Here is a 54,821-nt window from a genome sequence, read left to right as displayed (position 1 = left end):
CGATCCGCTGGGCACGCTGGGTGAGGGTGAGGGTGAGGGTGAGGGTGAGCCGGAGTTCGGGGACGCTGGAGATGCCCTTGTCGGGCCCGTACACCAGGGCCTCCACGGTGTTGTCACCGACGCGCCCGGGCAAGAAGGTGATCTGTACCGTGCCGGTGCCGTTCGGGATGCCGACGTCGAACGGCAGCATCACCACCCGCGCCGTGGGTTCCTGGGCTGCGGCGGCCTGGGCGGTGCTCTGGACGGCGGCGCGGCTGGGCTGGGTTCCGGTTGAGCAGCGTGGTGATCGCCAGGACCACGACACCGATGACGGCCTCGGCGGCAACCGACCGGCGCAGGCCGCGCCGGTCGCGGGCGGAGGCGGACGGCGAGCCGGCGGACGAGCCGGGGCCGTCGACCGCACCAATCGGAGCCTGCGCAGCGGGCGCAGGCCCGCGCCGGCCGGCCAGCAGACGAGGGTGAAGAGGGCGACGCCGATCAGCAGGGCAGGGCCGCCGTATGCGACGTAGCGGAAGAAGTCGTAGACGCGGGAGGAGGTGGTGGCGTCCTGCCGCAGCGGCTTGAACAGGGCTGCCCCAGGCCGTTCCCGTTCACCTCTACGGGCCGGCCGCAGCAACTGGACTCCACGCTCGGACAGTTCGCGTTCGAAACCACGGCCGAAGTAGTTCTTGGCGCCGATGAGAGTCTGTCCGCGGCGCTCTCGCAGAGGCTCGCATTCGGCGGCCAGGAGGTCGAGGAGGGTCTCGCGTTCGTCGGCCTTGGCCCCGGTCAGGACGAAGACTATGGGTAGGCCCTGAAGGGTGGACACCAGGTGCAGGCCCAAGAAGAAGCGGCTGGGCTGGCGCAGTAGCCGTATTCGGCCCAGCCTGTCAGGTCGGAGGGTTTGACGGTCTCGCGGGAGCGGCCGCATTCCACCGGGGTTGGAGTCCACGACCCATCCGGCGTCGCTCCACACCGAGGTGGTGGTTGCCAGGATCCGGTTGACGCTTCGCATCAGACCGGCGGCCTTGCGCAGCCGCTTGTTGTAGCCGGGCTGCTGGGGCAGGTACGGGAAGAGGTGGCGCAGGTGGGCACGGGCATGGGGGAGCCATTTGGCCTCGGAGGTGAAGTCGAGTATGGCCATGGATCATGGCGAGTGACCAGTTCGGCATCGCTCGGGCGGGGCGTAATGCCGACCGGCGGGCGCCAGGGGAAGACACGGCGCCAGGTCGGGATGCTCTTTTCAGTATGTCGTCGGTCGTCGCATAGAGCGCTGTCGCGAGGGTGTCCACGTCGTTCGACCATAAGACGATCTTGGACACCCTCGTTCTCGTCTCCGCAGACGCCCCTTGGACCACACCACCAGGAGGAACCAGTGTCATACCCGCAACCGCTCACCCCCGAGGAGAAGCTCGCCGACGCGAAGAAGCTGTTGAGCCTTCCGCGTATCGTCGTGATCTGCGGCTCCACCCGTTTCATGACCGAGATGACCGAGGCCGATCTGCGGGAGACCAAAGCCGGAAGGATTGTCGTCAAGCCGGGCTGTGACATGAAGTCGCCGCACGAGCTTTGTTCCGATCCTGTCGAGGCCGAGGCGCTGAAGGTTCGACTCGATGATCTGCACCGGGCGAAGATCCGGCTCGCTGATGAGGTGCTCGTAGTCGGCGACTACATCGGAGACAGCACTCGAGCCGAAATCGCCTACGCCCGGTCGCTGGGCAAGCCCGTGCGGTTCACGCACCCCGAAGTCGACCCTGACGCCTGACCGCCCGCTGCCACCTCGACAACCAGGGCCGGCAGCCCGCCGCCTGACCGTCTCGCGGCGGCTTCGGCCGCCGCCCACCCCACAGCCTCCGCAGGATTTCCGGCGGAGTACGGCTCGTGGAAGGGCGCTCACCATGGCTGCGGTTGGTGGGGGATGGATGTCACCTGGGAGCGGATCTTCACCGCTCTGGTCGCCCAGGCCGACGCCGAGGTGAGGGTGAGTTGGACTGGGTCGTCGCGGTCGGCTCCACCGTCGTGCGTGCGCATCACAGGCGGCCACCGTCTACCTGGCTGGCCTCCACCTCGCAAGCATCGCCCCTCGCCGGATGGTAGTGCGGAGCTCGGCCTGGCTGATGTACCGCCGACTGGTCCGCGCCCAGGGGCGGTTACCCACGGTCCTTCATCGTGGCGATCGCGGTGTCCGCGATGATGGTGCGGCGGTCAGGGCTGAACATGCCCTGACTCCGCAGTCGCAGAGTCAGGGCTCCGCAACTGCGGAGGGTGCTCGAACCGAACGGAAGTGGTGTTCCATGCCGAAACGTCACGCGGTGGTGGCCGGGGCCGGAATCGGCGGTCTTACGGCCGCCATCGCACTGCACCGTCGCGGCTGGCACGTCACCGTCTGCGAACGTGCCCCCGAACCCCCCACCACCGGCGCCGGCATCGGCCTCGCCCCCAACGCCCTGCGCGCACTCGACACCATCGGCATCGACGCAGCCCGCGCCGCCGGCAGCGCCGTAGCCACGACGATGGGCCTCCGCCGCTCGGACGGCCAGTGGCTCGCCCGGACCGACACCGCGGACATGGCGGCCCGGTACGGCATACCCCCGATCGCCGTCCCGCGCCCGGCCCTCAGCGCCGCCCTGGCCGCTGCCCTGCCGCCGGAGACCCTCCGCTACGGCACCGCCGTGACCGGTGTAGACGACGCCACGGGCCACCCGACCGTCCGTACGACAGTCGGCCCGGACCTTCCCGCCGACCTGGTCGTCGCCGCCGACGGCATCCACAGCCCGCTGCGCCACGCATACTTCCCCGCCCACCCCGGCCTGCACTACATCGGCGAGACCGCCTGGCGGACCATCGTGGACGCCCCGGACCTCCGGATACCGGCCATGAGCGAGACCTGGGGACGGGGTGAACGGTTCGGCGTGACCCCGCTTTCCGACGGCCGGTTGTACCTCTACGCCACCGCGGTCGTCCCGGCCGGCACCCGGTCAGCCGACCCCCGCGCCGAACTCCGCCACCGCTTCGGCTCGTGGCACGACCCGATTCCGGCCCTGCTGGACCGCGTCGGCCGCCTCGAGCCCGCCGAGGTCCTTCAGAACGACCTCTACGACCTGGCCGCCCCGCTTCCCCACCTGCACCACGGCCGGATCGCCTGGCTCGGCGACGCCGCCCACGCCATGGCCCCCAACCTCGGCCAGGGCGGCTGCCAGGCCATCGAGGACGCGGTGGTCCTCGCGCACCTGGTGCCCGCCGGAGACAGGACAGACAGCACAGACAGCGCAGACAGCACCGACTCCGTCCCGGCCGCCCTCGCCGCGTACACCGCTGCCCGCCGCGACCGCACCGACGCCGTCCGCGTCCGCGCCCGCCGGATCGGCCGCCTGGGCGCCCTCAGCAACCCGCTCGCGGTGGCGGCCCGCGACCTCACGGTCCGTGCCACCCCCGACCGCCTGGCCCTGCGCGGCATGGACGACCTCTTCAACGGCTTCCGCCTCCCTGGGTAGCAGGCACCCGCGAGCTTCTGCCAAAAAGCGGCGCCGCCGACCCCACCGACGCCTCCGGCAAGCACGGCGATCACTGCTGCAAGCCCTGACGTTCCGTTGGTGCAGGTAGGCCCGGTGGCCGCGGGAGGAGTACGTCTTTTCCTCGGCGACCGCGACGCGCCGCTCGCGGCCCTTGATCTAATGGGCGGCAGTTGGGGTCGCTGAAAGCTGTTGCCCACCTGAGCGGTCAGGTCTATTCGTAGACCGGCTCGGCAGCCCGAACCCTCTCGTCGCCGCCGGTCACCGCAGTTCTTAGGCCACAGTGGGAGCGACGAGCCCCGTCAGTCTGTTGGCGCCGATCCCCGCACGAGCGCCGGCGCCGTCGAAGACCACCATCAACTGCCGGGCCAGCAGTTCCGGATCGCTCGCCCCACCCCGTTCGGCCTCGGCTCGGAAAAAGGCCGTCAGGTTCCCCTTGACCCGGTGGGCCACCCGGCTGGCGGGGTGACTGTGATCGTTCACCTCGATCTGCACAGCCAGGTACGCACAGCCCTTGAATTCGGGCGCTCCCGCCTGCGACTCCAGCTGCTCGAAGACGTGCAGGATCTGCTCCCGGGCGGAACGCCGATCGCCCGCCTCAGGCAGGAGACGGACGGCGTAGTAAGCGGCTCGTCGCTCAAGGCTCGCCGCCAGCAGGTCATCGAGTCCGGGCTGATGGGGGCACCTGGAAATCAGTTCCTGCTTCGACTTGCACCATGAAACTGATCGGTTTACTGTGGTGGAAACCGATCGGTTTCCCATCTCTGTCTACTTTGGAGTACGTCATGACCGCACTCAAGGGCGCGAACGTCTTCGTCACCGGCGGCAGCCGGGGCATCGGCAAGGCGCTGGTGGAGGAGCTCTATGTGCGTGGGGCCGGCAAGGTGTACGCCACGGCCCGCGACCCGCGCAGCGTGACGCACCCCGACGCCGTGCCGGTGACGCTGGAGGTCACCGACCCGGCCTCCGTGGCGGCGGCCGCCGCGCAGGCTGAAGACGTCACCGTGCTGATCAACAACGCCGGCGCGTCGGTCGGCGCGTCCTTCCTCGACTCCCCGGTCGACGACGTGCGCCGGGAGTTCGAGACGAACTTCTACGGCCCGCTGCTGCTCGCCCGGGCCTTCGTGCCGGTCATCGAGCGCAACGGCGGCGGCCACCTCCTCAACGTGCACTCCGTGCTGTCCTGGCTGGCGCTCGGCGGCTCCTACAGTGCCTCCAAGGCCGCCCTGTGGTCGCAGACCAACTCCCTGCGCCTGGAGCTCCAGCCGCGCGGCATCGCTGTCACCGGACTGCATGTGGGATACGTGGACACCGACCTGGCGGCCGGCGTCGACGCACCCAAGTCCGACCCTCGTGACGTCGCCGCACTCGCCCTGAACGGCATTGAGACGGGCGCATACGAGGTGCTCGCCGACGACATCTCCCGGCAGGTCAAGGCAGGCCTCGCCGGTGACCTGGCCGACCTGTACACCCAGCTGGCCAAGTAGGCCGCGGACCACGGTCAGGGTCGTGGCCTCGCGCCACCCCCGGCCCGACCGTATCCGCATCACCTATGCGCAGTTCACGCAGAAGGAAACGGCGATATGCCCGACCATGAGTCACGTCCCACGATTCACATTCCGGGGACCACCAGCCACACCATCGCCCCACGTGCAGGACGCCACAGCCGCGAGGGAACGCTGCGCTACCTCAAGGCGGGCACCGGCGCCCCTGTGGTCCTGCTGCACACCGTGCGCACCCAGGCCGAGCACTTCCGGCACCTCATCCCCCTGATCTCGCACCAGTACACGGTGTACGCCCTTGACCTGCCGGGGATGGGTTACTCCGAGATCGTGCCCGGCGCCTCGTACGACGAGCCGGCCATGCGCACGGGCGTCGAACGGCTGCTGACCGAACTCGACCTCCACGACGTGACGTTGGTCGGGGAGTCCCTGGGGGGAGTGCTCGCCCTGACCACCGCGGCCGATCTCCCGGAGCGGGTGCGGCGCGTCGTCTCGGTGAACCCGTACGACTACCGCGACGGAATCGCCCGCTCGAGTTTCCTCGCCCGTGTGGTGATCGGCGGGATCATCGCTCCGGGGGTGGGCCCCGTGATCGCCCGGCAGGAACCCAAGCCCATTCTTCGCAGAATTCTGCAGGGCGGCGTGGGCGACAAGACCGCTTTCCGGGATGACTACCTGGACGAGCTCCTCCAGGTGGGCAGGCGTCCCGGCTTCCCGGCCGTCGCCCGCGCTCTGTACCGGAACATGCACAGCCTCATCGCGGCCCGCTCGCGCTATGCCGAGGTCAAGGCCCCCGTCCACCTCGTCTACGGGGAGAACGACTGGTCCCGGCCCTCGGACCGGGAAGCCAACAAGAAGCTGCTGCCCGCCGCCGACTTCACACAAATACCGGGAGCGGACCACTTCATCGCACTGGAGAACCCGGAAGTGGTGGCCGACCTGCTGAACGCGGTGGCATGACCGCGACGGCCTGTATGGAGCGCGCGGTCGACGGACCCCTCCGATCGTCGACCCAAGCCATGACGCGGTGAGGCGGGTGACGGCGGAGCGCGGGCTCTGAGCCGGGACCGGTGGCAGGGTCGGCCGTGTCGAAGGCGGCGACGTGCTCGCCCTGCAGGGCCACCGGATGCGGCTCGGCCCGATCGTCCTCGCCGCCGGTCTCCAACCCGGCTTCAACATCCCCAACGTCTTCATCCTTGAACTGGCCCTGGGACTCCTGGTAGTCCGCGGTGCGTCCTCTCTCCGAGCGCACAGGCGCCCCGCACAAGTCAATGGCCAAGGTCGGGATACGGGCGCTTGCCGCTTAGAAACCGATCGGTGTACCGTGGTGGAAACCGAATGGTTTCCAACGTCTCATGATCCGCACCCACGCGGCGTCAGCCAGTTGGTGCCGTTGGTCGCCAAGTTGCTGTAGAGATCAGCCCCGAACGCGCCGGCCCAGCGCGCGCTGAGCGCGTCCATACTCAACCTCGGAGTCAAAGATCATGTCTTCTCATGCCACCTCCACCATCTTCGTAGTAGGCGGCACGGGGGCTCAAGGTATACCCATCGTTCGCGCTCTCGTCGCCGACAAGAAGTACTCCGTCCGGGTCCTCACCCGGGATGCCACCTCCGCCCGGGCCCAGGCTCTCCTCGCGCTCGGCAACGTCTCCATCCTCGAAGGGTCATTCGCCGACGAGGACGTGCTGCGCGAAGGATTTCGCGGCTGTGACGGGGCGTTCATCAACATCGACGGGTTCAACACCGGCGAGAAGGCCGAGACCTACTGGGCCATCCGCAGTTATGAGATAGCGATCGAAGAAGGAATCAAGTTCTTCGTCTACGGAAACCTCGACTATGCCCTCAAGAAGTCAGGCTACGACTCCAGGTTCCGCACCGGCCACTATGACGGCAAGGGCCGCATGGCCGAATGGGTGCTGTTCCAGAACGAGAGGAACAGGGACCGCATGGGAGCGGCGGTCTTCACGTCGGGCCCCTACATCGAGATGGTGATCTCGCCGCTCACGCCCATGCAACCCAGCGTCGAGGACGGCGTCGTCACCTGGCGAGTCCCGCTCGGCGAGGGAGCCGTTCCGCACGTGGCTCTCGAGGACTGCGGATTCTATGTCCGCTGGCTCTTCGATCACCCGGAGCGGGCCAATGGCATGGACCTCGAAGTCGCCATCGAGCACATGACCTACACCGATATGGCTGCGGCATTCGAGAAGGTCACCGGGCATCCGGCCCAGTACATCGACACCGATCTGGACACATACTGGAACAGTCCGGACCTGAAGGGGATCGCTGATCACCCTGCCGGATACAACGCCGATCCCAACGACAAGAGCACCATGAGCTTCCGTGACAACTTCACGGGCTTCTGGAACGTGTGGAAGCACGGAATCATCACCAGGGACTACGCCCTGCTCGACGAAATCCACCCCAACAGGATCAGGAGCGCTGAGGAGTGGTTCCGCCGCGAAGACCAGTTGGGAAGGGAACTTGGCAAGGGAAGCCTCTGGGAGAGGGTTCAGCCTGAGAACTGGACCATGGACTCCGCGGTCCTCAAGAGCAGTGCGGATTTCAGGACGGGCAAATTGTAGACGGACGCGATCGGCGCCGCCCACGGCCCGTCCAACAATGTCAGGAGCGCTCAATCGGACATTCCGGCGGGGGAGTGCTCCAGATCACACATGCGCCTCCCATTAGTTCATTTGATGTAACTGGCTCCGTAGGGGAACCGTAGCTGGGTCAGCCCACACCACACATCACGGAGGACCTCATGCCTGCGATCAGTACGGCCAACACCGCGAGCGAGATGGTGCGCTCGGCCACGACCCCCGCGTTGCGGGTCGCCGCACGCGAGCTGGAGCTCTATGACACTGGGGACGTCGCCGGGGCGGATGAGGTGTTCGCCCCGGATCTGATCGACCGCAACCCCGCTGCCGACGCCGCCTCGGGCATCGACGGCATGCGGGCGCTGATCGCCGCGACCCGCGACGGATTCACCGACAGGCAGCACCGGATCCTGTTCCAGGAGGAGCTCCCCGGCGGCTGGGTGGTCCTCCACTGGCGGATGACCGCGACCCACACAGGAGACGCCTTCGGGTTCCCCGCCAGCGGCAAGCCGGTCGATATCAACGGCCAGGACATCATGCGCATTGTCGACGGCAAGATCACCGAGATCTACCACGTCGAAGAACTGCTCAAGCTCACCCAACAGATCAGCACCGGCGCGCAGTCGGCGTGAAGAGCAAACCATGACTGCTGACCGTCTCCCGGAGTGCGGCGTCGCCCGGTTCATCACCCTGCTCGATGGCCCGTGGGCCACCCTCATCGTGCGCGAACTCCTTCGCGGCCCCCACCGCTTCACAGAGTTGCGCGACGCGCTTCCCGGCATCAGCCCGCACACCCTGACCAGTCGGCTGCGCCAGTTCGAACGGCACGGCATCGTCACCCGCACCGCCTACCCGGAGATCCCCCCGCGGGTCGAGTACCGGCTCACCCCTCTCGGCGAAGGCCTGCGCGCTGTCCTCGACACCATGGCCACCTGGGCCGTGACAGTCCCCGACGGCGAGCCCACAGCCACCGCGTGACCCTCGGACCAGCGTTACTGCATCGGCCACCCGGACGGCGGCCGGGGGAGGGCGGCGCTCACGGCTGGTCCTTGCGGTCGATGAGGGGCAGGACGAGGCGGCTGGGGTGGTTCGGCCCGTGGCGGATATGGTTGACCGCGGTGATCATCTGCTCCTCGCTCTCGCGGGCGATGACGCCTCCGGTGTTGGTGTTGCGCCGGCCCCGGGTGTTCTGGAGGTGCGAGCCGGTAGACATCGGCGCGCAGCACCGTGCCGTCACGCATCTCCGCCGGAACATCGAACTCGATCTGCATTTCTGCCATGTACTGCTCCTTCGCCTGCCATGACGTTGTCACGCGACATGGTCGAACCCGGTCCCGGTCACGCACTGCACCCGAACGGGGATGGCCACGACACTCTCAAGGCAGTCACGCCAGCGCGGTCAGCAGGTCGGCCAGTACGTCGGGCCGTTCCAGGGCGATGAAGTGGCCGGCCTTCGGGACCTGTGTGAAGTCGGCGGCGGGCAGCAGTTCCTTGTTGGCTTCCCGGTCCGAGGGCCGGGACCAGTCGTTCTCCCCGTAGACGAGGTGGACGGGGGCCTTGACCTCGGCATAGCGCGAGCGGGCCGCGATGAGGCTCGGCAGGGCCAGGATGCCACTGCGGCAACTCCGCGGCCGGCGAACATACGTAGCCGATTGCGTAGTTCTACTGATCTCTTCAGCGTCCGCTTAGGGAAGGGTCTTGATCGAGGATGAACCGTGCGCGACCGGTAGAGCCACTGAGTACAGGTCGGGATGATGACGTTGCTGGAGTCTGATGACGTTGCTGGAGTCTGCAGGAGACCGGGTACGGTGGCTGGTCCGCGCCGTCACCCCGACGGGACGTAACCGGCCGGATCGGTATGCCGCCGCCCCGGTCACCGCCTTGCTGGCGGCCGTCGCGCTGATGACGGCCGGCTGCTCGGGCGACGGAGACGGCACCGACGCATCGGCCGCCACGCCCACCGCCACCGGCACTGCCACCGCTGCCCCGACCACCCCGTCGGCCACGCCCTCCCCGCTCTACCCGACCGACGCCAAGGGCTGTCACCCCAACGGGGGGTGGACGACGGAACAGGTTGTGAGCTGGGTGCGAATAGAGGCCGATGTCCCCGCCGCAGGCGTCGACACCTCCAAGGACCCGGTCACGATCGACGAGAGCTTGGAGGGCTACTCCGGCCCGCTGTGCGAAACGGTCACCGTTCAGGTGGAGTTCTGGAAGCTCACCTACGGCTCGGCGGGCGCCGGAGAGTACACGACCAGCGCCACGGAGGCCCCGCCGGACTACTACTTCGACATGGACTCCGTGAAGCGGACCGAGCTGCGCGTCGACGGACGCAAGGAGCGCCTCGTAAAACCGCCGGAGAGGCTCTACGCCGGCGACCGCAGCGTCTGCGTGGGGGCCTTGGCCGCGGTGTACGTCGGCAGGCCCCTCAGGAGCAAGGAACTGCCCGAGCAGATCAGCACCGGGTCCGGGGGCGTCACTATCGCCGGCGGGGACGTGAAATTCAGGACCGAGCGGGTGGCCATGTATGAGCTGTCGCCTCCAGCGGCGCCGCAGGTCTGCAGCCCCGAGGGCAAGCCCACCGCCGACCCGTACGACGTGCCCGACGCCACGGGTGTGCCCGACCCGCTGTACCCGACGCCGACGTTCAGCTTCGACGTGAACGACGTCCTGCGCTCACCGAGTTACGGAGATTGAGCATGTGGAGAACCGGCTACCGACAGGGCCGCGGATTCACGAAATAGCTGGTGGGGACGGGTTAATCGATTATCGGAGCGATCCGAACAGATATCTGATCTAGGGAGACTGCTATGGGTAAGCGGGAATTGGGGCCGTATCCAGGTCTGAGATATGCGCACATGGTGTCCAAGGACATCCACAGCAGCCATGTCGTCCGTCAGTTTGCTCTCTATCCGATCGACATCGAGCGGCCGGAGAAGGGCCGGCGGGTGGAGGCGCTGGAATGCGGGAGCTGTCAAAAGCCGCTCAAGTTCAAGGTGCTCAGTGTCGCGGCGACCAAGAGCCGCCGGTGGGCGTGGCTCGTGCTGGGCCTGGCCGGGGTAGCGGCGGCGCTCGGCTTCGGGGTGGCGATCTTCGAGGTCGGCGGGCAAGTGGCCGAGGAGGGGGCCTCCAACCCGGTGGGCCCGCTGGCGCTGGGCTTCCTCGCCGGGTTCCTTTCCGGGGCCGTCGGCCTGAGCTACTGGCGGTACGAGGACGGGGTGCGCGGGCCCGGCTCGCCGCTGATGTCGTTCGGTCGGCACGCTCTCCGGTGGCCGCCCAGCTAGCGCGACCCCCTGGCGAGATGCCTGATCTGCGAACCAGACACCACCGCAGGACCAAGCGCTCGTCAAGCTTGGGTCATACAGTTATGAACCCCTCAAAGCCAAGCTGACCTGCAGCGATGCCCTCGAAGATCAACTTATCTAGGAAACTCGGGCTAGGCCTGCCGGTCCGCCGAGAGGCGGCGCCACCGGGTGCAAGCCCACGGCGTCGAGTCCGCAGCAGGCCGGACAGGAACCGGAGGGCCTGACCGTCCAGCATCAGTTCGGCCCACCCGTCCCACTCAGACGAGGGTTGCCCGTTCCGCGCTGATCGAAGCCCACCCGCTCGGGCCGGCGGCTCGCCGTCGACGCGTAGCCGTCGACGCGGTGTGAGATCGAGGACACGAACCCACAGGTTGTCAGTGGCGTACGACAGGATGTGCGGAAGCACCAACTGTCGCGGGGGCGTGAGGGTATGACGACGGAACGGACACCGCTGGTCGGCAGAGAGGCGGAACTCGCGCGGCTCGACCGGCTGCTGGCGGACCTGGTGGGGGACGTGCCCGGCCGCCCGGCTGTGCTGGACGTCGGCGGTGAGGCGGGCATCGGCAAGAGCCGGCTGGTCCACGAGCTGTGTCTGGCCGCGACGCGGCGCGGGGCGGCGGTGCTGCGCGGCCGGGCGACGGAGTACGAACGTCACATCCCGTTCCAGCCGTTCACCGACGCCTTCTCCGACCTCGCCCCGGAGGTCGTCGAATCCTTCCCGGAGGCTGCCGAGGTCGCCCCGGTGCTGAGCGGCGCTCCCCGCAGCACGGACCGCTTCCACCTGCACCGGGCCACCGCCGCCCTGTTGACCCACGCCGCGGCGTCTGGGCTGGTCGTGGTCCTGGACGACATGCACTGGGCGGACGCCGCGTCGCTGGAACTCCTCGACCATCTCGTACGGCACCCCGTGCGCGCCCGCGTCCTGCTGGTCCTCGCCCGCCGCGACCGGCAGAGCCCCGCGCCGCTTGCCGCGACCCTCACCCGCGGCACGGAGACCGGCACGGTACTGCGGACGGTCCTCGGCCCGCTCGGCGAGCGGGACTGCGTCGAACTGCTCACCCCTGACCTGGCCCGCGACCAGGCCGTACGGCTCTTCACAGCGAGCGAGGGCAACCCGCTGTACCTGCTGAGCCTGCTCCAGGCGCACCGCGAGGGCGCGTCGGTGAGCCGACTGTCCACGACCGGCCTCGGGGCGCTGCTGCTCGACGAGCTGACCCCGCTGACGCCGTCGCAGGGCCGACTCGTCCAAGTGGTGGCAGCTCTGGGCGACCACGCCACGCCCGCGCTGCTCGGCCCGGTGACCGGCCACGAGCCGGGGCAACTGGCCGACGATCTCGCCGTACTGACCCGGCGCGACCTGCTGCGCACCGGCACGCACGGGCGGATCGCGCTGCGCCACCCCGTGCTGCGCAGCCTCGTCCGCGACGGCACCGACCCCTGGCAGCGCACGGAGATCCACCGGCTCGCCGGCGCCGAACTCGCCCGGACCGGCGCCCCGTTGGCCGAGCGAGCGCACCACGCCGAGCAGTCGCTGTCCGGCTGGGACCCGCGGGCGGCGGCGGTGCTGGACGAGGCCGCCGAGCAGGCCGCGCAGACGGCGCCCGCGAGCAGCGCGCACTGGCTTGAGGTGGTGCTGCGGCATCTTCCGCACACGCCGGAACACGCGGCCAGACGGCGCGAGTTGATGCTGCGGCGGGCCCGGGCGCTGGGCGTCGGCGGTCGGCTCCGGGAGAGCCGGGACCTGTTGCACCAGGTGATCGCCCTGCCCGACCCGGGCGACGGGACGGGGTCGCGGGCGTCTGCTGTCGTGCTGTGCGCCGTCATGGAGCGCCATCTGGGGCGTTACTCGGAGGCGGTCGCCCTGCTCCGCCGCGAGTTGCACCGTACTGATCCCGCGCCGTCGCTCGCCGACCAGGTGGCGCTGGGCCTGGAGCTGGGCTCCTCGGCCCCGCACGACACCTCGTACCAGGCGGTGCGCTCCGAGATGGCACACACCCTGGAGGTAGCCCGCTCCCTCGGGGACGAGACGGGGGTGGCGGGTGCGCTGAGCGTCGCGGCGCTGGGGGAGGCGTACGAGGGGGAGACGGCCGCGGCGGACGACTTCACCCGCCGGGCCGCGGCCCTCGTGGACTCGCTGCCGGACGGCGATCTGACCGGCCTGTGCGAGCCGCTGGTACGGCTGGCCTGGGCGGAGGCGTTCCTGGAGCGCTTCGCCGACGCGGAGCGGCACGCCGATCGGGGCCTGGCCATTGCCCGCCGCACCGGCCAGATCTACCTCCTGCCCCACCTTCTGTTGTGCAAGACACACGTGCGCACCCAGACCTGCCAGCTCGCGTCGGCGGTGGAACTGTCCGAGGAGGCCGAGGACATCGCCCGTGGCATCGGGAGTGACGAACTGCTCGCCTTCGTCCTCGCCACCAGGGCCCACGCCCTGGTCGACGCCTGCCCGCCCGGCGATCCGCGGCCACTGGCCACCGCCGAGGAGGCGGTGGCCGCGGCGGGTCTGGGCGTCAACTGGTGGGCGTCCATCGCTTGGTGTGTACTCGGCTACGCGGCGCTCACTGCAGGCGACCCGGCTCGTGCCCGGGAGGCGGTCCAGCGCGCCGGCGGCCCCGGCCTGCGACGGATGCAGCCCTCGATGCGGCCGCTGTTCATGGAGGTCCTGGTGACCGCCGCCGTCACCATGGGGGACCTGGACGCGGCGAAGGACTGGGCCGAGCGGGCCCGCGAGGAGGCCGAGCGGCTCGATCTGCCCGTACAGCGCGCCTCTGCCATGCGCAGCGCCGCGCAGATACGCCTCGGTCTCGGTGACGACAGGGCGGCGGCGGACCTGTTCGTGGCGGCGGCCGACGAGAGCGCCCGCAGCGCAGCGGTGTTCTGGGAGGCGTTCTCCCTGCTTTTCGGCGCCTCCCTGCTGGCGGCGGACCCGGACGGTTCGCGGCGCGGGCAGGCGGCCTTTCACCGGGGACGGCGGCTCGCCGTGGCCGGTGGGTGCGGGATGCTGACCGGTCTTGCCGAAGTGGTCGGCCCGTCGGTGGCTGCCGCCGCCGACGGGCCCGAACGCCGCCTTGCCGAACTGACCGCCCGCGAACGGGAGATCGCCGACCTCGTCGCCGACGGCCTCACCAGCCCGGCGATCGCCGAACGACTCTGCCTGAGCCGCCGCACGGTCGAGACCCACATCTCCCGGGTCTACCGCAAGACGGGAGTCTCATCGCGGGCAGCTCTGGCGGGCCTGATGGCGGGGCGCACGCCGAGGCCTTCCTTGAGAGGATGAGCCACGCACGGTTCGAGCCGCCGGTACCGGGGTCCTGGCCATCAGTCACAAGCCACAAGCCACAAGCCACAATGCACCGTGCGCGAGACCGTGTGAGCGAGCGGCGGTGCGGTGTGCCAGAGCGGCCAGCTGCCCCGCCCGACCCGACCTGGCAAGGTCTCGTCCTCGGCGCGGCTCGCCCTGCCCTTCGTCGTCACCGCGGCCAGCGACGCCCTGAGCGTTGGGACGGGCCGTACCTGTGTAGCTCGCCAATGGTGTGCTGCGGCTGTGTGGCCAGGGCGGCGTTCAGCGGGCCCTGGCAGCGATCACGTGTGCGATCGGCTCCGCTGCCGGACCTGGAAGGTGGTTTGCGTCAGGGCGTTCCATGTGCGCCGGATGGCGGGTTAAGGTCGCGTTCTGTGAGGATCTTGTAGGGAGGTGCCGGGATGGACAACAGCGCGCCAGCACGTCGGGGCCGTCCCCCGGGCTCCGGTACCGCCGAGGGGCAGCTGACGGACCGCCAGTCGGCCATCGTCCGCTACATCACGGAGTCGGTCGCGGGGCAGGGTTACCCGCCGTCGATGCGGGAGATCGGCAAGGCCGTGGGCCTCGTCAGTACGTCCTCGGTCGCCCACCAGCTGATGACCCTCGAGCGCAAGGGCGTCCTCTACCGTGACCCGCACCGTCCACGCGCCTACCAGGTACGGCCCTCCTGGGCACCCGACCTCGGCGCCAGGAGCGAAGCGCCGGTCGAGGTGCCGCTGGTGGGACGGATCGCCGCCGGTGCACCCCTGCTCGCCGAGGAACTGGTCGAGGACGTCTACTCCCTGCCCCGCCAAGTCGTCGGTGACGGCGACCTGTTCGCCCTGACGGTCTCCGGCGACAGCATGATCGACGCATCGATCTGTGACGGCGACATGGTCATCGTCCGCCGCATGGACAGCGCCGACCACGGCGACATCGTCGCCGCGCTCCTGGAGGACGAAGCAACCGTCAAGGTGCTGCGCCGGCAGGAGGGGCAGGTGTGGCTCATGCCCCGCAACCCCGCCTACGAGCCGATCCCCGGCGACCAGGCGCAGATCCTCGGCAAGGTCGTCGGCGTACTCCGCATGCTCTAGAAATGCGCGCGGCGCATCGCCGTGTGGCACCGTAAGGCTCAGGTCTGGCCCGTCGCACCCCCCGAGGTGACGGGCCAGACCCTTCATCCCCTGGGGCCACCCTGGTGGGACCTGTTGCAGATCGGCATTCAGGCGCAGCCGTGCGCCGGGCCCGGGGTCAGGCGCTGCGAGAGTGGCGCCCGGACGTCTTCTTGGCTGCCGCCTTCTTAGTGGCGGCCTTGGCAGTCTGGGCGGTCTTCGTGGCCGACTGCTTCTTCGCCGCCTCCTTGGCCGCGGCCTTCTTCGTCGGCAGTTCGTGGACATCGGCGTCCTCACCACGAGACGACCTGGCCTTCTCCACCGACTCCTGCAAGGCGGCCATCAGATCGACAACCTTGCCCAGCTCCGCGGGCTCCGGCGTCTCCGGAAGGGGCCTCCCGACGTGACCGTCCCCGACTCTCTCCGGGACAGCGTCCACGTGGCCGCGGCGCACCTGCCCCCCGATGCCTGGGCCCTTTCAGCGTGACCACTGATCAGGTGACGGCCTCGGCCTATGGCATCAAGGGCTTGCCGAGGAGCGGTCAGTTGAAAGCGTCGGTCATGCAGTCCACCCGGCAGTTGGCGGCCTCCCAGCGCTCGCGCAGGGCCGCAGCTGCTTCTTCGCGCTCCACGAAGACGTGCCCGTAGTGCTGGCACGCCACTCTGGTCACGGCTTCGACCGTGACGATGGCCGGTTCGCCGCGTGCGGCCCGGCGGCGCGCTTCAGCGATCGCCATGTCGGCAGAACGCAGCAGGGTCCTGGAACGGTCCCGGATCACGGCCGCCTGGGCCCGTTTCACCGAGAGGGGGCGTAGGACACGTCCCCGCCAGACGAATCCGGCGGCGACAAGTATGAAGCCGAGCGCTACGAACAGGAGTCCGCCGGGGTCATGAGGCATCTATCCAGTCTTCACCACTCGCGTGGTGATCGTCATGCCTGCGCACGCCCTCGCCGCTGTGCCAGGCTGAAGAAGAGGTCGTCGCACCGGGCCGCCTACTCCTCCAACGGCGCCGGCGTGGGCGGACACGGACGGCGAGCAGTCATTTTCAGCCCGCAGCCAGGCAGTTGGCTCCTATCACCGGCGTACGACCAACCGGACCCGTCGTGAATCCACAACCACCGCTGGATTCGACGAACTACCACTACTCCCGCGGCAGGCTCGTCGCCCATGACGCCGAACGCGGAACCGAACCTCCTGGCATCCTCACCGCGTACTTCGCAACTCCGCAACCTCGCCGGAACCGCACGCGCCCCGCACATCCACACCAACACGCTCCTCAAACGGATCGAGCGCATCGGCGACCTGCTCGGGAAGGACTGGCAACTGCTGGACACGCCCTGAGGCTTCAGCTCGCGGTTCAGCTGCATTCTTTGGCCCGGCGGATCGAACAGCCCTGACGTTCTCGGGTGAAGGTGGCAAGGTGCTTTATCCGTAGCAGCGCGGCATTCGGCGCATTCAATTTGCCTCAGAGGCAACTCTGCGTACCGACAACGCCACTTGGCGTGAGCACTACGTAACTCCGCTTTATTCCGGATGACGCCGTTCGGTAATTCGTGCTGGCTGAAGTGGTCCTCACAAGCAGCGGCGAGGTGCCAAGACCTCGGCGCCACGCATGGAGGATTTCATGCCTGAGCTGTATTTCCATGTGCGCTGGCCCGACGGAGAGACCCAGCGCTGCTACTCACCTTCCACGGTAATCGAGGACTACCTCACCACCGGTGGCGTGTACGAGCTCGGCGACTTCGTGGAGCGGAGCCGGACGGCGCTCGGTATCGCGAGCGGCCGGGTGCGTGAGAAGTACGGGTTCGCTTGTACGGGGGCGTCCGACCAGCTGGCGCAGATCGAGGAGACCGCCGCCGCGTACGCCTCCCTCGACGGGGCCAAGGTCACCGTCGAGGCTCTGAGCAAAGCCGACGGGAGCCCACGATGAGCGCGCCGCGGCTGGCTGGGGCCCATTACCCGGTGGCGGTCGTCGGCGGCGGTCAGGCCGGCCTGTCGGTCAGCTACTGCCTGCGTGAGCGCGGCATCGAGCACATCGTCGTAGAGCGGAGCCGGGTCGGCCACGAGTGGCGCGAGCGCCGCTGGGGCTCGTTCTGCCTGGTAACCCCCAACTGGCAGTGCAAACTACCCGGTTACCCGTATCAGGGGGACGACCCCGACGGCTTCATGGTCCGCGACGAGATCATCCGGTACCTGGAGGAGTACGTCGCCTTCTTCCAACCCCCGCTGGTAGAAGGCGTCGCCGTCACCGGACTGCGCCGGGGCGCCGGTGGCGTCTTCGAACTGGCGACCAGCGAAGGGGAGTTCACGGCCGACCAGGTGGTCGTGGCCACTGGTCCTTACCACACCCCGTCCATCCCCCGGATGGCCGAGCGGCTGCCCGCCGACATCGAGCAGGTTCACTCCTCCCGCTACCGCGACCCGGCCCAACTTCCCGACGGGGCCGTCCTGGTGGTCGGCACGGGGCAGTCCGGCTGTCAGATCGCCGAGGATTTGCACCTGGCAGGCCGGCAGGTCCATCTGGCTGTCGGCAGCGCGCCCCGTGTGGCCCGGTTCTACCGCGGCCGGGACTGCGTCGCCTGGCTCGACCACATGGGTTACTACGCCCGCGGCATCGACGAGTTCGACGACGCGGGGGCCGTCCGGATGCGGGTCAACCACTACGTCACCGGGCGCGACGGCGGCCGCGACGTCGACCTGCGCGCCTTCGCCCGTGACGGGATGCGCCTGTACGGCCGGCTGACCGGTATCGACGGTGCGCGGATGGAGTTCGCCGACGACCTGAAGGTCAACCTCGACCGGGCGGACGCCGTGGCCGAGGGCATCAAGGACAGCATCGACGCCCACATCGCCGCGCAGGGCCTCGAAGCCCCCGACGAGCCCCGGTACACGCCGGTGTGGGAGCCCTCCGAGCAGCCGGCCGCACTGGACCTGGAGGCCTCCGGCATCACCTCCGTCGTCTGGTCGACCGGTTTCACCCGGGACCACCGGTGGGTCGAGATACCCGTCTTCGACGGCCGCGGCTACCCCATGCACTGGCGTGGCGTCACCAGCACGCCCGGCCTGTATTTCCTGGGCCTGCCCTGGCAGTACTCGTGGGGCTCGGGACGCTTCGAGGCGGTGGGCCGGGACGCAGAATTCCTGGCGAACCACATCGACGCCTCGCGTCGTATGGCCGACGTCTGCGGTGCCCTCACGGGTGCCCCCAGCGAACTCGCCTCCGCGCTTCCGATCGGCTGAGGGAGGTATCCGCCCATGGTCTTCGACGCACACCGCCACATCGGCGTCCTGCCCGCCTATCCCTTCTACGGCGGACCGCCCGTCCACCCCGACACCACCGCCCGCGCCACGGTCAAGCAGCTCGTGGCCGACCTGGACGCCGAGGGCACCGAACGCGCCCTGGTCATCCCCAACTACGGCGTCCCGGACCCCGCCATCGCCTTCTCCTTCAACGAGCTGGCGATCGAGGCCGCCCAGAGCGACGACCGGATCCGGGCCGGCCTGTGGGTCTCCCCGCGCCCTGAGGACTCGGAGCGAACCGAACTCGCCCTCGCGCTGGCCGGCGAACGGGGCGTCAAGGCACTGAAGCTGAGCTTCCTGCTCGGCGGGCGCCCCACCGACCCGGCCTGCCGCCCGATGCTGGACCGGATCTTCCAGGAAGCCGGCCGTCATGGCCTGGTCGTCCATGTCCACACGTCGCCGGGTGCGGCCTCCGACATCGACGAGGTCGGCAACCTGGTGGACTGGTACGCCGACCACGTTCCCGTCCATCTAGTGCACTTCGGCGGCGGGATGAGCGGCCACATCAAGCTGGTCGGAGGCCGGTTCTTCGACTGGATAGACGCCGGCAAGCGCGTCTACACCGACCTCTCCTGGGCCATCGGTTTCACGCCGCGCTGGCTGGCCCAGGAGATCGAGCGCCGTGGTATCGGCCACGACCGGGTGCTTTTCGCCAGCGACCAGCCGTGGGGCGACTTCACGGGCGAGTACGCACGGCTCGCCGAAGCGACCGGCGGCGGCGAACTCGGCGAGCTGGTCTTCCGGGACACGTTCGCCGCGCTCTACGACTGACCACCGACCCCAACCACACCGCGTACAGGGAGACAGCCATGTCAGAAACCGTCGAGCTCACCGAGATCGAGCAGAAGTCCCTCAACGAGATCCCCCACCCGTCCCTGCCCGAGGGCACCAGCATCTACGGCTCCACCAAGGTCTTCCCCGACTACAAGGCCGAGGACGGCGAGGCCTACTTCACCCTCGTCCACGGCATCGCCCACGAGTCCTCGGTCTCCTTCGTCGCCGTGCTCCAGGCCACCCGCGCCCTGCGCAAGGGCTTCGAGACCGCCATCTACTTCTACGGCCCGGGCTCGCTCAACTGCCTTGCCACGCGCGGCTTCCCGACCGTCGGCAACTCCGCCTTCCCCGGCGAGCACAACATCAACAACCAGCTCAAGACGTTCCTCGCCGAGGGCGGCAAGGTCTTCTGCTGCCGCTTCGGCCTGTCCCTGCACGGCGCCCGCGAGGAGGACCTCATCGAGGGCGTCATCCCGACCCACCCCCTCGACGTCCAGGACGCCCTGATCCACTACGCCCGCAAGGGCGCCATCATCAACTCCACCTACCAGCTGTAAGGGGTATGCCGTGAGCGTTGGCACCGGTACGACCAGTACGGCGGTGGATGTGCGGATCATGACCCGCGCCGAACTCGCCCTGCACGGAGTGGCGTTGGAAGCCCCCGTGCGGCGGCCTGACGGTGCCGGACCGAGCGACGACGGACACGTCCTGGTCGACGGTGCCAACGCCGCGCTGCCCACCAACCCCGACAGCCCCTACTCCGTACGCGACGGCAAGGTGTGGCTCGGCGACGAGGCCGGGGCACTCACGGACACCGGCCTGACCCTGACCGCCGTACCCCGCCCGAAGTTCTACGACCTGACGACCGCCGACGGCATCCGTTACGAGCAGATCGCCCGCCTGCACGGCTCCGACGTCCTCGCCACCACCGTCGTCCAGACCTGTGTCCGCTACGCCGAGTCCGACCGCTGCCGCTTCTGCACCATCGAGGAGTCCCTGCGCTCGGGCGCCACGGTGGCCGCCAAGACCCCGGCCCAGCTGGCCGAAGTCGCCGAGGCGGCCGTGCGGTTGGACGGCGTGCGGCAGATGGTCATGACGACCGGTACGACCAATGGTCCCGACCGGGGTGCCCGCAATCTCGTACGTTCCGTGCGGGAGGTGCTGAAGGCCGTACCGGGGCTGCCGATCCAGGTGCAGTGCGAACCGCCGGCCGACCTGGCCTGGATCCGCGCGCTGCACGATGCCGGAGCCACCGCCATCGGCATCCACGTCGAATCCCTCGACGACGAGGTCCGCGGGCGCTGGATGCCCGGCAAGTCCACCGTCCCGATGGCCGAGTACGAGGCGGCGTGGGACGAGGCGGTACGGGTCTTCGGACCCAACCGGGTCTCCACCTACCTGCTCGTCGGCCTCGGTGAGGATCCCGACGAACTCATCGCGGGTGCTGCGGAGTTGATCGACCGGGGGGTGTACCCCTTCGTCGTCCCCTTCCGCCCGATGGGTGGCACTCTCGCCGCCCGGGACGGGATCGAGCCCCCCGGTGCGGAGCAGCTGCGGTACGTCACCGAGGGCGTCGCGGACAAGCTGCGGGCGGTCGGGATGAGCGGCGCCGACCAGCGGGCGGGCTGCGCGGCCTGCGGGGCGTGCAGCGTGCTGAAGACGGCGGGCGGCTGATGTCCGTGTACCTCGACGGATCCACGGCCCTGCCCATGGCGGACGCGCCGGTCGACATCCTGGCGCTCCTCGGCGACCGCAGCACCCTCGCTCGCCACCGGCCCGGGTTCCACATCGAACAGGCGGCAGACAAAGGCGAGGTGGCCGCCTACCGTCGACTGCGCCGGGACGCCTTCGTCCACGAGCAGGGCCTGTTCACGGGCCACGACCTCGACGACCGGGACGCCGACCTGCGTACGCTCGTGCTGGTCGCCAAGGACGACGCGGGCACCGTCGTCGGCGGCGTCCGGCTCGGTCCCGTCGCAGACGGCCCCGACATCGGCTGGTGGGCCGGCGGCCGGCTCGTCGTCGCCCCCGGCGCCCGCGGCCCGCACGGCATCGGCGCCGCGCTCGTCCGGGCGGCATGTGCGCGGGCGGAGGCCGAGGGTGTGCTGCGCTTCGACGCGACCGTCCAGGTCCGCAACGAAGTCCTCTTCAAGCGGCTCGGCTGGCGCCGGGTGCGTGCGACGACGGTCGCGGACGCCCCGCATGTGCTGATGCGGTGGCCGATCGGGCGGATCGCGGATCTCGCGGCGGCCACCAAGTCCCCACTCGGGCCGCTCCTCGCGGCCCTCCCCACAGCGGCGGCCCGCGCCCTCGACCAGGACCCGGCCGGCGGGGCCCTGGGAGTGAGGGTGCAGGCCGTCCCCGACACCCCGGGCATCCCCGGTGTCCTCGGTGGCGCCGGATTCGTCGGCGACGACGGGGCGCCGGTGCCCGGTACGGATGTGATCGCCGCCTGCGACGCGATCGTGCCGTCGATGGTCGAGCGGGACCCGGAGTGGGCGGGCTGGTGCTCGGTCCTCGTCAACGTCAACGACCTCGCGGCGATGGGCGCTTCACCGGTCGGGTTGCTCGACGCGGTGGGCGCCCGGGACGCGGCCCACGCCCGGCGGATCCTCCACGGACTCGGGCAGGCGGCACAGGCGTACGGCGTGCCCGTGCTCGGCGGGCACACCCAACTCGGCGTGCCCGCCGCCCTGTCGGTCACCGCGCTGGGTCGTACGGACCGTCCGGTCCCGGGCGGCGGCGGGCGGCCCGGGCACGCGGTGCGGCTCACCGCCGACCTCGGCGGCAGCTGGCGCCGGGGATACCGGGGCCGCCAGTGGGATTCGTCCAGTCACCGTCGTATCGACGAACTGCGCACCATGACAGGCGCGGTGGCCGCCGCCCGGCCCGCGGCCGCCAAGGACGTGTCGATGGCCGGTGTCGTCGGCACGCTCGGCATGCTCGCGGAGGCGAGCGGGTGCGGAGCCGTCCTCGACGTCGCCGCCGTGCCCCGGCCAAAGGCCGCGTCGACGGGCGACTGGTTCACGTGTTTCCCCGGCTTCGCGATGCTTACCGCCGACGAGCCCGACGCCCCGCCGCTCCCGGCAGGGCCGGCGACGGGCGCCGTGTGCGGGGAGCTGACGGCTGGACAAGGCGTCGGGCTGCGCTGGCCCGACGGGGAGATCACCGAAGCGGTCACCTCCACGGTGACCGGGATGGGGACCGCATGAGCACCCTGCGTATGGCGGCCGTCGCCGCCGCCTTCGGCCGCGACCTCGAAGAGGACTTCGCGATCGCCGAGCGGTTGATCAAGGAGGCACGCGAGCAGGAGGTACGACTCCTCGCCCTGCCGGAGGCCTGCCTCGGCGGCTACCTGCTCAGCCTCGACGACGACAGCGAGCTGGACGAAGGACCGCCCGCGCTCGCCCTCGACGGCCCCGAGATCCGCCGACTGGCCTCCCTGGCCGGGGAGATGACGGTCGTCGCGGGCTACTGCGAGGCCGCAGGCGACGCCCGCTACAACAGCGTGGTCTGCGTCAACGGCGACGGCGTGCTCGGCAACCATCGCAAGGTCCACCAGCCGCTCAGCGAGGACGCCAGCTACGCTTCCGGGGACCGCTTCCACGCCTTCGACACCCCGGTCGGCCGGATCGGCATGATGATTTGCTACGACAAGGCGTTCCCCGAGTCCGCGCGGGCGCTGGCCCTGGAGGGTGCCGAGATCGGCGTGGTCGTCTCCGCCTGGCCGGGCGCACGGACGAACGCCGCGGCCGATCTCGCGGGCGACCGCTGGAAGCGCCGCTTCGACCTCTTCGACCGGGCCCGCGCCCTGGAGAACCAGATCGTGTGGATCTCCGCCAACCAGGCGGGTACTTTCGGGTCGCTACGCTTCGTCGGCAGCGCCAAGGTCGTCGACCCCGGCGGCGAGATCCTCGCCGACACCGGTGTCGAAGCCGGTCTGGCGATCGCCGAACTCGACGTGGCCCAGGCCCTGGAGACCGCCCGCCGCTCGATGGGGCACCTGCGCGACCGGCGCCCGGAAACCTACACGTACGCAGGAGCAGTCAGCACATGAGCACGATCCGGATCGCGGCCGCCGCCGCCCACTTCGGCCGGGACCTGGAGTTCGACCTCGCGCGCATCGCGAAACTCATCGACGACGCGCGGAGCTCCGGCGCCGGGCTGTTGGTCCTACCCGACGCCGCGCTCGGCGGCTACCTCGCCGACCTGCGCCACCCCGACCCCGAGGCACTGCCCCCGGCCCTCAAGCCGGACGACCCGCTGATCCTCCAGGTCGCCCGCCTGGCCGCCGAGATGGTCGTCTGCGTCGGCTACTGCGAGGACGGCGGCGACGAGCACTACAACGCGGCCGTCTGCGTCAGCGGCGACGGCGTCCTGGGCCGTCACCGCAAGGTCCACCTCCCGGCCGGCGAGGTCGCGGCCTACGCGCCGGGCGACCGCTTCGACGCCTTCGACACCCCGGTCGGCCGGATCGGCATGCTCATCGACTACGACAAGACGTTCCCGGAGTCCGCCCGCTCCCTGGCCCTGGACGGCGCCGAGATCCTCGCCTGCCTGTCCGCCTGGCCCACCAGCATCACCAACCGCGCCCCGCGCATGGCCCAGGACCGCCAGGCCAAGCTCTTCGACCTCTACGACCAGGCCCGCGCCGCCGAGAACCAGGTCGTCCTCGCCTCCTCCAACCAGACCGGCGCGATGGGCGGCATGCGCTTCCTCGGCCAGTCCAAGGTGGTCGGCCCCGGCGGCGACATCCTCGCCCGCACCTGGGCCAAGGCCGGCCTCGCCGTCGCCGAGGTCGACGTGGCCACCGAGATGGACCGAGCCCGCCGCGTCCTGCGCCACCTGGACGAGCGCCGCCCCGCCGCCTACCGGGAGACTCCCTCGTGAAGATCGCCCTGCTCAGCTACTCGACCAAACCGCGCGGCGGCGTCGTTCACACCCTGGCCCTCGCCGAGGCGCTGGCGGCCGCCGGGCAGGACGTGACGGTGTGGACGCTGGGCCGCGGCGGCGACTCCGGTTTCTTCCGCGAGGTCGATCCGGCGGTGAGCACACGGATCGTGCCGTTTCTCGACGGACCGGAGGGCGAGACCGTGGGCGAGCGCATCCTCCGCTCGATCGCTACCCTCCGCGAGGCCTTCGACCCCACCCCGTACGACATCGTCCACGCCCAGGACTGCATCAGCGCCAACGCGGCGGGCCGCTGCGTCCGCACCGTCCACCACCTCGACCAGTTCACCACCCCTGAGCTGGCCGCCTGCCACGAACGGGCCCTCGTCGAGCCCTACGCGCACCTCTGCGTCTCACAGTCGGTCGCCGCCGACCTCGCCGTTGGCTGGGGCATCAAGGCCGAGGTGATCCCCAACGGTGTGGCCTACGAGCGCTTCGCCACCACAGCGGCGGCCGCCCGCGTCCGCTGGAGGAACCGGCTGGGCCGCTATGTGCTCAGCGTCGGAGGCATCGAGCCTCGCAAGGGATCACTGGACCTGCTGGAGGCATACGCCCTGCTGCGCTCCGACCACCCCGACGTACGACTGGTCATCGCGGGCGGCGAGACCCTTTTCGACTACCGGGACTACCGGGCCCGCTGGGAGACCCGGGCGGCCGAACTCGGCGTCGATCCGATCGTCCTGGGCCAGGTCGCCGAGGAGGAGCTGCCGTCGCTGGTCGCCGCGGCCGACGCCTTCGCGTTTCCCTCGGTCAAGGAGGGCTTCGGGCTCGCGGCGATGGAGGCACTGGCCGCGGGTGTCCCGCTGATCGTCCGTGATCTGCCGGTGCTGCGCGAGGTGTTCGAGGGCGCTGCCCGCTTCGGTGCCACCCAGCAAGACCTGGCCGACGAACTCGCCCAAGCCCTCACGCGGCAGGACCCGGCCCGACAGGCCGTCGGCCGTGAACTGGCCGCCCGCCACACCTGGGACACGGCCGCACAGCGCCACCTGGCCTTCTACCGCTCCCTGAACTGGGCGCTCCCGCGCGGGGGTCAACCCCAGGGCGGTGCCGTCAGTCGTCCTGGGGCCGGGTCTCCCTGAAGCGGGCGGCCGGTTCGCTGCGGGAGCGGGCGGTCCGCGAAGAGCATGTCGGGCCGACGACGCGGCCGGCCGACGACGCCTGCCACTGCCGGAATCTTGTCCAGCAGTGGCAGCAGTTGCGTGACGTCAATGCGGTTTGCCGCCGGTCAGTGACACCGCGAGCGGGATGCCCTGCCCGTCGGTGAGGACGCGGTGCTTGCTGCCCGGCCGTGCGCGGTCGACCGGGCTGGGACCGCTTCGTCTGGCCCAGGCGACCGGCCAAGCGGCATGGGGGGAGTTCATCGCGCTCGACGGGGTTCTCGCTCGCATCGGCGACGCGGCTGACGAGCGTCTGGCGTTCCAGGCATCCTTCCCGATCTACAACTGAGGGCCAAAAGACTGCTGGGTTGCGTCAGCTGAGAGGCCGCCGCGGCCCGGACGGTGCCGGGTCAGACGTAGAGTCGGCGAAGGATCTGCGTGAACTCGTCGGACTCGATCAGACCCGTGAGTACCTGGGCCATGTTGCTGATGCCCGGATCACGGACGATCAGACCGTCCGAGCACCGGAAGTAGCCACCTCCCAGGGCTTCCCCGCTTTCGGCCCATCTCGCCATGACGACCTCGACTTGTCCGAGGGTGATGATGGTCGCGCTCCAGCGAGATCCGTCGTTGAGGTCCACAACGACGTCGACGTTGTCCACCGCCTCGAGATCCTCCTCGGCGTTGGGAAGGAAGGCGGCTTCGAAGTGCTCCGTGCGAACCCGGTACCAGGGACCGTCCCAGCGGCCCGACTGCGGGCTGTGGCTCATCGGGCGAGTGTGCCGGGCCTAACCGTCCAGTTCAACCGGGTTCTTCTGGCGCGCTTCCAGTCGGGATGCGTTCACTGGTCAGGGTCGTACGGCGGGATGGTCCAGCGCAGTACCGCTTCGCCGGCGCGGGCTTGGAGTGTGGCGGGGTAGACCTGCCCGTACGCCCGCTCTCCGCGGTGGCGCATGGAGTGATCCTCGGGGGTCCCAGGCGAGACCGAGGACTTGGCAGGCGTCGAGTTCGATGTTGCCGGCCAGCAGTGGGTGGTTCCATCCGGCGCGGTTGAATCGGTGGAAGTCGGTGTGGGCGTCGACGGAGACCATCAGGCCGTTGCCGGGCCCTTCGCGGGTCCAGGTCCGGAGCCGTTCGGCGACCGCTTCGGCCTCGACCAACGGGAGGTCGAGCCATCCGCGCGGGCCGTGCCCGCTGGGGTGCTGCGGGATGCGGTCGCCGCCGAACTGGGCATGGACGGTGTCTTCGTACTTGCCCCAGTAGGTGACGTCCGCCAGGCCGTCGGTTGACTGGCCGTCCAGGCCGGTGAAGCCGTCCAGCGCCAGAGCGTCGCCGAGGACCATGCCGCACCGGTCGACCGGCAGGTCGCCGAGCTGCACGGCTTCGCCGTCGTCGGGGCCGGACCAGGGCAGACCGAGGTCGACCTCCAGGACGGCGATCGTCGGATCCCCGTCGAAGCGTGAGGCTGACGTCTTGGCCCGCACCTGCAGGGGCCGGTCTGCGGCTGCTGCTACGGCGATCGCCTCGCACATCCAAGCGGACGGCTCGGAGTCCTCAGGTCCGTGCAGGTGGCCGCCGCCAGCGGCTACTACGGTCCGGGACCGCTCGGACAGCAGGCGCCCGACCTGCGGCCAGTAGTCGATCCAGCCCGCCATCCCCAGCACGAGCATCCCGGAGGCCACGGTGACGGTGCCAAGGTCGACATCGGTCTCAGTCATCTGCTGATTGAACAGGCTCCGAACCGAAAGGATCAAGGTGCCGTCGCGTCCGCCTCTCGCGTTGAGTGGTCCTGCGGGGTGCGCTGCTGCGGGAGGAGCGGGCCGAGGTGTAGGTGACGGTTCATGTCCAGCTCGAACCTTCCGTACGGGTTCACGTGGGTCCAGAAGAGCGGGGAGAGGCCGCGCCGGTCTGCCTCGGTGAGCTTGTCCGCCCACTTCGGTTCGGCTAGGACCTCTTGGACCAGGAGCGTGTTGACGTGGACCAGGGCGGACTGGAGGAGGTGCAGGGCGAGCATCGAGATCTCCTGGTTTTCCTTGTCCTTGCCGGTCAGTTCGTCGTCCTTGCCGTAGAACAGGTCGTGATCCGCGCTGTTTCAGTTCTCGACGACCTGCAGTCAATCGTTCGCCAGGCCAGGCAACCGTGCCCCCTGCTGCGCGTGGCGGAGACGGCCAGGCTGCCCCCGCCCCCGCGGCCCCCGCCCGGCCCGCGGCCAAGGTCTGCGTGACAGCTACGAGCGACGGCCGCTGGCTGATGCCGGCCGCGGGCGTCTCATGCGGCGCCTGGCATGACAAGCTGTGCTTGGCACTGCCCGAACCCAGGAGGTCACCATGACCGCAGAGTCTCCATCCCAAGAAGGTTCGGAGTCAGCTGACGTCGAGAGTCCTGCTCTCTCGCCCGACGATGACGGCCCAGACGACCTGAAGCGCAAGTTCCGGGAGGCCCTGGCGCGCAAGCGGGGTATGCAGGCGGCCGCCGCCGACATCGCCGCGAACACCGGCGCGTCAAAGATCCGCGGCGCGCACGGCCCGGCTGCGAACCAGCGGTCGTTCCGACGCAAGAGCGGCGGCTGAGTCCAAAACGGCCGCTGGATCGGATTCGGCAGGACACGGCCAGGCAGTCATGCCGATGAGCTGGGGCTGGGTCCTGCCGGGTGACGAGGGACGGTCCGCCGTGCGCAGCGGCTAGACACACCAGGGTGTCCCTGCGCAGCCCTCGCCGACAGCGAGCTGTGGGCTTCATCAACGACGCATGCCCACGGACGCTGCCTGCTCTGTGACGGAGGAGAGACCCGGCCTCCGTTGAGTCGCAGTCCGTGCGCCTATGTCCAGCGCATGCCGATGTGGGTGAGCTGTTGTCCAGGAGCAGGGGTTGGTGTGCTGGTTCAGGCGCTCTGGTGTCGTCCCGGCTCCTTCCAGCGCATGCCGAGGGCCGTCAGTTCGGAGTGGCGTTCCGGGCTCAGCATCGCGGCCCTGCGGCGGTTGTTGTCCACGAACGCCCCAGTTTCACGGCCACCTTTACCCCCGGGCTACTGCCCTCTTTGCCCGCTATGATCGTTTCGACGTGTTTGCGGGGTGCGTTCAGGTGGCCTTCGCGGGCAGGGAACTGGTGTGTGGCGGCGAGGTTGGCAGCCCACCGGTCTCTCTGCGCCCGGCGGACAGGCTGTGCCGCCACATCCTCCGGGGCAAGCGGTTCCAGACCCAGAACGCTCTCGAGCAACCACTGCTGCGCCGCAGCAGCTGGCACCCACCACGGCGCGCTGTGCGCCCGCCCACGTTCCGAGGTCTTCGCCCTGCACGATCACCTCGCCTGGCTGCTGCGGCAGGACACCGCCGGCCTTGATGTGCGCGTGCGCGCGCCTGAAGACCCGTTGCCACCTGACTGTGACGTCGTTCATCGCCCTGGCATGTTGGCTTCGAGCGGCCCCAGTTGGTGCAGGTCGTGTAGCTTCCCGACGTCCTGAAGTGGCCCCGGGAATTGGCTTGCGCTGGGACCAGCCGCGGCGCGGTCAGCTCCGCGTGGTTGAGAACGGCATGGCGTCGGCCCATTCACAGAAGGCGCCGGCCTCGTCGACTTCCCGTTGCAGCAGGGCGGACAACGGGCTCATGTCGGCGCCGGGAGGCACGTCGATGGCGACGAAGTGCTCCCCGTGCCATTCGCTGAGCAGCCCGGATTCCTTGATCGAGTTCTTGATGAGGCTGATGCTGCGGCCAAGTCGTGCAGCGTCCGTGCTCGGCCTGAGCAGTGTGCGCAGGACGCGGTGTCCGCTCGCCTGAGCAACTTCGACCAAGCGAGCTTCCGGTGACAGACGGACCCGGTCTCCGAGAGCGAGGCCGTAGGTCATGAAGGGGATGCAGGCCACCGCGTATGTGCCATGTTCTTCGGGCTGGAGCCACAGCTGCTCGATCTGCCCGTCGAGGCCGAAGGGGGCCAGATCGGCCTGGGATATGTAGTTGCTCGCGGCCCGACCGACCGGGTCGTCGTGCACGATGTACTGCATCTTCGCCCCCTCTGCCTGCTCATCTCGGCGAAGATCGTCCCATGGCTTTCTCTGGCGAAGCTGCTCGGGTGCGCTACTGCTGCCTGCCCTTCTGCTCCGCCCTGGCTTTGGAGCGGGCCAAGCGGTAGACATCCCAAGCGCTTAGCTCGTCAAGCTGCTTCGGCGGGGAGCTCCTGAAGGGGTTGGTTCGGGAAGGCATGCGCCTCGTCGTAAGCCTCTCCACCCTGCGGCTCATCACGACGCAGCTCTTGCCGCTCGCCCTGGTCACCTGTGCGCTGCCGGCGTATGCCTTGAGTGATCCAGCAGACGCGAAGCGGGCCCTGTCGTCGCCGATCTCACCGAGAACCCGGGCTCCGGTTAATGATCCGAGGCCCGGAAAGCTGGTGATGACCATCGCGTCCGGGTGCTGCTCGAAGGCCTGGACGGCCGAGGCCGCGAGTTGCTCAGCGTTCGTGCAGGCGGCGTCGAGTTGGTGCAGCAGTGCGATGGTCTGCTGGCCGAGGGCGTCTTCGACCTGGGGAAGGTGCTGCATGTACTCGTGATGGAAGAACTCGTGCAGCTGATCTGCCTCGGGGGCAATATCGCGAAGCCGTCCGGCCTGCTTTTGCAGGGTGGGCGTGGCGGTGTACTCGTCGAGTTCGTCGGTGCGGCCGAGGGGATCGGTGACGGTGGCCTTGGTGACGCCGCCGGCCCGGCGGGACGACAGTGGTGCGGTCGCCGTTGTAGACGGTGGTGGTGGCCGAGACCACCTGGTTGTCCTTCTCCGACTGGTCCAGCACCGTGCGGCCGTGGCCGTCGTAGGTGAAGTAGTCCTGGTTGGGGACCTCGTCCTGGAGGTCGGCCGCCGAGACCAGGGTGGTGTCGGGGCCGGTGGCCGACTGGCGTAAAAGAACACAGAGTGCCCACAGGGGCAGCGCGGACTGCAAGGTCCCATGAACCAGCCACCGCAGTTGCCAATGACCATGGTGCACACCGACGAGGTGAAACCGGACGGGCTGTAGCGCGGGTCACCGGAGTGCGCCGCGCAAGAAGATCGCCGGATCGTGGAAGAACCTCGACCGTGCAGTTCGGCATGGCGGATCTGCAGAACCGGGTGGACACGGTGACCGACGGCCTACCGCCGTTGCCGTACGCCTGGGTGAACGAGGAGTAGTCCAGGCCGACCTGCACCTCGCCCCTGCCACGCCCGCTCGAGCGGCTGCTGGGCGCGGCAGGGGGCCAGCTGCGGGGTGGTCAGCGCGCAGGCCTAACCGCGCAAGGGTTCGAAGGAGTGAAATCCGGTCCCTGCCGGCTCCGATGCTCGCCGCACCCGCTTCCGATCCCGCACTCGCGCCGGATCGTGCGGCGGAGTCCAAGTGGGACGGCCACTGGGCACTCGTGGGCCGGCGGTCCCGCGGCCGGGTACTGATCCGCTCCCGCGCCGGCGGTGTGCGTCTCCGGACCTTTCTCAGGTGTTTCCCGGATGGCCCGGGCTTGACCACTTGCCATCGGCCGACGACCTCCGTATTGTCGTACGAACGTAAGGCATACGAACGTATTTCGAATCAAGGGAGCGCGTCATGACTACAACAAACCAACCGGTGGCACTCGTGACAGGTGCCTCCACCGGTATCGGAAAGGCGGCCGCCCTCGCGCTCGCCGCAGCGGGTTTCGAGACGGTGGGAACGAGCCGGAAGACGTCGGGAGCCGACCGTCGTGACGGCGTGACGTTCCTCGCCCTCGACGTGGGCAGCGACGATTCGGTCGCTGCCGCGGTGGAGCAGGTGGTCGAGCGGTTCGGGCGGATCGACGTCCTGGTCAACAACGCGGGCATCGGCTCCTCGGGTGCGTGGGAGGAAAACTCTCTCGCGCAGGCCGAGCGCCTCTTCAACACCAACGTCTTCGGTGTGATGCGCATGACCAAGGCCGTTCTCCCGCACATGCGCGCCCAGGGAAGCGGGCGCATCATCAACATCTCGTCCGTCCTCGGGTTCCTCCCCGCGCCCTACATGGCCAACTACTCGGCGTCCAAGCACGCGCTCGAGGGGTACACCGAGTCCCTGGACCACGAGATCCGCGAGCACGGGGTCCGTGCCCTCATCGTCCAGCCGGGCGGCACCAAATCCGCGTTCGAGGCCAACACCGTCAAGCCCGACATGCCCATGCAGATGTATGCGGAGCAGCGGCGTATCGCCGACCAGGTGGCGGTGGCGGTCAACGAGGAGGGCGACGAGCCTGCCATCGTCGCGAAGGTGATCGTCGCGGCCGCCACCGACTCCAAGCCGAAGGTGCGGTACACCGCCGGCCGGCAAGCCCGGCTCGTCAGCGCGGCGCACCGTATCCTTCCCGCCGGGGTCTTCGACGGACAGATCCGCAAGACCAACAAGCTCCCTGGCTGAGATCTGCAGACAGTGAACCGCTCCGATATCGGTGGAGGCTGCGGACTGCCCCGAGGTGGGTGGAGCCGAGTAGCCGTGGACGTCGCCAGGGACGGCATGGTCGGACACTGAGCGGCTTCGTGCACATGGCGGCGGACGAGCGGATCGGCGCCCTGTGTCCGATGCTCGCGAAGAACTTCGACCAGGACCACCCCGATCTGTTCGTCGCACGCGAGCGGCTGATGGAACTGGTCGGGCAGATGATGCAGCGAGCCCGAGAGGCCGGGCAGTGGCGCCCCGATGCGGAGTGCGGCGATCTGATGGTCGCCGTCAGCCAGCTCACCCGGCCGCTGCCAGGCACCGAGTGCGAGGGCATCGACCGCTTCGTGCACCGTCATCTGCAGATGTTCCTGGACGGTCTGCGGGCACCCGCCCGCTCTGTACTGCCCGGATCGGCCGTGGCCGTGGAGGACATGCGACGAGCGTGACTGATCCGGTCGGGCAGATCGATATCGATGGGTTCGGCGCTCGGCGCTCGGCGCCGGTCAGTGGTCGTAACCAGTAACCACCTCGTACAACGCTTTCGGCCGTCGACGATGACGAGTCGTCCCTGTCCCTTTCTCGATGGCCCGGCGTCTCGCTGCCTCGATCTTCATGTCCAGCTTCGTCTCTCTGAACTTCCTCATCGTTTTTCGCCACGAAGTCCCGAAGTGGGTATCCCCATGTCTGAAACAGCTCAGGCCACCGCCAAGGCGGCAGCCGACTCCCATTCCAACCGCTGGAAAGCGCTGACGTTCATCGCGCTCGCCCAGCTGATGGTCGTCCTCGACGCGACCATCGTGAACATCGCCCTGCCGTCCGCACAGCAGGACCTGGGCATCTCCGACGGCAACCGGCAGTGGGTCATCACGGCCTACGCCCTGGCCTTCGGCGGTCTGCTGCTCTTCGGCGGCCGCATCGCGGACCTGTGGGGCCGCAAGCGCACCTTCGTCGCCGGTCTGATCGGCTTCGCCGCCGCCTCCGCGCTCGGCGGTGCGGCCACCAACGAGGCGATGATGCTCGGCGCCCGTGCCCTGCAGGGTGCGTTCGGCGCGCTGCTCGCGCCCGCCGCGCTCTCGCTGCTCGCCGTGATGTTCACGGAGCCCAAGGAGCGCGCCAAGGCGTTCGGTATCTACGGTGCGATCGCCGGTGGCGGCGGCGCCGTGGGCTTCATCCTCGGCGGCCTGCTCACCGAGTACCTCGACTGGCGCTGGACGTTCTTCGTGAACATCCCGTTCGCGGTCGTCGCGGCCGCGGGCGCGTACTTCGTCATCCGTGAGCCGTCCGGCAGCCGCAACCGCTCGCCGCTCGACATCCCGGGCGTCGTCCTGTCCATTCTCGGTCTGGTCACGCTGGTCTACGCCTTCACCCGCGCCGAGTCCGACGGCTGGGGCGACTCCACGACGGTTGGCCTGTTCGTCGCGTCGGTCGTGCTGCTCGCCGCGTTCGTCCTCGTCGAGTCCAAGGTCAAGGCCCCGCTGCTGCCGCTGCGCGTCATCACCGAGCGCAACCGCGGAGGCGTCTACCTCTCGCTCGGCCTCGCGATCATCGCGTTGTTCGGTCTGTTCCTCTTCCTGACCTACTACCTGCAGCTGGTGCTGGGCTACTCGCCGGTCAAGACCGGCCTCGCCTTCCTGCCGTTGATCGGCGGCCTGATGGTGGGCTCCACGCAGATCGGCACCCGCCTGATAACCCGGGTTCCCCCGCGCCTGCTGATGGCTCCGGGCTTCCTGGTCGCCGGAACGGGCATGTTCATCCTCACCCAGCTGGAGATCGGCACCTCGTACGCCGGTGTCATCCTGCCGGGGCTGGTACTGCTCGGCCTCGGCATGGGTACGGCGTTCATGCCCGCGCTCTCCCTGTCCACGCACGGTGTCGAGCCGCGTGACTCCGGTGTCGCCTCCGCGATGGTCAACACCTCGCAGCAGGTGGGCGGCGCGATCGGTACAGCCCTGCTGAACACGATCGCCGCCTCGGCGACGACCGCGTACATCAAGGACCACATCGGCGGCGCCGGTTCCCAGGCCCAGCAGCAGCTGGTCCAGCTGGAGGGCCAGGTGCACGGGTACACCAACGCGATCTGGTTCGCCGTCGGCATCCTGGTCCTCGCCGCGGTGATCGCCGCGACCTTCATCAACACCGGCAAGCCGGAAGTCGGCCCGGCCTCCGGCGAGGGTGCCGAGGACGAGGTGAAGATCCCGGTGATCGCCCACTGACGGCCCGTACACCGGGTACGCCCGGTACTTCGGGTCCTGCGGTCACTGCGATCACTTCGGGTATTTCCCGTACTTCGTGTACGGCGCGGGGTGGGGACGCTTCGTCGTACACGATGCAGGGTCAGCCCCGGCTCCGAGAGCGACGGAGCCGGGGCTGACCCGTGTTCGGGCCCCCAGGGCGGGCAAGCAGAGGCGCCGCGTCCAGTCGCCGCAAGATCTCCGCGGCTTCGACAAGGCGGCGCTGGCAGCCGCCCAGGCTCGGGTCAACCAGGCGACGCTCCCGCCCGATGCCGGCCTGCGAGCGGCCTACACGCAATTCCTGAGCTCCCTGACCTGGCCAGGGCCCCAGGCGTTCCTGCCCCAGTTCGAGAAGCTCGCTGCCGAAAAGGGTCCCGAAGAGCTGGAACTCCGCTCGGGCCACTACCTCGGCATCGCACGTCATGACAGCCGGTGCACACCGGACTGCGAAGACCCGTTCGCGACCAGCGGATGACGCCTCTGGGATCACCTCCAGGGCCACGGTCGGAACGGCCTCCACCTCTTCGACACCGTCGACCGGCGGTTCAGCCGGGCAGCCGGGCAGCCGGGCCGAGGCTCGTCGATCGGACCGTCCGACCGCTCAGCAAGACCGTAGCGGCGGTCTCCGCCACCTGCCCGTTATCCGCTCGTGATCTTTCCCGTAACGCACCCACGTTTCCAGACCCTTCTCAGAACTTCTCGGATCGCCGGGCGCTACCACTTGTCATCGACCGACGACCACTCTATGGTCATACGAACGTAAGACATACGAACGTAAGTCAAACGAAGGGATTCCGTGATGACGACAACTCGACCGGTGGCGCTCGTGACCGGTGCCACATCGGGAATCGGCAAGGAGGCAGCCCGCGCCTTCGCCGCGGCGGGTTACGAGGTGATCGGAACCGGCCGCAAGACCTCCGGCCTTGGTCCGCCCGCCGGTGTGACGTACCTCGATCTCGACGTGGGCAGTGACGACTCGGCCACCGCCGCCGTCGCAGAGGTGATCGACCGGTTCGGACGCATCGACGTCCTGGTCAACAACGCCGGCATCGGCGCGGCGGGCGCCGTCGAGGAGAACTCCGTCGCCCAGGCCCAGGCCATCTTCAACATCAACGTCTTCGGCGTCATGCGCATGACAAAGGCCGTGCTGCCGCACATGCGCGCCCAGGGTGGCGGACGTGTCATCAACATCTCGTCCGTCCTCGGCGTCGCCCCCCAGCCCTTCATGGCCCTCTACGTCGCGGCGAAGCACGCCATCGAGGGCTACTCCGAGTCGCTGGACCACGAGGTCCGTGAGCACGGCGTCCGGGTCCTCATCGTCCAGCCCGCCTACACCAAGACCCCTTTCGAAACCAACGCCGCACAGCCCGACACCCCGCTGCCTCTGTACGCGGAGGGGCGACGCAACTTCGACGAGATGGTCGCGGAGGCGATGGAGAAGGGCGACGAGCCCGCCGTCGTCGCCAAGGCGATCGTCACCGCGGCCACCGACAAGAAGCCGAAGCTGCGCTACACCGCCGGCCCGCTGGCCTCACGCGTCACCAAGGCGCGCCGCCTCGTCCCCGCCGGAACGTTCGACAAGCAGATCCGCAAGATCAACCGCCTGCCCGGCTGACACGCCGGTCCGGCTTCGAGGGCGCCGATTCCGCCCGAACCATCTCCGATGCACCCGACATCCCTGATGTCTCTGATGTCCCCAAAGCCACTGATCAATCGATCAGTTACTCGTTGATTTACCGAGGAGAGTCATGCAGCAGCAAGGTCAGCAGACGGTCCTGCGCAGCGCATCGAGCACCCGGCGTGTCGGGAAGGCGAAGAGGAGGGGTGTCATGGCGCTGGCGGTCGCCGCGGCGGCGGGCGTCCTGGTGTCGGCGCCGTCCGCGTCCGCAGGAACGGGACGGACGGGACCCTGGTCCGGCGGATCCATTGTCACCGACGTGACGACCGCGGCGACGTTCGACTACGCCGCCGGCGAGGTCCCCGAGAACATCACCGCCAACCCCGACGGCTCGGTGACCCTGTCCATGCTCGGCAGCTGCGCGGTGTGCGAGCGCACCCACGGACCGCAGCTGATGCGCATCTCCCCGTCCGGAGAGCGCACCGTGCTGGTCACCGGGCAGGTGGGTGAGGCGATCAGCGGCAACACCCGTGGCAGTGACGGCACCGTCTACTACAGCGTGTGGGCCCCGGGCAACGCGGCCAGGAACGGCGTGTACAAGCTGCTTCCGGACGGCACCCCCCAGCGCATCGCCGCACTGGCCCCCGACTCGGGCCCCAACGGGCTGGCCATCGACGCGGCCGGACGCACCCTCTACATCGCGGACAGCCTCAAAGGCACCATCTGGTCCGTTCCGGTCTCGGTCGGATCGGTGACCCCGTGGCTGACCGATGCCGCGCTCGCGCCGGTGCCCACCGAAGCCCTGCCGATCGGCGCCAACGGGCTCAGGTTCCACAACGGCGCCCTATGGGCCACCAACTTCAACAAGGGAACCCTGCTGCAGATCCCGGTCACCGCCACCGGCACGGCCGGCCCCGTCCGCCAGGTCACCGGCGGCCTGCCCAACATCGACGACATCAGCTTCCTGACCCCCCGCTCCGACGTGGTGTTCGCGGCGCAGAACGGCTCCTCCTCGCAGAACGGTCCGGACAGGGTCGTGGTCATCTACCCCAACGGCACCTACAAGCCCGTCCTGACCAGCACGGACGGCCTCGCCTCGCCCTCCGCGACCGCGGTCCTCGGCGACCGGCTGTACATCACCGACGGCGGGGTCCCCGAGCCCCACGACCCGAAACTGCAGACCGCCAGGATCAACTTCCCGGCTCTCCTCGCAGGCGCGGCACACTGACCCGACCAGGACGGCAGCCGGGGCGCAAGCCCCGGCTGCCATGGAGGAACACATCGTGCGGTACACGAGAGAACACAAACAGGAGACTCGGCAGCGGATCATCACGACGGCCGGCCGCCGGCTCAAGCGCAACGGCATCGACGGCTCCGGAGTCGCCACCCTCATGAAGGACGCGGGCCTGACCAACGGCACCTTCTACGCCTACTTCGCCTCCAAGGACGAACTCGTCGCCACCGCGGTCGCCGACCAGATGCGCGCACAGCACGCGAACATCGTCGCGCAGGCGGCACCCGGCCGTGCCGGACTCGAACAGATCGTGCGCTGGTACTTCTCACCCGAGCAGCGCGACGACATCGACGACGGCTGCCCCAACGCCGCCCTGCTCGACGAGATCGGACGCGCCACGGATCCCACCAGGCAGGCGTACACCGACGGCGCGCTGGTCCTCATCGACGGCTTCGCCGCCCGTCTGGCACCCCACGACCCGCCCTCGGCACGTGTGAAAGCACTCAGCCTCCTCGGCATGATGGCCGGGACGCTGCAGCTCTCCCGTGCCCTGACCGACCGCCAGCTCGCCGACCAACTCCTCGAACAGGGCATCCGCAACGCCCTCGCCCTGATAGACGCCGACGCCGAACAGCACAACTGATACGAAGATCCGCCGTCGAGTGGGCGATGGCCGCTTCCGCCGCCGACCGGAGTGGGAGCGCAGATGCTGGGCCCGTGCCTGCCTTCACTGATGAAAGCCCCACGCTCGCTCGCCCGTCGCCGCTGCCGACTCTTTGGATTACGTTTGCAATACCATAGACTGGCTGGGTCGGTGAAGGGCAACCGGTCCTTCCGGCCGGCGAAGGAGCGTGTGCTGTGGTGCGGTACGGAAAAGAGCACAAGTCGGAGACGAGGCGGCGGATCATCGAGGTGGCGGGCCGCCGGTTCAAGCAAGACGGTATCGACGGCTCCGGGGTCTCGACGCTCATGAAGGACGCGGGGCTGACCAACGGGGCCTTCTACGCTCACTTCGAATCCAAAGACGACCTCGTCACCACGGCAATCGCCGACCAGTTGAAGGCGCAGGCCGAGGAGGTCGTCGCGCGGGCCGCACCCGGCCGTGCCGGACTCGAGCAGATTGTGCGCGGATACCTTTCGCCCCAGCACCGGGAAAGGCTTGGCGACGGCTGCCCCAACGCCGCTCTGCTCGACGAAATCGGGCGCTGCACCGACACAACCAGGCAGGCGTACACCGACGGCGTGCTGATCCTCATCGACGGCATTGCCGCCCGCCTGGCGCCCGAGGCCCCGTCCTCCGCACGCGTGAAGGCGCTCAGCCTCCTCGGACTGATGGCCGGGACACTGCAGCTCTCCCGCGCCTTGACCGACACTCAGCTCGCCAACGAGCTGCTCGATCAGGGGATAGACAACGCCCTCGCCCTGCTGGACACCGGGCAGCGCGCCTGACGCACCACAGCGGTTGCCTGCAAGGCCGACATCACGCGGTAATCCCGCGCCATGTCGTGTGCAGTCTGCAGGACGTGGCCGAGCGGCGGGCTGCGGACAATCCAGGTGCTGGTGCCCTGCGTGACCTCGTAGGTCAGGTTCGACTTGCCCTCGGCGACCCGCCGCGCGGACAGGTCCCTCCCAGCGTCCGGCACTGCGGTCTTGGAGCCATGCACCGAAACGGGCGAGGTCGAGATCGGCCGGGATGGTTACGGCAGCGCCGGACATCAGGGCACCTGCACGCTGACGGTCTCGTGGACGCAGGCCGCCTTGTCGCCACCCTCTCCCTCGATCGTGACCCCGGCGACCAAACGGTGGGCCACCCCCCCCAACCAGGAGTGACCGAGACAGCTCGCCCCGGCCCGCATCCCCTGGCGGCCGGTCCCTCCGCGGGCATCACACCGTCGCCGTCGTCCCCTTGTGGTCAGGTCACTCTTCGCCTCCGCGAGGATCGACCCACTCCTGGCACCGTGCGCGGGGCAGCACCGGACATCGGCTACCCCTCCGTGACGGTGAGGTCAGCTCGGCCGCTCTCGACCTGCGCGGGTTTCAGGTGGCTGACCAGGAACTCGGTCTGATCGGCGACCAGTTGCTCGAATGCCTTTCCGAAGTAGAAGTCGAAATGCCCGGCGTCGTAGTGACGAACGTCGCCGCGCGGTGCCTGACGGACGTAGCGTTCGGTCCGTTCGGGTGGGGCGACCGAATCGGTCGAGCTGATGCAGACGAGGATCGGCGCGGCGATGCACTTGGCCGCCCGGCCGGGCCGGTACCGGATGATGTTGATCAAGCTGCGGGCCGCTGCGCGGTTGACCCACTCGTAGTCGTCGGGCACCAACGCCAGCATTCCCGGCAGCGCGTCGGGTGCGGTCATCAGACCCAGTTGACCGGGCGCTGCCGCAACCGGGACGGTGACCGGCTGCTTCCTGCGCGCCGCTGCGAGGAAGTCGCGGGTCAGGACGCCCGCCAGAACCAGGGTCTCCCGTATTCCGAGCGCGCCGGCCGAAGCCGGCCCGTCGGTGAAGGGGCACTGGGCGACCGCGGCACACAGTTCCGGATGCCGGGCGGCGACGGCGATGGCGTGGCCCCCGCCCAGCGAACTGCCCCACACCGCGACCCGTTCCCAGTCGACTTCGGGGAGATCGGCCGCGTACTCGAGGGCGGCGTCCCAGTCGGCCAGTTGCCCGGTCATGGACAACACCTGGCGCGCTCCGCCGCCGCTGTCCCCGAGATTGCGGTACGTGAATACCAGCACCGCCAACCCGGCGGCGGCGAATCGTTCGGCGTAGGGCGCCAGCCCCATCTCTCGGGTGGCCCCGAGGCCGTGCCCCATCACGACCACCGGCACGGGCGCGGCGGAGGCGGTGTCCGGAATGTACAGCCAGGCCGAGCAGTACGAGTCACCCGAGGTGAACTGCACGGTGCGCCGGCTGAACTTCGTGGCCGCCTTGTGTGTCATCGGAGTACTTTCGTGGATACCCCCGGCTTAGAGGTCCTAACAAAGGCGTTGGACGTGTCTGTGGGTGATGAGGCAGGTGGCGAGGCCGAGGAAGGCTTCGTGGATGTCGTCGCGTCGTTCCCAGCGGATCCGCAGGCGGCGGAAGCCGTGCAGCCAGGCGATCGTGCGCTCGACCACGTAACGGAAGGTGCCCAGGCCGCTGCCGTGTTCTTCTCCCCGTTCGGCGATGACCGGGCGGATCCCGCGTGCCCGGAGCAGGCGGCGGTACTTGTCGTGGTCGTAGCCGCGGTCGGCCAGGAGCGCGTCGGGGCGGCGTCGGGGCCGGCCGACCGCGCCCGCCACGGGTGGAACCTTGTCCAGCAGGGGCAGCAGCTGCGTGACGTCGTTGCGGTTCCCGCCGGTCAGCGACACCGCGAGCGGGATGCCCTGGCCGTCGGTGAGGACGTGGTGCTTGCTGCCCGGCCGTGCGCGGTCGACCGGGCTGGGACCGCTTTTGGGCCGCGCCGAGCCGCCCGCACGTGCGAGGAGTCGATCACCGCCCGCGACCAGTCCAGCTTGTTCGCGGCCCGCAGTTTCTTCAGCAGCACCAGGTGCAGTTCGTCCCACACGCTGGCCTCGTTCCATGCGGCCAGCCGCCGCCAGCAAGTCATCCCCGAACCGAAGCCCAACTCCTGGGGCAGGTACTCCCACTGGATGCCGGTGTGCAGCACGAACAGGATCCCGCACAGCGCCTGCCGGTCCGGAATCCGTGGCCGGCCCTCCACCAGCTTCGGGCCCGGCCGGGGCAGCAACGGCTCGATGAGCGACCACAGTTCGTCCGAGACGATCCACGGACGCGACTCCCTCTTTCCCACGACAACACCAACGAGCAACCAGACCGACAGTCACATAATCAACAGCTTCTGTTAGGACCTCTTAGCCGGGGGAGGAAACGAAAACCCTGCGGAGCAGGGCAGAGCTGGGATTCGCTGCCAGGCGGATCGCAGTGCCCTGACCCGCAGGTTTTGATGTTGCCCTGCCGTCTGGCTAGTTTGTGAGCGTGACCGTGAGCCAGGTGAAGCGGGCGTTCAAGTACCGCTTCTATCCCAGTGATGCGCAGGCAGTGGAGCTGTTGCGCACGTTCGGGTGTGTGCGGAAGGTCTACAACCTGGCGCTCGACGCCCGCACGCAGGCGTGGGTGCGGCAGGAGCGGGTCAACTACCACCAGACCTCGGCGATGCTGACGGCGTGGAAGAAGACCGAGGAGCTGGCCTTCCTCAACGATGTGTCGTCGGTTCCGCTGCAGCAGACGCTGCGGCACCTGCAGACCGCGTTCACCCACTTCTTCGGCAAGCGGGCGAGTACCCGCGTTTCAAGTCGCGGAAGAAGTCGCGCAAGTCGGCGGAGTACACCACCAGCGGGTTCCGTTTCCGGGACGGCCGGCTGACCCTGGCGAAGATGGCGGAGCCGCTGGACATCGTGTGGTCCCGGCCGCTGCCCGACGGGGCGAAGCCGTCCACGGTGACCGTGTCGCAGGACGCGGCCGGACGCTGGTTCGTCTCGATGCTCTGCGAGGACCCGGCCGTGCAGCCGCTTCCCGCCACCAACGGCGCGGTCGGGATCGATGTCGGCCTCAGCCACCTGCTGACCCTCTCCACCGGGGAGAAGATCACCAACCCCCGGCACGAGCGCCGCGACCGCACGCGCCTCGCCAGGGCCCAGCGCAAGCTGTCCCGCAAGGCCAAGGGTGACGGGGCCAACCGCCGTAAAGCCCGGCGCAAGGTCGCCAGGATCCACGCGAGGATCGCCGACCGGCGCCGGGACCTGCTCCACAAGCTGACCACTCGGCTCGTGCGTGACAATCAAACGCTCGTGATCGAGGATCTGACTGTGCGCACCATGGTCAAGAACCATTCGCTTGCCCGGGCCATCTCGGATGCGGGCTGGGGCGAGCTCCGCTCGATGCTGGAGTACAAGGCCGCCTGGTACGGGCGTCAAGTGATCGCCGTGGACCGCTTCTTCCCCTCCTCACGGCTGTGCTCCGTGTGCGGCAGAAGATGCCGCTCAGCGTCCGTACGTGGACGTGCGACTGCGGTACGACCCACGACCGGGACGTGAACGCGGCGAAGAATCTTCTGGCCGCCGGGCTGGCGGTGTCTGTCTGTGGAGTTGGTGTAAGACCTCAACGGAGTTCTCCGGGCGGGCCGTCGGCGGTGAAGCAGAAAACCCCACGGCGCGAGCCGTAGGAATCCCCCTCGTTCATGAGGGGGAGGAAGTCAAGCGGTCACTTCCACTTTGCCTGTCGCGGCGTCTCCGCGCTGGAGGGCGGCGGCATAGCCGCCGGGCTGGTACAGCGGCAGCTCACCGTTCTCCGCGGTGTCGCGCACGTAGCCCTTCATGAGCTCCTGCGCTTTCGGCTGCGGCAGGGAGGCGAGGAACTCGGAGCGTTCGAGGTGCAGCCCGTCGGCCATCGACAACGAGCCACCCACGTTCACCGCCCGCTTGACGGCCGCGATCGCCTCGGTCGGCCGCGCCGCGAGATGAGCGGCCCGTTCGACGGCCCGGGACATGAGCTGACCGGCCGGCACGATCTCGTCGATGGCCCCGACGGCGAGTGCTTCCTCCGCGGGCAACGGCCGGCCTTCCAGGATCGCCACCAGCCCACGGTGGGCACCGATGAGCCGGGGCATGCGCTGGGTGCCACCGGAGCCGGGAATGATGCCCATCAGGATCTCCGGATGACCGATGAAATGATCGCCCTCGGCCATCAGCCGCAGGTCGCAGGCCCACGAGATCTCGGCGCCGATACCCAGCGCAGACCCGTTGAGGGCCGCCACAAAGATCGTGGAACTGGTCGCCATGCGGAGATACGCCGAATGCAGGTCATCGAGCTGGATCCCGCCCATCAGCGGTGTCCTGCCCGCCACCCACCGGGTGAGCCGGTACCGGGCCGCCCAATGGGCGATCTTCGCCACCGCGCTCGTGACCCGTGTACTCACGGGAGGAATCGCCGATCCGTCCTCCTGCAGCCAGCTGATTTCCGCGTGGCTGATGAAGCGGCTGGGATGCGACCCGGTGAACACCACAGCGCGAATGGCCGGATCCCGGTCGGCACGCCGGACGAGCTCGATGAACTCAGGAGCGTCGTCGCGCCCGAAGAGTCCCAGCTCATCAGGGGCGAGCCGGGCGATGATCACCCCGCCCTCGTGCTCCTCGATCTTGATGCGTGGCTGTGCAGCGGCTTGCTGAGACATGAGTGTCGACTCCTTCTGAGCCCCGTCACCGGGGAAAGGCGCACCGCGCACGGTGCTCGTACCAAACGTGTGAACCTGAGTGAAGGAATGCACTCAGCCTCGAAGGATGAAAATTGTGTCGGCGACCATGTGAGGCTGGCCGCGTCATGGGCGCTGAGCGCCGTGCCGGCGGAGCAGTGGTCGCCGGTACAGCGCGGATCAGCGCGCGGCCGGCTTGGCCAGTGCCTTGCGTGCCATGCTGGCCGCGAAGAGCGGAGTCTCGTGCTGGTTGTGGGCGACGATCGCGGGGTGATATTGCGCGGCGGCGTCGTCAAAGCTCACGCCGGCCTCAGCGAGAGCGTCCAGGAACCCCTGGGTGGCCTGGGTGGTCACGGAGTTGGTCAAACGGCAGGTTCCGTCATCGTTTGGCTCCACCCGCATGTCCCAGGTGGCCTGGACTTTGATCCAGCCTTGTTCTGTCTGCGCATCGGACAGCGACACCAGGTGGCAGTGGTGCGGCTCGTGCACCTCGGCCACGTAGTGCTGGATGACGAGGGTGCCGCCGATGCTCACCACGTTGGTGGACATCGGCCGCCCGTCATCCGTGGTCGTCCGGCCCGCAGCGATGTGTTCACCCGGCGCGCAGCGCTGGTACTCCGCGTCGGGCAGGTTCAGCACCCAGTGCGCGATGTCGACCGCCTCGATCGGCGCATCGACGGTAGCCGTCTCCGCTGTCTCACTGATCACCGCGCTGTCCAACACCTGGTCGTTCGACAAGATCGGATCCTTTCTTTGCGTAACGCACCGCATGAGTAGCGAGTCACCTATGCACCTGCAATCGGGAGATGTGGCCCCCGTTGGGCGATTGGGTGGTGAGCGTCAGACGTGTGCGCCCTTGAAGGCGGTGACGATCTCGTCGGCGCTCAGGATGGCGTGGGCGTAGGTCGGGCCGTTCAGCTCGTGGGCCGCGTGCAGCATTTCCCGGGTGAACGCGGCGGTCGCTCCGCGCACCAAAGTCACGTGGTACCCCAGCTCCATGGCGTAGCGGCTGGTCGACTCGATGCAGGTGTTGGCCAGCATGCCGATGGTCACCACATGGGTGATGCCGTGCTTCTTGAGCTGGAAGTCGAGATCGGTATTGGCGAACCCGCTCTGCGCCCAGTGCTCGTGGACCACGACATCGTTCGCCTGGGGAACGAAGTCCGGGTGCCAGTCGCCGCCCCAGGCTCCGTCTTCGAACACCCGGTTCTGCTTGCTGGCGGCCTGGTCCTGGTTGAGGTAGTTCCAGTTCGCGTAGTTGCCCTCGCGCCAGCGGCGGTGCGGGACGACGAAGACCTGGATGCCGGCCGCCCGCGCGGCGGCCGTCACTGCGCGCAGGTTGTCGAGCAGGCCGACCTCGGTGGCGACCTCTTCGACCAGCGGCCACACCTTGCCCCCTTCGGAGAGGAAGTCGTTGTAGGGGTCCATCAGGAGCAGCCCCGTGCGTGCCGGCTCGTACTGCGTATCGGTCATGAGTCGTCCCTCCAGCGGTGCCAAGGAGTCCACGCCCTGTGCCGTGGACGCTCACTCGGCTCGTCATCACCGTAACTCAAGAAATCATAGTTACCAACTCTATTTTTCATAGCAACTTGTTCGATCTCTGCGATGATGGGAACGGAACGAGTCCACGAGGAGGACGACATGGGTGGCTGGTCGGAGATCACGAGCGCTACGGAGTGCCCCGTCGCGCGTTCGAGTGCGGTGATCGGGGACCGCTGGACGCTCGTGATCATGCGGGAGCTGACGATGGGCAACCGTCGCTTCGACTCGCTGCAGGTCCAGACCCTGGCTTCGCCGCAGATGCTGACCAGCCGCCTCAAGCGGCTGGAGGCCGACGGCATGCTCGAACGTCGCGCCTACAGCGCAAAACCCCGCCGCTACGAGTACCACCTGACCGCCAAGGGCGAGGCCTTCGCCTCGGTGCTCCTCGCTCTACGGGCCTGGGGTGAGACATGGTGCAAGGAGCCCGGGGAAGGAATTGCCGTCCACCACCTCCACAAGGCATGCGGCCGCGAGGTGGGACTGAGCGGCACCGTGTGTGAAGGGTGCGGCGAGCCCTTCACCATGAACGAGGTGACGGGTGAACTCAGCGCGGCCTTCGCACAGGAACGCGAGGACAGGAGCGCAGCCGCCAGGCGAGATGCCGAAACCCACCCAGCCTGACCTCCCCGCTTCACTTGGGGACGGCCGGCTCTGGGCGGAAATGCGGAAGCGCCTGCCTGACCTGGGCCAATGAGCCTTGCTCAGAGGTGTCGTAGTAGGCCTCGCCGCCGCCGTGGAAGGTGGCGGGGCCGGGGGTATTCGGTGGTGCGCCGGTGCGTACGCGCTCGACCAGGTCGGTGTCGGTGAGCGCCATCATGCCGACGGTGGCGATGTCGGCTCTGCAGTCTTCGATGTCCATGGCGCGGATGGCGATATCGATGCTGGCGCGGTTCAGGACCAGCCTGGTCGTCCAGAGCTTGCGGAGGGTGCGCAGGAGGTCGCCGTGGGCGGTGTGCAAGTAGGCGAGGTCGAGGCCAGGCCGCCGCAGCGGATCAGCACTGAGCCCGTCCTCGTAGCCGTGGACCGGCGACCGACGCGACTGGTGACGCCGCCCACAGATGCGCCGCTGCCGATGAGGAGGAAGTGCGCGGCCCGATCGGCGTCCTGAAAGGCCGACCATGCCTCGCGCCCGATCGGGAGCTGTGGACTGCCTTCGAAGGCGAAGTACGCCGCTGCCTCGGAGTCGTTGAGGTCGTAGGCGATCTCGCGCGCCTTGAGGAGCACGTTCAACGGCACGAGTACCGCGCCGGCCTTGAGGATCCCGAATTAGACCGTCGTGAACTGGGGGATGTTCGTGCAGGACAGGGCGACCTTCTTGGCGGGGCGAACGCCGTGCTCGATCAGCGGGTTCGCTACCCGGATTCATTCGCAGTGCATCGGGCTTCAGTCCGGTGGTGAAGCGAATCGGGCTGCGACGCGGAGCGTCGCAGGTTCTTGTCCGGCGGAGCCGGATGGTGTGTTCCCCACCCGTGGCGCGGAGCGTCGCGAGAGATTGTCCCCGGCAGCCGGGCGACGCTCACACCGGAGGTTCCGCTGTTCGACGTACTGCCTGACCACGGGGAGCGGGGCGCCGCCGACGGTTCCGGCGAAGGAGGAACCGGACCAGAGCTTGTTGGCGCGCCACGGGTGGACGTGGTTGTCCTCGCCGTTGAACTCAACCAGCTCGCATCGAAGTCCGCATATACCGGCCGCATGATCTCCCCCTCATCCGCCTCAGATGATCGTCCGTGAACACTTGTGTCGGAAGGTGGTCACGAAGACCAAGTGGACATGCATCACGAAAACACAGGGTTCACCAGTTCTGATCTTCTGCGTCTCACCCGTGACCGGCGTAGGTAGCGTGGCTGTCATGCAGCTTCGGTACAGCTTCCGCCTGTACCCGGACTCCGGCCAACGCACCGCGCTGGCCAAGGCGTTCGGGTGCGCCCGTGTCGTGTTCAACGACGCGGTGCGCGCCCGCGAGGACGCCCGCCAAGCGGGCCAGGCCTTCCCGACGGCCGGCGAGCTGTCCAGGAAGCTGATCACCGCGGCGAAAAAGACCGACGCACGATCCTGGCTGGGCGAGGTCTCCTCGGTGGTGCTCCAGCAGTCCCTGCGTGACGCGGAGGCCGCCTACAAGAACTTCTTCGCCTCCCGAAAAGGGGCCCGCAAGGGTCCGAAGGTGGGTGCGCCCCGGTTCAAGTCCCGCAAGGACACACGCCAGTCGATCCGCTTCACGGCCAACGCCCGCTGGTCGGTCACTGGTAGCGGGCGGCTGAAACTGCCGAAGATCGGTGCGGTGAAGGTGAAGTGGTCACGCACGCTGCCCGCACGGCCCTCCTCGGTCACCGTGATCAAGGATGCGGCCGGGCGGTACTTCGCTTCCTTCGTCATCGACACCGACCCGGCCGCCGACGCTGCCCGGATGCCCGGTACCGACCAGAGGGTCGGCATCGACCTGGGCCTGACCCACTTCGCCGTCCTGTCCGACGGCACGAAGATCGATTCCCCGCGGTTCCTGCGCCGCGCCGAGAAGAAACTCAAGCGAGCCCAGCGCGAGCTGTCCCGTAAACGGAAGGGATCCAGGAACCGCGAGAAGGCCCGCCTCAAGGTCGCCCGCGCCCACGCCAAGGTGGCCGACGCCCGCCACGAATTCCACCACCAGCTCTCCACCAAGCTGATCCGCGACAACCAAGCGATCGGCGTGGAAGACCTGGCGGTCAAAGGACTCCCACGCACCAGGCTGGCCAAGAGCGTCCACGATGCGGGCTGGGCGCAGTTCGTGCACATGCTGGAGTACAAAGCAGTCAGGTACGGCCGGACCCTCGTGAAGATCGGCCGGTTCACACCGACCAGCCAGGTCTGCTCGAAGTGCGGGGTCAACGACGGTCCCAAGCCCCTGCACATCCGGACCTGGACCTGTGCCGCCTGCGGTGCGGTCCATGACCGGGACCACAACGCCGCGATCAACGTCAAGACGGCCGCCGGACTGGCGGTATCAGCCTGCGGAGCGCCGGTAAGACCAGGACTCGTCCCGGCACAGCGCGAAGAAACAGGAAGCCGCGGATTCCCGCCCGAAACCTGTGCCGCGTAGCGGCACAGGTTTCGGGCGAGAAGGCCAGAATCCCCGGGCTTCAACCCGAGGAGCAAGTCAACCGGTTCGACGCCGCGTGGAGTTCCGCGTAGCAGATCCGATCGCCACCGAAGACGATCGCCGTGCGCGCCGGGTATCCCGACGCGGTGCGGGTCAGTAGGCCGGACACGTTCCGGGTCGAACTCGTCATCAATGGCTCCTGGTCTGGGCGTAGTCGGGGCACCGCGTTGTTCCTGACATCAGGTGGTCAGGAAGTCCTCGCCCTCGCGCGTGTCGAGGCGTCCGAGGATGCTCTGGACGGTGCGATCCCGGGCCAGGCCGGAGTCCATCCCGGGTGCGATGATGCCGCGGACCTTCGAGACCACTGTCCATCTGCGGGGACGAAACACCTGCACATCCCGGCGACACAGGCCCTCGACGATGGCTTGCGCCGCTTGCTCGGGGCTGATGCGCTTGCGCAGGAACCTCGGTTGGGTGCCGAGCAGCGCCTGGGCTACGGGATCCTCGTCGAGGCCCTGCCGGGTCATGTCTGTGTTGATCACCGCGAAGTACGCGGTCGTGACGCTGACGCCATGAGCGGCGAGCTCGACCCGCAGTCCACGGCCAAGCTGCTCGACCGCTGCCTTGCTCATCGCGTACGGGATGGCGCCGGCCCCGTTGACGAACGCGAACACCGACGAGATCAGTACGAGCCGGCCACGGTTTTCGATGAGACTTGGAAGGGCAGCGCGGACCGTGTTGAGCGCGCCCCCGACGTTCACGTCGAAGAGTCGATCGACCACCGAAGTCGATGACGCCCGGAGGGTAACGCCCCGCCCGAGTACACCTGCGTTCGCGATCACGATGTCCAGGCGGCCGGCGTCGCTGACGACGGTCTCGACCACTCGGGTCATGTCGCCGAGGTCGGTCACATCGCCGACCAGGTAGGTGACCCGCTCGTCGATCGCCTCGCCCGCGGCCGGGCGGTGCAGATCGATCACGAAGACCCGGGCACCAGCGGCGGTCAGGGACCGCGCGGTCGCCGCGCCCAGGCCCCGGCCGCCACCGGTGACGAGGGCGACCTTTCCGGCAATCGACCGGTCGGACCTCTCAGCCATCGAGGAACTCCAGAACCTCGGGGACGAACTCCCGGTGGTACTGGAAGACGCCGCCGTGCCCGGAGTTCGGGTAGATCTTCAGCCGGGCGTTCGGGATCCGGCGGGCCATGTCGGCCGAGTTGCTGCTCGCGACCATGAGGTCGTGATCACCGTTGGCGACGAAGACCGGCTGGGTGATCACCGACAGGTCGTCGGGTTCGTGCAGTCCGGCCGCGCGGATGGCCTTCAGTTGCGCGCGTCGAGCCTGCAGGGAGATTTTTTCGTCGCGATTCTGAGTGCGTTCCTTGAGTCGGGTGAGGTAGTCCTTCGCGGCCCGCTTGCCCTCGGCGTCGCGCGGGAAGAACAGGAACGTCCTGGCGTCTTTCAGGGTGAGCGCGGACTTCACGTATGCACTGACCGCGACCTTGTTGATCTCCTTGATGCCGCCGCCTCCGCGGGGACCGGTCCCGGCCAGAATGATCCGGCGCACGAGCTCGGGTGCCTGCAGGGCCACCATCTGTGCGACGCCGCCGCCGAGCGAGAACCCGAGGAGGTCGACCTTCCCGAGTTCCATCGCACGGATGAAGGCCACGGCGTCGCGGCCCATGTCCGCGACGTCGGGCGGCACGGATCCTCCGGACGCGCCGACCCCGCGGTTGTCGAACGCGATCACCCGGCGGCGGGCGGCGATGCCGTCGATGATCCTCGGGTCCCAGTCGTCAAGGACAGCCATCAGGTGGTGCAGGAACACCACCGGAACACCGCCGGTCGGACCGAGCTCGCGGTAGGCGAACGGCACCCCGCCGACGTCGATCGTGCGGGTAGGCACGTCGATCCACTTCATGCTCTTTGCCGTCTTCATCTGACCTCACCGGATACGGCGCGAGGACCGCGGCCCCACGCAATTATATTACGGGCGTTCGCCTTACGGTTGTAATATGTACATGCTGGAATGGGGTGGCGGCAAGGGCTCTGCACCCACTGAGTGGGAGTTGTCACTGAAGGCTCCGGTCCGACGAACCGTCGCGAAGACGTCCCGATCTTGCGCTCTCTTCGTTCGCCAGTTCGCTGGCACGGCACGCGGAGATACTCACCCGAGTCGAGACCGGGCAGACGAACTCACCCGGCGCGAGTCGACGCACCATCTCGAGCGGACCTATGCAAGAGACGCCGGCGGTAGGTGCACCTGGCACTCCGAGATCTCTACCGAACCCGAGGTGCCTCTGTATCTGTCAACCGGATTGCAGTAGTTTCTGGTTGCGTTGGTGAGCATGACGCGCCAAACGTGGTCGGCCAGGCGACGCTTGAGACAGCGCTTAGCTTCCTTGACGGTCTTGCCTTCGGTGATCTTTCGTTCGTAGTAGGCCCGTCCGGGAATATCCGGCATCCGGATCTGGATCATCGCGATGGTGTGCAGTACCGAGTTGAGCTGCCGGTCACCGGCGCGGGAGAGGCGATGGCGGGCCTTGTCCGCGCTCGCGATCTCCACCGGTGCGGTCCCGCAGTAGTTCGCGTAGGCGGCTGCCGTGGGGAACCGGGTGGGTCGCCCTGTGCGAGCGAGCAGTCGGCCGGCCAGCACCGGGCCGATCCCAGGAGTGTCCATCGGGGTGCTGCGCGACACCTCGACCGCCTGCCGCAACTGCTCGGCGTTCGCGGCCAGCTGCGCGTCGAGCGTCCGGAGCTCGGCGACCAGATCCCTGGCCAGCTGCTTGCGCACGGACTCCGCCGGTCCGGTCGGGCGGATGCGCCGAAGCAGTCCCCGCTGCCTGAGCGGCCGAGAGCTGCGTGGGTACACCGCCGGGCAGCAGATCACACAGCAGCGCGTGCAGCTGATTGGCCGCGCGTACCCGCGACTGGGCCAGGTTCCCACGCCGTTCGTCGAGCAGGGCCAGCACGGTGGTGTGAGCCTCTGACCCGACCGGTCGTGCGTCGCCTTGCACCGCGGCGACGGTGGCGGCGGCTGCCGCGTCGATGGTGTCGTTCTTGCGGCCGCCGCCCCGGGACGGCTGCCGAACTCGGGCAGGGGCGGCGGCGTGGACGTCCATGACAGTCTCGCCGCGGGCCACGAGCCACCGGGACAAGTGCCGCCCCAGGCCATCGGCGCCTTCCACGGCCCATCGTCGCTCGGGCCATTTCCGGGCCCGGGCCAGCAGCCTGCGGTAGTCGCCCAGGTTGGCCTCGATCCGGATCGTGGAGATCGGCCGATTGGCCGTCGGATCCACCGCGGTGGCGGTGTGTGTGGACTTGTGCGGGTCGACGCCGAGCAGAATCATCGGTTGCGGCTCCTCAGGACGGGACGGCAGGAGATCCGCAGCCGACGCGCCGACTTCCGGAAGCAGCCAAGCCGGGTCACGCCTCTGTTGAGTGAGGCCGCGGACGGGCGCCGGATGGGGAACACACCCCGGGAGAGCCATAGTTCGGCAAGCGGTTCACGAGTCACCCCAGCCGGCGCCCTGCAGCACGTTACGGACGATCGCTTCGGCCATGTACGGCTCCTGCTATTACAAGTCAGCGGTTCAGGCGTCCTCGCCCTCCCAGCGCAGCAGGTCGCCTGGCTGGCACTTGAGCACCTCGCAGAGTGCGGCGAGGGTCGCGAAGCGCACCGCCTTGGCGCGGCCGTTCTTGAGTACCGCCAGGTTGGCGGGGGTGATCCCTACGCGTTCCGCGAGTTCGCCCACGGACATCTTCCGTTTGGCCAGCATCACGTCGATGTCGACGGCGATCGGCATCAGATCACTTCGTCCAACTCGGCCTGCATCTGCGTCGCTTCGACGTCGCGCGCAACGGCCTGGGCGAGCAGCATCCGCAGCACGCGCACGATGAGCGCGACCCCCAGGATGGCCACGCCAACCCCGCCCATGATGACGGTGACGCCCGGGTCGTCCCGCTGGTCCGGCGCATTGATGGCTGTGACCACGAACCACACGAGGGCAGCCGCCACGATCGCGCCGGTCACGCCGTCCACGTACCGGAACGCGGCGTGGGAGAACACGGTTCCGTGTCGCACCATCGTCACCAGCCGCCATACGCAGACCAGGGCGACCTGGACCGACACCATACCCAGGACCGTGATCACGCGCAGCGCGGTCAGCGGGAGCGACCCGTCCTCCGGGTCGCTCCCGCTGACCAATGTCCACACCATCAATGCCTGCACGAACACGGTGCCGGCGAGCACCGCCACGAGCAGGGCGCGCAGCGCACGCACGGTCAGCTTTCCCATGACCCATCCTTCCATCGAATCGCGATCGGAATCTATCGGTATTCGATAGGTGAAGCAAGGGCTGGGGCGGAGGGTGGGCGACAGTTTCGCACGGTGGCGGGACATCGTCGCCTCCCATGGCACGGCGGTTGCGCGAACCGTCTTGATCTTGTCGAAGTCGGCCTCACTTGGATACAAATCGGACGCCACCCGACTACGCCGAAGCCTTGGCACAGCTGCTGGCGCTATGGCGAAGCGAAGAGCGGGATGTCGGTGGGGGCGAGGTCGGAGTGGATGCGCACCAGCCGGACATCGTGGCGCCACCGGCCGGCATCATCTGCCGGCACCATCGCGGGCGACGTCGACCTCGGCCACCACGTCGGCGTGCACGAGGGATACCTCCAGCACGTCGCGGCTGCCCCACCCGGCGGATTCTCTGTCAAGTTCAGCATGTTGACGTGCAACGGCCCACCCGTCAGCTCAACCGATGGCCGGGCTGCAGCGTTCGACGGAACCCGGTTCCCTCACCGAGTGAGTCGGCCCGGGATTGTGTCCATCGGAGACGCTTCTGTTCCACTACTCGGTGATACCGTATAGTGGTACTCGGTATCACGTAGTACCGGCCCAGGGCTGAGGAGTACCCGCGATGGACGACCTGACGGAGATGTTGAAGGGCACGCTCGAAGGGTGCGTGCTCGAAATCATCGGCAGCGAGGAAACCTACGGGTACGCCATCACTCGCCGGCTGAACGAGCTCGGCTTCGCCGACGTCGTCGAGGGGACGGTGTACACGATCTTGCTGCGGCTGGAGAGGAACGGGCTCGTCCAAGTGACGAAACGTCCATCCGGGGTGGGTCCGCCGCGCAAGTTCTACGCGCTCAACGACGCCGGGCGCGAGGAACTCGCACAGTTCTGGGCCAAATGGCAGTACCTCTCATCACGCATCGACAGGCTCAAGGAGGGCGGGAGATGAACTTCTGGGAGAAGGTCACAGGCAGCGATCTCACCAGGGATTGGAAGGCCTTCGGAGCCCGGGTCGAGGCACTGCCGGACGACTACCGGGCGGCGTGGGACCAGATCGTCGCCCACCTCTTCCCTTACGGGGACTTCACCGGCCGCAACCTGACACCGATCCTCGACTCCGCCCTTGGGCTGCTCGAAGTGTCGGCAGCGGACGGGCAGAGCGTCCACGAGGTGCTCGGCGACGACATCCAGGGCTTCTGCACGGCGCTGGCCGGCGGAGCAGGGGCCCGGACTCATCGCGACCGGTGGCGCGAGCAGTTGAACAGGAACGTCGCAAGGAAATTGAGCCGGCTGGGAGGCTGACGTGAGCATCCAAGACATCATCGAAGGCAAGAAACAATGGCGGGCGCACGTTGCCCGGGTCAAGGCACTCCCGCCGGACTACCAGATCGTCTACAAGGAGATGCAGAAGTACCTGTTCAAGGTCGGACCGGTCAGCCTGTCCGACGGCCTTCTCCTCCCCGGAATCGTCGACTTCTTCGAGGAGGGCGTCGCCGCGGGCAAGGGAGTTTTGGAACTCATCGGCACCGACGTCGCCGCGTTCTGCGACGACCTGATCAAGGACTCTCCCACCTACGCGGATGCTTACCAGGAATCCATTGGCGGGGAACCCGGCGCGGCCAGGAAGTGACAGCCGCCGGACCGTTCGCGACGCTGCCGGGTAACACCACGCGGGATTCATTTCTGGAGCTTCAGGTCGGTGATGCGGCCTTCGGTGACACCGGAGTTGAACGGGGTGGTGATCCCCTCAACAACTGCGCGTCGGTCTTCACGGATGGGCCTTGGCCAGGCTGGCCAAGGCCGGGAGGCTGGAGGCGGGGCGGCGTCGCGCAGTGAGCCGTTCCGGCCCGCTGTCGAGGCAGGTCGGGGCCACGTAGGCACGGCGGGGCCGGAGCCCTGGGTCACGATGGGGCGATCATGCCCGCCGAGAGGTCGATGTCCGCGCCGCACAGGCCCGGCATGGCGAGCATCGCCACCAGGGCTTTCGCCACTTCGTCCTCCTCCACCAGCCTGCCCAGGGCCGCCCGGGACGCGAAGGCATGCCCGGCCTCTTCCGGTGTGCTGCCCGTCAGTTCCGCCTCCAGCCGGAAGTTGCGGTCCATGCGCGGGCCGCGCACAGGGAGGTGGCGACGACACCCTGGGGTCCGACCTCACCGGCGAGGGTGCGGGTCAGGCCCAACGGGGCCATCTTGGAGGCCGTGTAGGGAGTGCGGTTGCTCCGCCAGGTGAGTGAATGAAGCACCCGCTGTCGACGTCGGGCAGCGAGGCCTCACCGATCACCCAGTAGAGCGGGGTGGGTCGTTTCGCGGGTGGGGCTGAGCTGGGGCTCTGACAGAACTCGAACCGCCGTTCCCAGTCGCTTGGAGATCATTACCCGATTGCGTGCATGGCGCAATCATATAGGCCTCGGGCCCTCCGAAGCAGTGCCGCTCCGCCGACCTGATCGGCTGCATCGTCATAGGCCTTCTCGTTACTCCACAGCGCGGCCGATGAGTTTGTGGCTCCCGGCCAGTCCAAGCTCGTGACACCCTAGGAAAGGACACCGCCATGTCGGAGCTTCTCGTCGACTTCATCACCTCCCTCGACGGCCACGCATCGGGAGAGGGATGGCCCGGGTTCTGGGGCCTCGAGGGCCCGGAGTACCTCGCATGGCTCGGCGAGCAGCCCGAGGCCACCTACCTGATGGGAGCGAACACCTACCGCCTCATGTCGGGCTTCGCCGCAGGCGAGGTCCCGAATGGCCAAGACGAGTTCAGGCCCGAAGAAGAGGCGTCCGTCGACGAGCTCACGCAAGCATCCAAGGTGGTGTTCTCCTCCTCACTC

55 protein-coding genes and 8 pseudogenes (1 of these 63 only partly in view) are annotated in these 54,821 nt (G+C 68.5%); 36 read left to right on the top strand and 27 right to left on the bottom strand.

What is annotated here, in order from left to right; all coding sequences use genetic code 11:
• Positions 1–547: 547 nt before the first annotated feature.
• A pseudogene (locus OG252_RS52235) lies at positions 548–1,292 on the bottom strand (transposase); the annotation flags it as partial.
• 62 nt (positions 1,293–1,354) lie between these two features.
• Here OG252_RS52235 and OG252_RS00895 point away from each other — a divergent pair.
• Entirely contained in the window at positions 1,355–1,744 is a 390-nt protein-coding gene (locus tag OG252_RS00895) for a hypothetical protein (protein WP_329332908.1), read from the top strand.
• Positions 1,745–2,273: 529 nt separating this feature from the next.
• Positions 2,274–3,473: an FAD-dependent oxidoreductase gene (locus tag OG252_RS00890; RefSeq protein WP_329332906.1), complete on the top strand. Its 1,200-nt coding sequence runs from the start codon at positions 2,274–2,276 to the stop codon at positions 3,471–3,473.
• Between the two features lie 291 nt (positions 3,474–3,764).
• Here the strand turns inward: OG252_RS00890 and OG252_RS00885 are convergent, their stop codons facing one another.
• The gene (locus tag OG252_RS00885; protein ID WP_329332904.1) at positions 3,765–4,253 is read right to left on the bottom strand and encodes a hypothetical protein; all 489 of its coding nucleotides are present in this window, start codon (positions 4,251–4,253) and stop codon (positions 3,765–3,767) included.
• A 23-nt stretch (positions 4,254–4,276) separates the two neighbouring features.
• Here OG252_RS00885 and OG252_RS00880 point away from each other — a divergent pair, with 23 nt between their 5' ends.
• From OG252_RS00880 to OG252_RS00860, 5 genes are all read left to right on the top strand, one after another.
• Complete coding sequence (locus OG252_RS00880) at positions 4,277–4,978, top strand: SDR family oxidoreductase (protein WP_266452744.1); 702 nt, start codon at positions 4,277–4,279, stop codon at positions 4,976–4,978.
• Between the two features lie 96 nt (positions 4,979–5,074).
• Positions 5,075–5,953 carry an alpha/beta fold hydrolase gene (locus OG252_RS00875; RefSeq protein ID WP_329332901.1) on the top strand — a complete coding sequence of 293 codons (879 nt, stop codon included), beginning with the start codon at positions 5,075–5,077 and terminating at the stop codon, positions 5,951–5,953.
• Between the two features lie 524 nt (positions 5,954–6,477).
• On the top strand, positions 6,478–7,575 hold the full coding sequence (locus OG252_RS00870; RefSeq protein ID WP_329332899.1) for an NmrA family NAD(P)-binding protein: 1,098 nt from the start codon (positions 6,478–6,480) through the stop codon (positions 7,573–7,575).
• Between the two features lie 179 nt (positions 7,576–7,754).
• Positions 7,755–8,222 carry an ester cyclase gene (locus tag OG252_RS00865; protein WP_266452748.1) on the top strand — a complete coding sequence of 156 codons (468 nt, stop codon included), beginning with the start codon at positions 7,755–7,757 and terminating at the stop codon, positions 8,220–8,222.
• 10 nt (positions 8,223–8,232) lie between these two features.
• The gene (locus OG252_RS00860; RefSeq protein WP_266452750.1) at positions 8,233–8,568 is read left to right on the top strand and encodes a winged helix-turn-helix transcriptional regulator; all 336 of its coding nucleotides are present in this window, start codon (positions 8,233–8,235) and stop codon (positions 8,566–8,568) included.
• A gap of 58 nt (positions 8,569–8,626) precedes the next feature.
• Here the strand turns inward: OG252_RS00860 and OG252_RS00855 are convergent, their stop codons facing one another.
• Positions 8,627–8,803 (bottom strand): hypothetical protein, encoded by a 177-nt coding sequence (locus tag OG252_RS00855; RefSeq protein ID WP_329332896.1) that lies wholly within the window; start codon positions 8,801–8,803, stop codon positions 8,627–8,629.
• 172 nt (positions 8,804–8,975) lie between these two features.
• Positions 8,976–9,191, bottom strand: a pseudogene (locus OG252_RS00850) (alpha/beta fold hydrolase); the annotation flags it as partial.
• 172 nt (positions 9,192–9,363) lie between these two features.
• On the opposite strand from OG252_RS00850, the gene OG252_RS00845 reads away from it, so the two are divergent.
• The 4 genes from OG252_RS00845 (at position 9,364) to lexA (ending at position 15,269) form a co-directional block, all read left to right on the top strand.
• Positions 9,364–10,287 (top strand): hypothetical protein, encoded by a 924-nt coding sequence (locus OG252_RS00845; protein ID WP_329332893.1) that lies wholly within the window; start codon positions 9,364–9,366, stop codon positions 10,285–10,287.
• Positions 10,288–10,448: 161 nt separating this feature from the next.
• Positions 10,449–10,874, top strand: a complete 426-nt coding sequence (locus OG252_RS00840) for a hypothetical protein (protein WP_266452758.1) — start codon at positions 10,449–10,451, stop codon at positions 10,872–10,874.
• Positions 10,875–11,325: 451 nt separating this feature from the next.
• Complete coding sequence (locus OG252_RS00835) at positions 11,326–14,172, top strand: helix-turn-helix transcriptional regulator (RefSeq protein WP_329332890.1); 2,847 nt, start codon at positions 11,326–11,328, stop codon at positions 14,170–14,172.
• Positions 14,173–14,597: 425 nt separating this feature from the next.
• A complete protein-coding gene (lexA, locus tag OG252_RS00830; protein ID WP_329332888.1) occupies positions 14,598–15,269 on the top strand; it encodes a transcriptional repressor LexA in 672 nt (223 codons plus the stop codon).
• 157 nt (positions 15,270–15,426) lie between these two features.
• On the opposite strand, the gene OG252_RS00825 is transcribed toward lexA, so the two are convergent.
• Both OG252_RS00825 and OG252_RS00820 read right to left on the bottom strand, forming a co-directional pair.
• The gene (locus OG252_RS00825) at positions 15,427–15,630 is read right to left on the bottom strand and encodes a hypothetical protein (RefSeq protein WP_329332886.1); all 204 of its coding nucleotides are present in this window, start codon (positions 15,628–15,630) and stop codon (positions 15,427–15,429) included.
• A 199-nt stretch (positions 15,631–15,829) separates the two neighbouring features.
• Entirely contained in the window at positions 15,830–16,186 is a 357-nt protein-coding gene (locus tag OG252_RS00820) for a hypothetical protein (RefSeq protein ID WP_266452765.1), read from the bottom strand.
• Between the two features lie 270 nt (positions 16,187–16,456).
• On the opposite strand from OG252_RS00820, the gene OG252_RS00815 reads away from it, so the two are divergent.
• From OG252_RS00815 to OG252_RS00770, 10 genes are all read left to right on the top strand, one after another.
• Complete coding sequence (locus OG252_RS00815; RefSeq protein WP_329332884.1) at positions 16,457–16,630, top strand: helix-turn-helix domain-containing protein; 174 nt, start codon at positions 16,457–16,459, stop codon at positions 16,628–16,630.
• A 283-nt stretch (positions 16,631–16,913) separates the two neighbouring features.
• Complete coding sequence (locus tag OG252_RS00810; protein WP_266452767.1) at positions 16,914–17,219, top strand: MSMEG_0570 family nitrogen starvation response protein; 306 nt, start codon at positions 16,914–16,916, stop codon at positions 17,217–17,219.
• Positions 17,216–18,529 carry an MSMEG_0569 family flavin-dependent oxidoreductase gene (locus OG252_RS00805; RefSeq protein WP_329332882.1) on the top strand — a complete coding sequence of 438 codons (1,314 nt, stop codon included), beginning with the start codon at positions 17,216–17,218 and terminating at the stop codon, positions 18,527–18,529. Before OG252_RS00810 ends, OG252_RS00805 begins: the two co-directional genes overlap by 4 nt.
• A 15-nt stretch (positions 18,530–18,544) precedes the next feature.
• On the top strand, positions 18,545–19,360 hold the full coding sequence (locus tag OG252_RS00800) for an amidohydrolase family protein (RefSeq protein WP_329332880.1): 816 nt from the start codon (positions 18,545–18,547) through the stop codon (positions 19,358–19,360).
• A gap of 38 nt (positions 19,361–19,398) precedes the next feature.
• The gene (locus OG252_RS00795; RefSeq protein WP_329332878.1) at positions 19,399–19,920 is read left to right on the top strand and encodes an MSMEG_0572/Sll0783 family nitrogen starvation response protein; all 522 of its coding nucleotides are present in this window, start codon (positions 19,399–19,401) and stop codon (positions 19,918–19,920) included.
• 10 nt (positions 19,921–19,930) lie between these two features.
• Positions 19,931–21,037: an MSMEG_0568 family radical SAM protein gene (locus OG252_RS00790; protein WP_329332876.1), complete on the top strand. Its 1,107-nt coding sequence runs from the start codon at positions 19,931–19,933 to the stop codon at positions 21,035–21,037.
• Positions 21,037–22,575 carry an MSMEG_0567/sll0787 family protein gene (locus OG252_RS00785; protein ID WP_406499307.1) on the top strand — a complete coding sequence of 513 codons (1,539 nt, stop codon included), beginning with the start codon at positions 21,037–21,039 and terminating at the stop codon, positions 22,573–22,575. The genes OG252_RS00790 and OG252_RS00785 overlap by 1 nt, the downstream gene beginning before the upstream one ends.
• A complete protein-coding gene (locus tag OG252_RS00780; protein ID WP_329332872.1) occupies positions 22,572–23,420 on the top strand; it encodes a carbon-nitrogen hydrolase family protein in 849 nt (282 codons plus the stop codon). The genes OG252_RS00785 and OG252_RS00780 overlap by 4 nt, the downstream gene beginning before the upstream one ends.
• A complete protein-coding gene (locus tag OG252_RS00775; protein WP_329332870.1) occupies positions 23,417–24,253 on the top strand; it encodes a carbon-nitrogen hydrolase family protein in 837 nt (278 codons plus the stop codon). Before OG252_RS00780 ends, OG252_RS00775 begins: the two co-directional genes overlap by 4 nt.
• Positions 24,250–25,392 (top strand): MSMEG_0565 family glycosyltransferase, encoded by a 1,143-nt coding sequence (locus tag OG252_RS00770; protein WP_329332868.1) that lies wholly within the window; start codon positions 24,250–24,252, stop codon positions 25,390–25,392. The genes OG252_RS00775 and OG252_RS00770 overlap by 4 nt, the downstream gene beginning before the upstream one ends.
• A 29-nt stretch (positions 25,393–25,421) precedes the next feature.
• On the opposite strand, the pseudogene OG252_RS00765 reads toward OG252_RS00770, so the two are convergent.
• The 4 genes and pseudogenes from OG252_RS00765 to OG252_RS00750 form a co-directional block, all read right to left on the bottom strand.
• Positions 25,422–25,626, bottom strand: a pseudogene (locus OG252_RS00765) (transposase); the annotation flags it as partial.
• A 194-nt stretch (positions 25,627–25,820) separates the two neighbouring features.
• Positions 25,821–26,180, bottom strand: coding sequence for a hypothetical protein (locus OG252_RS00760; RefSeq protein ID WP_266452782.1), 360 nt, complete (start codon positions 26,178–26,180; stop codon positions 25,821–25,823).
• Between the two features lie 78 nt (positions 26,181–26,258).
• Positions 26,259–27,128, bottom strand: coding sequence for a hypothetical protein (locus OG252_RS00755; RefSeq protein WP_329332865.1), 870 nt, complete (start codon positions 27,126–27,128; stop codon positions 26,259–26,261).
• 32 nt (positions 27,129–27,160) lie between these two features.
• Positions 27,161–27,460 (bottom strand): Tn3 family transposase, encoded by a 300-nt coding sequence (locus OG252_RS00750; RefSeq protein ID WP_443068478.1) that lies wholly within the window; start codon positions 27,458–27,460, stop codon positions 27,161–27,163.
• Between the two features lie 277 nt (positions 27,461–27,737).
• Between OG252_RS00750 and OG252_RS00745 the strand changes: the two genes are divergently transcribed.
• Positions 27,738–27,980 (top strand): DUF5302 domain-containing protein, encoded by a 243-nt coding sequence (locus tag OG252_RS00745; protein ID WP_266452786.1) that lies wholly within the window; start codon positions 27,738–27,740, stop codon positions 27,978–27,980.
• Positions 27,981–28,915: 935 nt separating this feature from the next.
• On the opposite strand, the gene OG252_RS00740 is transcribed toward OG252_RS00745, so the two are convergent.
• Both OG252_RS00740 and OG252_RS00735 read right to left on the bottom strand, forming a co-directional pair.
• The gene (locus OG252_RS00740; RefSeq protein WP_329332863.1) at positions 28,916–29,395 is read right to left on the bottom strand and encodes a DUF4265 domain-containing protein; all 480 of its coding nucleotides are present in this window, start codon (positions 29,393–29,395) and stop codon (positions 28,916–28,918) included.
• Between the two features lie 229 nt (positions 29,396–29,624).
• Positions 29,625–30,017 (bottom strand): annotated as a pseudogene (locus tag OG252_RS00735) (transposase); the annotation flags it as partial.
• Between the two features lie 949 nt (positions 30,018–30,966).
• Between OG252_RS00735 and OG252_RS00730 the strand changes: the two are divergent.
• The 7 genes and pseudogenes from OG252_RS00730 to OG252_RS00700 all read left to right on the top strand — a co-directional run bounded on the left by OG252_RS00730 (position 30,967) and on the right by OG252_RS00700 (position 38,338).
• Positions 30,967–31,785: an oxidoreductase gene (locus OG252_RS00730; protein WP_266452790.1), complete on the top strand. Its 819-nt coding sequence runs from the start codon at positions 30,967–30,969 to the stop codon at positions 31,783–31,785.
• 107 nt (positions 31,786–31,892) lie between these two features.
• Positions 31,893–32,252 (top strand): annotated as a pseudogene (locus OG252_RS00725) (SbtR family transcriptional regulator); the annotation flags it as partial.
• Between the two features lie 234 nt (positions 32,253–32,486).
• Positions 32,487–34,019: an MFS transporter gene (locus tag OG252_RS00720; RefSeq protein WP_329332859.1), complete on the top strand. Its 1,533-nt coding sequence runs from the start codon at positions 32,487–32,489 to the stop codon at positions 34,017–34,019.
• An 817-nt stretch (positions 34,020–34,836) separates the two neighbouring features.
• The gene (locus OG252_RS00715; protein ID WP_266452794.1) at positions 34,837–35,652 is read left to right on the top strand and encodes an oxidoreductase; all 816 of its coding nucleotides are present in this window, start codon (positions 34,837–34,839) and stop codon (positions 35,650–35,652) included.
• Positions 35,653–35,866: 214 nt separating this feature from the next.
• The gene (locus OG252_RS00710; protein WP_329332857.1) at positions 35,867–36,883 is read left to right on the top strand and encodes an SMP-30/gluconolactonase/LRE family protein; all 1,017 of its coding nucleotides are present in this window, start codon (positions 35,867–35,869) and stop codon (positions 36,881–36,883) included.
• A gap of 52 nt (positions 36,884–36,935) precedes the next feature.
• Entirely contained in the window at positions 36,936–37,532 is a 597-nt protein-coding gene (locus OG252_RS00705; protein WP_329345051.1) for a TetR/AcrR family transcriptional regulator, read from the top strand.
• Positions 37,533–37,747: 215 nt separating this feature from the next.
• Entirely contained in the window at positions 37,748–38,338 is a 591-nt protein-coding gene (locus tag OG252_RS00700) for a TetR/AcrR family transcriptional regulator (protein WP_266452798.1), read from the top strand.
• On the opposite strand, the gene OG252_RS00695 is transcribed toward OG252_RS00700, so the two are convergent.
• The 3 genes from OG252_RS00695 to OG252_RS00685 all read right to left on the bottom strand — a co-directional run bounded on the left by OG252_RS00695 (position 38,287) and on the right by OG252_RS00685 (position 40,660).
• On the bottom strand, positions 38,287–38,532 hold the full coding sequence (locus tag OG252_RS00695) for a phosphotransferase (RefSeq protein WP_443068477.1): 246 nt from the start codon (positions 38,530–38,532) through the stop codon (positions 38,287–38,289). The genes OG252_RS00700 and OG252_RS00695 overlap by 52 nt on opposite strands.
• Positions 38,533–38,873: 341 nt before the next feature.
• Positions 38,874–39,833, bottom strand: coding sequence for an alpha/beta hydrolase (locus tag OG252_RS00690; RefSeq protein ID WP_329332853.1), 960 nt, complete (start codon positions 39,831–39,833; stop codon positions 38,874–38,876).
• A gap of 36 nt (positions 39,834–39,869) precedes the next feature.
• Positions 39,870–40,660 (bottom strand): IS5 family transposase gene (locus tag OG252_RS00685; protein ID WP_443068476.1). Its coding sequence is split into 2 segments (ribosomal slippage): positions 39,870–40,330 and positions 40,330–40,660, totalling 792 coding nucleotides; the frame shifts between segments, so codons are not numbered across the junction.
• 206 nt (positions 40,661–40,866) lie between these two features.
• Between OG252_RS00685 and OG252_RS00680 the strand changes: the two are divergent.
• Positions 40,867–42,058, top strand: a pseudogene (locus tag OG252_RS00680) (RNA-guided endonuclease InsQ/TnpB family protein).
• Positions 42,059–42,088: 30 nt separating this feature from the next.
• Here OG252_RS00680 and OG252_RS00675 read toward each other — a convergent pair.
• The 3 genes from OG252_RS00675 to OG252_RS00665 all read right to left on the bottom strand — a co-directional run bounded on the left by OG252_RS00675 (position 42,089) and on the right by OG252_RS00665 (position 44,557).
• A complete protein-coding gene (locus tag OG252_RS00675) occupies positions 42,089–43,066 on the bottom strand; it encodes an enoyl-CoA hydratase/isomerase family protein (RefSeq protein ID WP_266452804.1) in 978 nt (325 codons plus the stop codon).
• Positions 43,067–43,264: 198 nt separating this feature from the next.
• Positions 43,265–43,822 (bottom strand): hypothetical protein, encoded by a 558-nt coding sequence (locus OG252_RS00670; RefSeq protein WP_329332847.1) that lies wholly within the window; start codon positions 43,820–43,822, stop codon positions 43,265–43,267.
• A 102-nt stretch (positions 43,823–43,924) separates the two neighbouring features.
• Positions 43,925–44,557, bottom strand: a complete 633-nt coding sequence (locus OG252_RS00665) for an isochorismatase family cysteine hydrolase (RefSeq protein WP_329332845.1) — start codon at positions 44,555–44,557, stop codon at positions 43,925–43,927.
• A gap of 168 nt (positions 44,558–44,725) precedes the next feature.
• On the opposite strand from OG252_RS00665, the gene OG252_RS00660 reads away from it, so the two are divergent.
• Complete coding sequence (locus OG252_RS00660) at positions 44,726–45,247, top strand: winged helix-turn-helix transcriptional regulator (protein WP_329332843.1); 522 nt, start codon at positions 44,726–44,728, stop codon at positions 45,245–45,247.
• A gap of 10 nt (positions 45,248–45,257) precedes the next feature.
• On the opposite strand, the gene OG252_RS00655 is transcribed toward OG252_RS00660, so the two are convergent.
• Both OG252_RS00655 and OG252_RS00650 read right to left on the bottom strand, forming a co-directional pair.
• Entirely contained in the window at positions 45,258–45,584 is a 327-nt protein-coding gene (locus OG252_RS00655; RefSeq protein ID WP_266452810.1) for a hypothetical protein, read from the bottom strand.
• Between the two features lie 572 nt (positions 45,585–46,156).
• Positions 46,157–46,477 (bottom strand): annotated as a pseudogene (locus OG252_RS00650) (IS200/IS605 family transposase); the annotation flags it as partial.
• Here OG252_RS00650 and OG252_RS00645 point away from each other — a divergent pair.
• The gene (locus OG252_RS00645; protein ID WP_329332841.1) at positions 46,476–47,699 is read left to right on the top strand and encodes an RNA-guided endonuclease InsQ/TnpB family protein; all 1,224 of its coding nucleotides are present in this window, start codon (positions 46,476–46,478) and stop codon (positions 47,697–47,699) included. The pseudogene OG252_RS00650 and the gene OG252_RS00645 overlap by 2 nt on opposite strands.
• Positions 47,700–47,938: 239 nt before the next feature.
• Here the strand turns inward: OG252_RS00645 and OG252_RS00640 are convergent, their stop codons facing one another.
• The 6 genes and pseudogenes from OG252_RS00640 to OG252_RS00615 all read right to left on the bottom strand — a co-directional run bounded on the left by OG252_RS00640 (position 47,939) and on the right by OG252_RS00615 (position 51,995).
• A complete protein-coding gene (locus OG252_RS00640; RefSeq protein WP_329332839.1) occupies positions 47,939–48,796 on the bottom strand; it encodes an SDR family NAD(P)-dependent oxidoreductase in 858 nt (285 codons plus the stop codon).
• Positions 48,789–49,637, bottom strand: a complete 849-nt coding sequence (locus tag OG252_RS00635; RefSeq protein ID WP_266452833.1) for an alpha/beta fold hydrolase — start codon at positions 49,635–49,637, stop codon at positions 48,789–48,791. The genes OG252_RS00640 and OG252_RS00635 overlap by 8 nt, the downstream gene beginning before the upstream one ends.
• 294 nt (positions 49,638–49,931) lie before the next feature.
• Positions 49,932–50,492 carry a transposase gene (locus OG252_RS00630; protein WP_329332837.1) on the bottom strand — a complete coding sequence of 187 codons (561 nt, stop codon included), beginning with the start codon at positions 50,490–50,492 and terminating at the stop codon, positions 49,932–49,934.
• A 148-nt stretch (positions 50,493–50,640) separates the two neighbouring features.
• Positions 50,641–51,048, bottom strand: a pseudogene (locus OG252_RS00625) (IS110 family transposase); the annotation flags it as partial.
• 243 nt (positions 51,049–51,291) lie between these two features.
• Positions 51,292–51,504, bottom strand: coding sequence for a helix-turn-helix domain-containing protein (locus tag OG252_RS00620; protein WP_266452836.1), 213 nt, complete (start codon positions 51,502–51,504; stop codon positions 51,292–51,294).
• On the bottom strand, positions 51,504–51,995 hold the full coding sequence (locus OG252_RS00615) for a DUF2975 domain-containing protein (RefSeq protein WP_329332835.1): 492 nt from the start codon (positions 51,993–51,995) through the stop codon (positions 51,504–51,506). Before OG252_RS00615 ends, OG252_RS00620 begins: the two co-directional genes overlap by 1 nt.
• A 625-nt stretch (positions 51,996–52,620) precedes the next feature.
• Here OG252_RS00615 and OG252_RS00610 point away from each other — a divergent pair.
• The 3 genes from OG252_RS00610 to OG252_RS00600 are packed head-to-tail and all read left to right on the top strand — an operon-like array spanning position 52,621 to position 53,628.
• Positions 52,621–52,947: a PadR family transcriptional regulator gene (locus tag OG252_RS00610; RefSeq protein ID WP_266452840.1), complete on the top strand. Its 327-nt coding sequence runs from the start codon at positions 52,621–52,623 to the stop codon at positions 52,945–52,947.
• On the top strand, positions 52,944–53,300 hold the full coding sequence (locus OG252_RS00605; protein ID WP_266452842.1) for a DUF1048 domain-containing protein: 357 nt from the start codon (positions 52,944–52,946) through the stop codon (positions 53,298–53,300). The genes OG252_RS00610 and OG252_RS00605 overlap by 4 nt, the downstream gene beginning before the upstream one ends.
• A gap of 1 nt (position 53,301) precedes the next feature.
• Positions 53,302–53,628 (top strand): DUF1048 domain-containing protein, encoded by a 327-nt coding sequence (locus OG252_RS00600; RefSeq protein WP_266452843.1) that lies wholly within the window; start codon positions 53,302–53,304, stop codon positions 53,626–53,628.
• Positions 53,629–53,899: 271 nt separating this feature from the next.
• On the opposite strand, the gene OG252_RS00595 is transcribed toward OG252_RS00600, so the two are convergent.
• Positions 53,900–54,100, bottom strand: coding sequence for a hypothetical protein (locus OG252_RS00595; protein WP_329332831.1), 201 nt, complete (start codon positions 54,098–54,100; stop codon positions 53,900–53,902).
• A gap of 445 nt (positions 54,101–54,545) precedes the next feature.
• Between OG252_RS00595 and OG252_RS00590 the strand changes: the two genes are divergently transcribed.
• Positions 54,546–54,821 carry the 5' portion of a dihydrofolate reductase family protein gene (locus OG252_RS00590; RefSeq protein ID WP_329332829.1) on the top strand. Its footprint extends 336 nt past the window's final position, so 276 of the gene's 612 nt are visible here — the first part of the coding sequence; it begins with the start codon at positions 54,546–54,548; its stop codon lies off the right edge, out of view.

It is taken from the genome of Streptomyces sp. NBC_01352, from assembly GCF_036237295.1.
Taxonomy (GTDB): Bacteria; Actinomycetota; Actinomycetes; order Streptomycetales; family Streptomycetaceae; genus Streptomyces; species Streptomyces plumbiresistens.
Note: the sequence above shows the minus strand (reverse complement) of the source record. Positions and strands in the feature narration are given on the sequence as shown.

Excerpts from the sequence above, each read along its gene's own strand:
- OG252_RS00890 (WP_329332906.1), top strand. The coding sequence starts at position 2,274 with ATGCCGAAACGTCACGCGGTGGTGGCCGGGGCCGGAATCGGCGGTCTT.
- OG252_RS00885 (WP_329332904.1), bottom strand. The coding sequence starts at position 4,253 with ATGGGAAACCGATCGGTTTCCACCACAGTAAACCGATCAGTTTCATGG.
- OG252_RS00880 (WP_266452744.1), top strand. The coding sequence starts at position 4,277 with ATGACCGCACTCAAGGGCGCGAACGTCTTCGTCACCGGCGGCAGCCGG.
- OG252_RS00875 (WP_329332901.1), top strand. The coding sequence starts at position 5,075 with ATGCCCGACCATGAGTCACGTCCCACGATTCACATTCCGGGGACCACC.
- OG252_RS00870 (WP_329332899.1), top strand. The coding sequence starts at position 6,478 with ATGTCTTCTCATGCCACCTCCACCATCTTCGTAGTAGGCGGCACGGGG.
- OG252_RS00865 (WP_266452748.1), top strand. The coding sequence starts at position 7,755 with ATGCCTGCGATCAGTACGGCCAACACCGCGAGCGAGATGGTGCGCTCG.
- OG252_RS00860 (WP_266452750.1), top strand. The coding sequence starts at position 8,233 with ATGACTGCTGACCGTCTCCCGGAGTGCGGCGTCGCCCGGTTCATCACC.
- OG252_RS00855 (WP_329332896.1), bottom strand. The coding sequence starts at position 8,803 with ATGTCTACCGGCTCGCACCTCCAGAACACCCGGGGCCGGCGCAACACC.
- OG252_RS00845 (WP_329332893.1), top strand. The coding sequence starts at position 9,364 with ATGACGTTGCTGGAGTCTGCAGGAGACCGGGTACGGTGGCTGGTCCGC.
- OG252_RS00840 (WP_266452758.1), top strand. The coding sequence starts at position 10,449 with ATGGTGTCCAAGGACATCCACAGCAGCCATGTCGTCCGTCAGTTTGCT.
- OG252_RS00835 (WP_329332890.1), top strand. The coding sequence starts at position 11,326 with ATGACGACGGAACGGACACCGCTGGTCGGCAGAGAGGCGGAACTCGCG.
- lexA (WP_329332888.1), top strand. The coding sequence starts at position 14,598 with ATGGACAACAGCGCGCCAGCACGTCGGGGCCGTCCCCCGGGCTCCGGT.
- OG252_RS00825 (WP_329332886.1), bottom strand. The coding sequence starts at position 15,630 with ATGGCCGCCTTGCAGGAGTCGGTGGAGAAGGCCAGGTCGTCTCGTGGT.
- OG252_RS00820 (WP_266452765.1), bottom strand. The coding sequence starts at position 16,186 with ATGCCTCATGACCCCGGCGGACTCCTGTTCGTAGCGCTCGGCTTCATA.
- OG252_RS00815 (WP_329332884.1), top strand. The coding sequence starts at position 16,457 with ATGACGCCGAACGCGGAACCGAACCTCCTGGCATCCTCACCGCGTACT.
- OG252_RS00810 (WP_266452767.1), top strand. The coding sequence starts at position 16,914 with ATGCCTGAGCTGTATTTCCATGTGCGCTGGCCCGACGGAGAGACCCAG.
- OG252_RS00805 (WP_329332882.1), top strand. The coding sequence starts at position 17,216 with ATGAGCGCGCCGCGGCTGGCTGGGGCCCATTACCCGGTGGCGGTCGTC.
- OG252_RS00800 (WP_329332880.1), top strand. The coding sequence starts at position 18,545 with ATGGTCTTCGACGCACACCGCCACATCGGCGTCCTGCCCGCCTATCCC.
- OG252_RS00795 (WP_329332878.1), top strand. The coding sequence starts at position 19,399 with ATGTCAGAAACCGTCGAGCTCACCGAGATCGAGCAGAAGTCCCTCAAC.
- OG252_RS00785 (WP_406499307.1), top strand. The coding sequence starts at position 21,037 with ATGTCCGTGTACCTCGACGGATCCACGGCCCTGCCCATGGCGGACGCG.
- OG252_RS00780 (WP_329332872.1), top strand. The coding sequence starts at position 22,572 with ATGAGCACCCTGCGTATGGCGGCCGTCGCCGCCGCCTTCGGCCGCGAC.
- OG252_RS00775 (WP_329332870.1), top strand. The coding sequence starts at position 23,417 with ATGAGCACGATCCGGATCGCGGCCGCCGCCGCCCACTTCGGCCGGGAC.
- OG252_RS00760 (WP_266452782.1), bottom strand. The coding sequence starts at position 26,180 with ATGAGCCACAGCCCGCAGTCGGGCCGCTGGGACGGTCCCTGGTACCGG.
- OG252_RS00755 (WP_329332865.1), bottom strand. The coding sequence starts at position 27,128 with ATGACTGAGACCGATGTCGACCTTGGCACCGTCACCGTGGCCTCCGGG.
- OG252_RS00745 (WP_266452786.1), top strand. The coding sequence starts at position 27,738 with ATGACCGCAGAGTCTCCATCCCAAGAAGGTTCGGAGTCAGCTGACGTC.
- OG252_RS00730 (WP_266452790.1), top strand. The coding sequence starts at position 30,967 with ATGACTACAACAAACCAACCGGTGGCACTCGTGACAGGTGCCTCCACC.
- OG252_RS00720 (WP_329332859.1), top strand. The coding sequence starts at position 32,487 with ATGTCTGAAACAGCTCAGGCCACCGCCAAGGCGGCAGCCGACTCCCAT.
- OG252_RS00715 (WP_266452794.1), top strand. The coding sequence starts at position 34,837 with ATGACGACAACTCGACCGGTGGCGCTCGTGACCGGTGCCACATCGGGA.
- OG252_RS00710 (WP_329332857.1), top strand. The coding sequence starts at position 35,867 with ATGGCGCTGGCGGTCGCCGCGGCGGCGGGCGTCCTGGTGTCGGCGCCG.
- OG252_RS00690 (WP_329332853.1), bottom strand. The coding sequence starts at position 39,833 with ATGACACACAAGGCGGCCACGAAGTTCAGCCGGCGCACCGTGCAGTTC.
- OG252_RS00675 (WP_266452804.1), bottom strand. The coding sequence starts at position 43,066 with ATGTCTCAGCAAGCCGCTGCACAGCCACGCATCAAGATCGAGGAGCAC.
- OG252_RS00665 (WP_329332845.1), bottom strand. The coding sequence starts at position 44,557 with ATGACCGATACGCAGTACGAGCCGGCACGCACGGGGCTGCTCCTGATG.
- OG252_RS00660 (WP_329332843.1), top strand. The coding sequence starts at position 44,726 with ATGGGTGGCTGGTCGGAGATCACGAGCGCTACGGAGTGCCCCGTCGCG.
- OG252_RS00645 (WP_329332841.1), top strand. The coding sequence starts at position 46,476 with ATGCAGCTTCGGTACAGCTTCCGCCTGTACCCGGACTCCGGCCAACGC.
- OG252_RS00640 (WP_329332839.1), bottom strand. The coding sequence starts at position 48,796 with ATGGCTGAGAGGTCCGACCGGTCGATTGCCGGAAAGGTCGCCCTCGTC.
- OG252_RS00635 (WP_266452833.1), bottom strand. The coding sequence starts at position 49,637 with ATGAAGACGGCAAAGAGCATGAAGTGGATCGACGTGCCTACCCGCACG.
- OG252_RS00620 (WP_266452836.1), bottom strand. The coding sequence starts at position 51,504 with ATGCCGATCGCCGTCGACATCGACGTGATGCTGGCCAAACGGAAGATG.
- OG252_RS00615 (WP_329332835.1), bottom strand. The coding sequence starts at position 51,995 with ATGGGAAAGCTGACCGTGCGTGCGCTGCGCGCCCTGCTCGTGGCGGTG.
- OG252_RS00610 (WP_266452840.1), top strand. The coding sequence starts at position 52,621 with ATGGACGACCTGACGGAGATGTTGAAGGGCACGCTCGAAGGGTGCGTG.
- OG252_RS00605 (WP_266452842.1), top strand. The coding sequence starts at position 52,944 with ATGAACTTCTGGGAGAAGGTCACAGGCAGCGATCTCACCAGGGATTGG.
- OG252_RS00595 (WP_329332831.1), bottom strand. The coding sequence starts at position 54,100 with ATGGACCGCAACTTCCGGCTGGAGGCGGAACTGACGGGCAGCACACCG.